This is a genomic window from Ginsengibacter sp., from assembly GCF_057362405.1.
In genome coordinates this window covers 1-57,671 of the sequence record NZ_JBMQQG010000182.1, presented here as the reverse complement: position 1 = coordinate 57,671, position 57,671 = coordinate 1, and the positions used below count along the sequence as shown (strand labels likewise).

The 57,671-nt window shown below is 37.7% G+C and carries 53 protein-coding genes (1 of these 53 running past the window's edge); 30 read left to right on the top strand and 23 right to left on the bottom strand.

The window, feature by feature from the left end:
• The 4 genes from ACO1O5_RS15885 to ACO1O5_RS15870 all read right to left on the bottom strand — a co-directional run.
• Window positions 1–157, bottom strand: partial view of an MGH1-like glycoside hydrolase domain-containing protein gene (locus ACO1O5_RS15885; protein ID WP_486271925.1) — the beginning only. The gene continues 2,516 nt to the left of window position 1, outside the view; 157 of the gene's 2,673 nt are visible here — the first part of the coding sequence; its start codon is at window positions 155–157; its stop codon lies off the left edge, out of view.
• 64 nt (window positions 158–221) lie between these two features.
• A complete protein-coding gene (locus tag ACO1O5_RS15880; RefSeq protein WP_486271923.1) occupies window positions 222–1,031 on the bottom strand; it encodes an SDR family oxidoreductase in 810 nt (269 codons plus the stop codon).
• A 221-nt stretch (window positions 1,032–1,252) separates the two neighbouring features.
• Window positions 1,253–1,933, bottom strand: a complete 681-nt coding sequence (locus tag ACO1O5_RS15875; protein ID WP_486271921.1) for a Crp/Fnr family transcriptional regulator — start codon at window positions 1,931–1,933, stop codon at window positions 1,253–1,255.
• 37 nt (window positions 1,934–1,970) lie between these two features.
• On the bottom strand, window positions 1,971–2,294 hold the full coding sequence (locus ACO1O5_RS15870) for a thioredoxin family protein (RefSeq protein WP_486271919.1): 324 nt from the start codon (window positions 2,292–2,294) through the stop codon (window positions 1,971–1,973).
• 447 nt (window positions 2,295–2,741) lie between these two features.
• On the opposite strand from ACO1O5_RS15870, the gene ACO1O5_RS15865 reads away from it, so the two are divergent.
• The 4 genes from ACO1O5_RS15865 to ACO1O5_RS15850 are packed head-to-tail and all read left to right on the top strand — an operon-like array spanning window position 2,742 to window position 5,722.
• Window positions 2,742–3,239 (top strand): hypothetical protein, encoded by a 498-nt coding sequence (locus tag ACO1O5_RS15865; RefSeq protein ID WP_486271917.1) that lies wholly within the window; start codon window positions 2,742–2,744, stop codon window positions 3,237–3,239.
• A complete protein-coding gene (locus ACO1O5_RS15860; RefSeq protein ID WP_486271915.1) occupies window positions 3,227–3,964 on the top strand; it encodes an NRDE family protein in 738 nt (245 codons plus the stop codon). Before ACO1O5_RS15865 ends, ACO1O5_RS15860 begins: the two co-directional genes overlap by 13 nt.
• Window positions 3,945–5,051, top strand: a complete 1,107-nt coding sequence (locus tag ACO1O5_RS15855) for a hypothetical protein (protein ID WP_486271913.1) — start codon at window positions 3,945–3,947, stop codon at window positions 5,049–5,051. Before ACO1O5_RS15860 ends, ACO1O5_RS15855 begins: the two co-directional genes overlap by 20 nt.
• Window positions 5,048–5,722 carry a LysE family translocator gene (locus tag ACO1O5_RS15850; RefSeq protein WP_486271912.1) on the top strand — a complete coding sequence of 225 codons (675 nt, stop codon included), beginning with the start codon at window positions 5,048–5,050 and terminating at the stop codon, window positions 5,720–5,722. The genes ACO1O5_RS15855 and ACO1O5_RS15850 overlap by 4 nt, the downstream gene beginning before the upstream one ends.
• A gap of 2 nt (window positions 5,723–5,724) precedes the next feature.
• Here ACO1O5_RS15850 and ACO1O5_RS15845 read toward each other — a convergent pair whose 3' ends face one another.
• From ACO1O5_RS15845 to ACO1O5_RS15835, 3 genes are all read right to left on the bottom strand, one after another.
• On the bottom strand, window positions 5,725–7,980 hold the full coding sequence (locus ACO1O5_RS15845; RefSeq protein ID WP_486271910.1) for a sigma-54-dependent Fis family transcriptional regulator: 2,256 nt from the start codon (window positions 7,978–7,980) through the stop codon (window positions 5,725–5,727).
• Window positions 7,981–8,171: 191 nt separating this feature from the next.
• The gene (locus ACO1O5_RS15840) at window positions 8,172–8,531 is read right to left on the bottom strand and encodes a hypothetical protein (RefSeq protein ID WP_486271908.1); all 360 of its coding nucleotides are present in this window, start codon (window positions 8,529–8,531) and stop codon (window positions 8,172–8,174) included.
• Window positions 8,532–8,679: 148 nt separating this feature from the next.
• Window positions 8,680–9,993 carry a D-alanyl-D-alanine carboxypeptidase/D-alanyl-D-alanine-endopeptidase gene (locus tag ACO1O5_RS15835; RefSeq protein ID WP_486271906.1) on the bottom strand — a complete coding sequence of 438 codons (1,314 nt, stop codon included), beginning with the start codon at window positions 9,991–9,993 and terminating at the stop codon, window positions 8,680–8,682.
• A gap of 197 nt (window positions 9,994–10,190) precedes the next feature.
• Here ACO1O5_RS15835 and secA point away from each other — a divergent pair, with 197 nt between their 5' ends.
• Window positions 10,191–13,523, top strand: coding sequence for a preprotein translocase subunit SecA (secA, locus tag ACO1O5_RS15830; protein ID WP_486271904.1), 3,333 nt, complete (start codon window positions 10,191–10,193; stop codon window positions 13,521–13,523).
• A gap of 10 nt (window positions 13,524–13,533) precedes the next feature.
• Here the strand turns inward: secA and ACO1O5_RS15825 are convergent, their stop codons facing one another.
• On the bottom strand, window positions 13,534–16,065 hold the full coding sequence (locus tag ACO1O5_RS15825) for a bifunctional glycoside hydrolase family 9 protein/polysaccharide deacetylase (protein WP_486271902.1): 2,532 nt from the start codon (window positions 16,063–16,065) through the stop codon (window positions 13,534–13,536).
• A 216-nt stretch (window positions 16,066–16,281) separates the two neighbouring features.
• Here ACO1O5_RS15825 and deoC point away from each other — a divergent pair, with 216 nt between their 5' ends.
• The 6 genes from deoC to ACO1O5_RS15795 all read left to right on the top strand — a co-directional run bounded on the left by deoC (window position 16,282) and on the right by ACO1O5_RS15795 (window position 22,996).
• Window positions 16,282–16,950, top strand: coding sequence for a deoxyribose-phosphate aldolase (gene deoC, locus ACO1O5_RS15820; RefSeq protein ID WP_486271900.1), 669 nt, complete (start codon window positions 16,282–16,284; stop codon window positions 16,948–16,950).
• Between the two features lie 102 nt (window positions 16,951–17,052).
• Window positions 17,053–17,508, top strand: coding sequence for an SPOR domain-containing protein (locus ACO1O5_RS15815; RefSeq protein ID WP_486271898.1), 456 nt, complete (start codon window positions 17,053–17,055; stop codon window positions 17,506–17,508).
• 96 nt (window positions 17,509–17,604) lie between these two features.
• Window positions 17,605–18,789 (top strand): M20 metallopeptidase family protein, encoded by a 1,185-nt coding sequence (locus ACO1O5_RS15810; protein ID WP_486271897.1) that lies wholly within the window; start codon window positions 17,605–17,607, stop codon window positions 18,787–18,789.
• 77 nt (window positions 18,790–18,866) lie between these two features.
• Entirely contained in the window at window positions 18,867–21,212 is a 2,346-nt protein-coding gene (locus tag ACO1O5_RS15805) for an NADP-dependent malic enzyme (protein ID WP_486271895.1), read from the top strand.
• 53 nt (window positions 21,213–21,265) lie between these two features.
• Window positions 21,266–22,003, top strand: coding sequence for an MlaE family ABC transporter permease (locus ACO1O5_RS15800; RefSeq protein WP_486271893.1), 738 nt, complete (start codon window positions 21,266–21,268; stop codon window positions 22,001–22,003).
• A 129-nt stretch (window positions 22,004–22,132) separates the two neighbouring features.
• Window positions 22,133–22,996, top strand: a complete 864-nt coding sequence (locus tag ACO1O5_RS15795; RefSeq protein WP_486271891.1) for an ABC transporter ATP-binding protein — start codon at window positions 22,133–22,135, stop codon at window positions 22,994–22,996.
• A gap of 59 nt (window positions 22,997–23,055) precedes the next feature.
• Here the strand turns inward: ACO1O5_RS15795 and ACO1O5_RS15790 are convergent, their stop codons facing one another.
• The 3 genes from ACO1O5_RS15790 to ACO1O5_RS15780 all read right to left on the bottom strand — a co-directional run bounded on the left by ACO1O5_RS15790 (window position 23,056) and on the right by ACO1O5_RS15780 (window position 27,195).
• Window positions 23,056–23,397, bottom strand: coding sequence for a T9SS type A sorting domain-containing protein (locus tag ACO1O5_RS15790; RefSeq protein WP_486271889.1), 342 nt, complete (start codon window positions 23,395–23,397; stop codon window positions 23,056–23,058).
• 178 nt (window positions 23,398–23,575) lie between these two features.
• Window positions 23,576–24,046, bottom strand: a complete 471-nt coding sequence (locus ACO1O5_RS15785; protein WP_486271887.1) for a redoxin domain-containing protein — start codon at window positions 24,044–24,046, stop codon at window positions 23,576–23,578.
• A 326-nt stretch (window positions 24,047–24,372) separates the two neighbouring features.
• Window positions 24,373–27,195, bottom strand: coding sequence for a TolB-like translocation protein (locus ACO1O5_RS15780; RefSeq protein ID WP_486271885.1), 2,823 nt, complete (start codon window positions 27,193–27,195; stop codon window positions 24,373–24,375).
• A 269-nt stretch (window positions 27,196–27,464) separates the two neighbouring features.
• Here ACO1O5_RS15780 and ACO1O5_RS15775 point away from each other — a divergent pair, with 269 nt between their 5' ends.
• The 5 genes from ACO1O5_RS15775 to ACO1O5_RS15755 all read left to right on the top strand — a co-directional run bounded on the left by ACO1O5_RS15775 (window position 27,465) and on the right by ACO1O5_RS15755 (window position 32,720).
• The gene (locus tag ACO1O5_RS15775; protein ID WP_486271883.1) at window positions 27,465–27,812 is read left to right on the top strand and encodes a hypothetical protein; all 348 of its coding nucleotides are present in this window, start codon (window positions 27,465–27,467) and stop codon (window positions 27,810–27,812) included.
• 87 nt (window positions 27,813–27,899) lie between these two features.
• A complete protein-coding gene (locus ACO1O5_RS15770) occupies window positions 27,900–28,997 on the top strand; it encodes a Nif3-like dinuclear metal center hexameric protein (protein ID WP_486271882.1) in 1,098 nt (365 codons plus the stop codon).
• Between the two features lie 46 nt (window positions 28,998–29,043).
• The gene (locus ACO1O5_RS15765; protein WP_486271880.1) at window positions 29,044–29,799 is read left to right on the top strand and encodes a zinc ribbon domain-containing protein; all 756 of its coding nucleotides are present in this window, start codon (window positions 29,044–29,046) and stop codon (window positions 29,797–29,799) included.
• A gap of 147 nt (window positions 29,800–29,946) precedes the next feature.
• Window positions 29,947–31,623 (top strand): DNA repair protein RecN, encoded by a 1,677-nt coding sequence (recN, locus tag ACO1O5_RS15760; protein ID WP_486271878.1) that lies wholly within the window; start codon window positions 29,947–29,949, stop codon window positions 31,621–31,623.
• Window positions 31,624–31,907: 284 nt separating this feature from the next.
• Window positions 31,908–32,720, top strand: a complete 813-nt coding sequence (locus tag ACO1O5_RS15755; protein ID WP_486271876.1) for an enoyl-ACP reductase FabI — start codon at window positions 31,908–31,910, stop codon at window positions 32,718–32,720.
• Between the two features lie 131 nt (window positions 32,721–32,851).
• Here the strand turns inward: ACO1O5_RS15755 and ACO1O5_RS15750 are convergent, their stop codons facing one another.
• Complete coding sequence (locus ACO1O5_RS15750; RefSeq protein WP_150414608.1) at window positions 32,852–33,076, bottom strand: DUF2795 domain-containing protein; 225 nt, start codon at window positions 33,074–33,076, stop codon at window positions 32,852–32,854.
• A gap of 198 nt (window positions 33,077–33,274) precedes the next feature.
• Here ACO1O5_RS15750 and ACO1O5_RS15745 point away from each other — a divergent pair, with 198 nt between their 5' ends.
• Entirely contained in the window at window positions 33,275–33,925 is a 651-nt protein-coding gene (locus tag ACO1O5_RS15745; protein WP_486271874.1) for an ABC transporter ATP-binding protein, read from the top strand.
• A 35-nt stretch (window positions 33,926–33,960) separates the two neighbouring features.
• Here the strand turns inward: ACO1O5_RS15745 and ACO1O5_RS15740 are convergent, their stop codons facing one another.
• From ACO1O5_RS15740 to gatC, 3 genes are all read right to left on the bottom strand, one after another.
• Window positions 33,961–34,521 (bottom strand): cob(I)yrinic acid a,c-diamide adenosyltransferase, encoded by a 561-nt coding sequence (locus ACO1O5_RS15740; protein ID WP_486271872.1) that lies wholly within the window; start codon window positions 34,519–34,521, stop codon window positions 33,961–33,963.
• A gap of 90 nt (window positions 34,522–34,611) precedes the next feature.
• Complete coding sequence (locus ACO1O5_RS15735) at window positions 34,612–35,319, bottom strand: ABC transporter ATP-binding protein (RefSeq protein ID WP_486271870.1); 708 nt, start codon at window positions 35,317–35,319, stop codon at window positions 34,612–34,614.
• A 29-nt stretch (window positions 35,320–35,348) separates the two neighbouring features.
• On the bottom strand, window positions 35,349–35,702 hold the full coding sequence (gene gatC, locus ACO1O5_RS15730) for an Asp-tRNA(Asn)/Glu-tRNA(Gln) amidotransferase subunit GatC (RefSeq protein WP_486271869.1): 354 nt from the start codon (window positions 35,700–35,702) through the stop codon (window positions 35,349–35,351).
• Window positions 35,703–35,739: 37 nt separating this feature from the next.
• Here gatC and trpS point away from each other — a divergent pair, with 37 nt between their 5' ends.
• The 3 genes from trpS (at window position 35,740) to ACO1O5_RS15715 (ending at window position 38,756) form a co-directional block, all read left to right on the top strand.
• Complete coding sequence (trpS, locus tag ACO1O5_RS15725; protein ID WP_486271867.1) at window positions 35,740–36,765, top strand: tryptophan--tRNA ligase; 1,026 nt, start codon at window positions 35,740–35,742, stop codon at window positions 36,763–36,765.
• An 89-nt stretch (window positions 36,766–36,854) separates the two neighbouring features.
• On the top strand, window positions 36,855–37,490 hold the full coding sequence (locus ACO1O5_RS15720) for a deoxynucleoside kinase (RefSeq protein ID WP_486271865.1): 636 nt from the start codon (window positions 36,855–36,857) through the stop codon (window positions 37,488–37,490).
• Between the two features lie 177 nt (window positions 37,491–37,667).
• A complete protein-coding gene (locus ACO1O5_RS15715) occupies window positions 37,668–38,756 on the top strand; it encodes a DUF2911 domain-containing protein (protein ID WP_486271863.1) in 1,089 nt (362 codons plus the stop codon).
• 74 nt (window positions 38,757–38,830) lie between these two features.
• Here ACO1O5_RS15715 and pckA read toward each other — a convergent pair whose 3' ends face one another.
• Window positions 38,831–40,435 (bottom strand): phosphoenolpyruvate carboxykinase (ATP), encoded by a 1,605-nt coding sequence (pckA, locus tag ACO1O5_RS15710; protein ID WP_486271861.1) that lies wholly within the window; start codon window positions 40,433–40,435, stop codon window positions 38,831–38,833.
• A 281-nt stretch (window positions 40,436–40,716) separates the two neighbouring features.
• Between pckA and ACO1O5_RS15705 the strand changes: the two genes are divergently transcribed.
• The 5 genes from ACO1O5_RS15705 (at window position 40,717) to ACO1O5_RS15685 (ending at window position 45,777) form a co-directional block, all read left to right on the top strand.
• On the top strand, window positions 40,717–42,006 hold the full coding sequence (locus tag ACO1O5_RS15705) for an aminopeptidase P N-terminal domain-containing protein (RefSeq protein ID WP_486271859.1): 1,290 nt from the start codon (window positions 40,717–40,719) through the stop codon (window positions 42,004–42,006).
• A 5-nt stretch (window positions 42,007–42,011) separates the two neighbouring features.
• Window positions 42,012–42,782, top strand: coding sequence for a CDP-alcohol phosphatidyltransferase family protein (locus ACO1O5_RS15700; RefSeq protein WP_486271857.1), 771 nt, complete (start codon window positions 42,012–42,014; stop codon window positions 42,780–42,782).
• Entirely contained in the window at window positions 42,779–43,024 is a 246-nt protein-coding gene (gene purS, locus ACO1O5_RS15695; protein WP_486271855.1) for a phosphoribosylformylglycinamidine synthase subunit PurS, read from the top strand. Before ACO1O5_RS15700 ends, purS begins: the two co-directional genes overlap by 4 nt.
• A gap of 111 nt (window positions 43,025–43,135) precedes the next feature.
• Window positions 43,136–43,801 carry a 16S rRNA (cytidine(1402)-2'-O)-methyltransferase gene (rsmI, locus tag ACO1O5_RS15690; RefSeq protein ID WP_486271853.1) on the top strand — a complete coding sequence of 222 codons (666 nt, stop codon included), beginning with the start codon at window positions 43,136–43,138 and terminating at the stop codon, window positions 43,799–43,801.
• A gap of 104 nt (window positions 43,802–43,905) precedes the next feature.
• Window positions 43,906–45,777 (top strand): M1 family metallopeptidase, encoded by a 1,872-nt coding sequence (locus ACO1O5_RS15685; RefSeq protein WP_486271851.1) that lies wholly within the window; start codon window positions 43,906–43,908, stop codon window positions 45,775–45,777.
• Between the two features lie 19 nt (window positions 45,778–45,796).
• Here ACO1O5_RS15685 and ACO1O5_RS15680 read toward each other — a convergent pair whose 3' ends face one another.
• The gene (locus ACO1O5_RS15680) at window positions 45,797–46,945 is read right to left on the bottom strand and encodes a M28 family metallopeptidase (RefSeq protein WP_486271849.1); all 1,149 of its coding nucleotides are present in this window, start codon (window positions 46,943–46,945) and stop codon (window positions 45,797–45,799) included.
• Between the two features lie 112 nt (window positions 46,946–47,057).
• Here ACO1O5_RS15680 and ACO1O5_RS15675 point away from each other — a divergent pair, with 112 nt between their 5' ends.
• A complete protein-coding gene (locus ACO1O5_RS15675) occupies window positions 47,058–47,594 on the top strand; it encodes a GNAT family N-acetyltransferase (RefSeq protein WP_486271847.1) in 537 nt (178 codons plus the stop codon).
• Here ACO1O5_RS15675 and rsmG read toward each other — a convergent pair.
• Both rsmG and ACO1O5_RS15665 read right to left on the bottom strand, forming a co-directional pair.
• Entirely contained in the window at window positions 47,584–48,213 is a 630-nt protein-coding gene (rsmG, locus tag ACO1O5_RS15670) for a 16S rRNA (guanine(527)-N(7))-methyltransferase RsmG (RefSeq protein WP_486271845.1), read from the bottom strand. The two genes, ACO1O5_RS15675 and rsmG, sit on opposite strands and share 11 nt — an antisense overlap.
• A gap of 72 nt (window positions 48,214–48,285) precedes the next feature.
• On the bottom strand, window positions 48,286–49,419 hold the full coding sequence (locus ACO1O5_RS15665) for a glycosyltransferase (RefSeq protein WP_486271843.1): 1,134 nt from the start codon (window positions 49,417–49,419) through the stop codon (window positions 48,286–48,288).
• Window positions 49,420–49,543: 124 nt separating this feature from the next.
• Here ACO1O5_RS15665 and tgt point away from each other — a divergent pair, with 124 nt between their 5' ends.
• Window positions 49,544–50,683, top strand: a complete 1,140-nt coding sequence (gene tgt, locus ACO1O5_RS15660; protein ID WP_486271841.1) for a tRNA guanosine(34) transglycosylase Tgt — start codon at window positions 49,544–49,546, stop codon at window positions 50,681–50,683.
• Between the two features lie 179 nt (window positions 50,684–50,862).
• Window positions 50,863–51,870: a DPBB and LysM peptidoglycan-binding domain-containing protein gene (locus ACO1O5_RS15655; RefSeq protein ID WP_486271839.1), complete on the top strand. Its 1,008-nt coding sequence runs from the start codon at window positions 50,863–50,865 to the stop codon at window positions 51,868–51,870.
• Window positions 51,871–51,890: 20 nt separating this feature from the next.
• Here ACO1O5_RS15655 and fmt read toward each other — a convergent pair whose 3' ends face one another.
• The gene (gene fmt, locus ACO1O5_RS15650) at window positions 51,891–52,826 is read right to left on the bottom strand and encodes a methionyl-tRNA formyltransferase (protein ID WP_486271837.1); all 936 of its coding nucleotides are present in this window, start codon (window positions 52,824–52,826) and stop codon (window positions 51,891–51,893) included.
• A 27-nt stretch (window positions 52,827–52,853) separates the two neighbouring features.
• A complete protein-coding gene (locus tag ACO1O5_RS15645; protein WP_486271835.1) occupies window positions 52,854–54,086 on the bottom strand; it encodes an exo-beta-N-acetylmuramidase NamZ family protein in 1,233 nt (410 codons plus the stop codon).
• Between the two features lie 202 nt (window positions 54,087–54,288).
• Here ACO1O5_RS15645 and ACO1O5_RS15640 point away from each other — a divergent pair, with 202 nt between their 5' ends.
• On the top strand, window positions 54,289–54,717 hold the full coding sequence (locus tag ACO1O5_RS15640) for an FKBP-type peptidyl-prolyl cis-trans isomerase (RefSeq protein WP_486271833.1): 429 nt from the start codon (window positions 54,289–54,291) through the stop codon (window positions 54,715–54,717).
• A 95-nt stretch (window positions 54,718–54,812) separates the two neighbouring features.
• On the opposite strand, the gene ACO1O5_RS15635 is transcribed toward ACO1O5_RS15640, so the two are convergent.
• Window positions 54,813–56,057: an MFS transporter gene (locus tag ACO1O5_RS15635; protein ID WP_486271831.1), complete on the bottom strand. Its 1,245-nt coding sequence runs from the start codon at window positions 56,055–56,057 to the stop codon at window positions 54,813–54,815.
• A gap of 8 nt (window positions 56,058–56,065) precedes the next feature.
• A complete protein-coding gene (locus ACO1O5_RS15630; protein WP_486271829.1) occupies window positions 56,066–56,698 on the bottom strand; it encodes a deoxynucleoside kinase in 633 nt (210 codons plus the stop codon).
• Window positions 56,699–56,974: 276 nt separating this feature from the next.
• Here ACO1O5_RS15630 and ACO1O5_RS15625 point away from each other — a divergent pair.
• Window positions 56,975–57,671 (top strand): ABC transporter permease (locus ACO1O5_RS15625; protein WP_486271827.1); only part of this gene is annotated, 697 nt, incomplete at its 3' end.

Sequence of the window (57,671 nt, the reverse complement as noted above, 5' to 3'; positions counted from 1 at the left end):
TTCGAGCGGCATCATGGCTTACAAATTCCCATGCTGTACCGTTGGCGCTGTAGTCTTCGCGAACAGTTCCCCATTGGCGGTCGGTTACATAAGGGCCCCATTTTTTCCAGTTTGTTTTTCCTTCTTTATGTTCCTGTAACCTTATTTGTTCCTGCATAATAATTTTTTTAAATAGAAAGAATGATTATAACACGATACCTAACTATCTGCCATATACGAAACTATCCATTATCCTCAAACCCGGGATATAAGGTCATACCACCGTCAACAAAAAGCGTGGTTCCGTTTACGTAATCCGCATCGTCACTTGCAAGAAACACGGCAGCATTTCCAATATCCTGAACCTGGCCGATACGTTTTTCAGGAATCAATTTTAATAAATCCTGTAAATGTGCTGCAGTATCCCAGGCGTCATGATTGATAGGCGTTGCAATAGCCCCCGGCGCGATGGAATTAATGCGTATTTTCTTCGGGGCAAATTCCTGCGCTATTGTTTTCATCATCATCATAATACCGCCTTTGCTTGCAGCGTAGTTGGCATGTCCGGCCCATGGAATTACTTCATGCACACTGCTCATGCAAATAATTTTCCCTGCTGCTTTACTTTTTGTTTCGTCAATGCCTCTCCTCAAAAATTCTTTAATGGCTTCTCTTGCGCAAAGAAATTGTCCCGTGAGATTCACTGCTAGAACAAAATTCCATTGTTCCAGCGACATTTCTGTAAATTTTGCGTCACGTTGAAGACCGGCGTTATTCACCAATATATCAACCGTTCCAAATTGGGCGATTACGTCAGTGAACATCTTGATTACCTCGGCTTCCTTACTTACATCGCAATCATAAGTAATGCCGTTGCCGCCTTGAGATTTTATTTCTTCTAATACTTTTTCGGCTGCATCCTTTGTGGAGGGAACCGGGTAATTTACTACCACAGTTGCACCGGCCGCTGCAAGTGCTTTCGAAACTCCTGCGCCTATTCCACTACTGGCACCTGTAATTATTGCAATTTGGCCTTGTAACTTCTTTTCCATTTTTAGTGACTTGATTTAATAATTAATGTTTTAATTTTTTTCATTTTTAGGTATTTATAACAATGGTTTATGATCCTATCATTTGTTGACCTGGGCATGACTGGAAAGAATGTCCCTATTCTCACCGCCCAATCAGGGCGGGATATTATTTTTCAATGAGATACAAAACTATAATGAGGTAAAGATTACTATTGTCAGGTCTTTGACAATATGGAGATGTTTTAATTCCAAACCATAAGGTCGTTCAATTCAATACGCTTGCGGTTGTAGAAGAGAAGCCCCGAATCACGCAGTTCATTAAAAAGTACATTTACGCTTTGGCGTGAGGTTGCTATTACACCGGCAATTTCCGTATGCGTTAAATAATTATTCAAAATAATTTTATCACCGATGCGGTTTCCATCTGTTCTTGCCCAGTTTTTTATGAAACGTATCAATCTTGATTTGGCATCATAAAATACAAGGTCAGCATGCCGGCTTTCTAGTTTTTTCAGTTTGTTATTAACTGTATTTGCAAAATTCAGCGCCAGGAGCGTGTTATGCTCTATCAGCTTTTTGAAGTCTTCAATATTGAATGAACACACAACCGTGTTGGAAGTTAATGCTTCTGTATATTCATTAATTGAAGTTCGACCTTCGAGGCTGAGATCGCCAAAGATATCGGGAGCTGTAAGAATATCCTTAACCAGCTCGTTATCCATTTCATCGCTTAGCGTAATTTTTATTTTACCCTTTATGAGTAAATAAAGCTTGCTGAAGGGACCAATGCCATAGTCGAAGAATTCGCCACGGTACACCGTTTTTACTTTCATTAATTGAGCAGCATCTTTTATTTGCTGTTCTGTGTTGTTTGCGAAGAGTGGATGACTCTTGAGGTAAACAAATTTGATTTCGTCGCACATTGTTTTAGTATTTAAAGGTTTTTAAAATGGTATATTTTTAGTTTGATAATGCATTTTCGATTTTCGCGATCAAAACATTTTTGGAAATAAGGCCCACTACATGATCTATTAGTTTTCCATTTTTATAAAATAGAATCGTGGGTACATCGCGAACACCATATTTATTCACTAACAATATTTCAGTTTCAAAATCAATAGTGAAAAAGTTTGCCGTTCCGTTGTAAGATTTTGCAAGGTCATTGTAGATCATTGCAACAATCTGGCAGGTGCCTTTCCAATCAGTTTTAAATTGAACCAATGATAAAGTGCTGCCTCTTAAAGCCTCTTCATTAAAATTTGTTTGAACGTTTTTCTTAGCCATTTTCGCTTTGTAATTTTTGTCTTTGACGTTGCCATGTGTGTGCCAGATTTTTTTATTATGATTTTTTCTGCCCTGAAACCCTTGCCAGCAAAGGATATAATTTTTTTCAGAGAACTAATTTTTGAAAACCGGGTTTAAAAATTTCTCCCAACAGGTTGGGAAACTCACAATATTTTGGGAGAAATCTTTTGGGAGTTCCGGGAATTTTGAACCGGCTATAGAAAATGTTTTAATAAATCCTTTCTTGCAACTAGTGATCATTTGTGGGAAATAATTTTATTAATAAACTATTTCGGAACCAGATACGATTAAACCTGGCGTGAGGCTCTCGGCGAGTTGTTAATAATTTTCTAATCATGATTTATTGTCATGTTCGCGACAATCGCCCAAATGCATCACTTTTAGATTTGCACCTGTTTATTTATTTAATGATTTAAAAACAGTTTTATGCAATTCAGGGAAGCGATAAAAAATGTGCTCAGTCAATTGAACAATTCTTTAGTTGATCTAAGTGATGAGGAATACATTCGGCCAAGCCGAACATTATTCAATGCAACAATAGGGCAGCACGTACGCCATGTCATTGAATTATACATCTGCCTCTTTAATGGCTATGAGACTGGCGTTGTAAACTATGAAAAGAGAAAGAGAGACACGAGGATTGAAACCGATAAGGATTTCGCCATTGAACTGAACCAAATGATCGTTAACAATCTTGATAAGGACAATAAAGAACTGCAGTTAGAAGCCAGCTATGATGATCATTCATTTCCTGTTGCGGTACCAACCAACTATTACAGGGAAATTATTTATAATCTCGAACACACGGTGCATCATATGGCTCTCATACGGGTTGGCATAAACGAAGTTTCGTCCATTACAATCCCGGAAGGATTTGGTGTGGCATCGTCAACATTAAAATATCGTAAAGAATGTGCACAGTAACTTTCATTCCGCTGAAGAATAAGTATGTAATTACATCAAATCGTGATGAACAACATACCCGCAAAATGGCTGTTGCACCTGCCATCTACACAATAGGCAGGAATAAGTTATTATTCCCAAAGGATGAAACAGCAAGTGGTACGTGGATCACACTTCATGAAAATGGAAACGCGGCCGTGTTATTGAATGGCGCTTTTAAAAATCATACCAGGAGCGCTTCCTATAAAAAGAGCCGGGGACTTATTTTGCTGGAAATAATTAATACAAAATATCCGGTACGGTATTTTACCAAAATGGACCTGTCCAATATCGAACCTTTTACGATGATTTTTCTTGAGGATAGTAGTTTGTATGAATGCAGGTGGGATGGGAAACAAAAGCATTGTATACAGTTAAGAAAGAGCCGGGCATATATATGGTCTTCAGCAACGTTGTATTCCGGTGAAGCCGCAAAAAGAAGGGAACAATGGTTTGCTGCTTTCCTAAATAAACATCCCAATCCCACGCAGGAGGATATCTTTCACTTTCATCAATGTGCCGGAAATGGCGACGCCATCAATGGCTTAAGAATTGACCGCAATGGACTCGTATCCACCGTTAGCATCACCAGTGTTGCCCTGGATAATGAAAGCGGCAATATGAAGTACCTAGATTTAAGGGTAAATAAACTTACTGAAAAGGAAATTCCATTTCTATACTATCTACATGATGAGGCACTTTGCTGATATCCTTATGTTTAAGAAAATATTATATCAACCGTTCTTTATAAAATTATTCAATTGGGAATATTGGCCTTTTCATGTCGTATATGCACCAGTTTATTTTTACTGGCTGTGGCTGGGTATAAAATCCCGTTCGTTTTTCTTTTTTAATACGTCAAATCCCACAATAAAAAATGGTGGATTTCTGCTCGAATCGAAGAAGGAAATCTATGACCTGATGCCACAAGAATATTATCCTGAAACATTATTTTTTAAGGCCGGCGCCAGTCCCGAGGCTGTCATGAATGAAATTTCAATGCACCGGTTTTCCTTTCCAATTATAGGCAAACCTGACATAGGAGGAAAGGGGAGAGGCGTAAAAAAATTGCTTGATAACAACGACATTCTTGATTATATTTTGAACTCAAAAGTTGATTTTCTTATACAAAAATTTGTGTCTTATGAAAATGAAATCGGGATATTCTATTATCGCTATCCTGGCGAAAGTAGTGGCCATATTTCGGGAATTGTTGATAAAGAACTTTTAACTGTAGAAGGAGATGGACATTCTACAATTGAGCAATTGCTTCGAAAAGAAAAACGCTACGTTATACAGTTGGCAACTTTGCGTAAAACGAATAATAAGGAATTGGAAATGGTTTTAGCCAAAGGAAAGAGGCACGTGTTGGTGCCTTATGGCAATCACGCAAGAGGCGCTAAGTTTATTGATGCCAGCCACCTTATTGACGAACAACTTACGCAATCAATCGATATGACCTGCAGAAGAATTAATGGTTTTTATTTTGGACGACTTGATGTAAAATATAATACCTGGGAAGAATTACGACATGGGAAAAAGTTTTCTATTATCGAATTGAATGGTGCAGGAAGTGAACCTACGCATATCTATGATCCGAAGCACTCCATTTTTTTTGCATGGAAAGAAATTACAAGGCATTTAAATATTTTGTATCGCATTAGCCGGATTAACAATAGACAGGATAAAATTCCTTATATGAAACTTTCATTAGGATTACAAATGTTTAAAGAGAACAGCAGGTACATGAAATTAGCAACAGGCGATTCAAAACCGGATATTCTTAACGCATGAAAAAATTTACCAGGATATTTTGTTGGGGAATGTTGATCAGTTTTCTTGGCTCATTGCCGCTTGGTGTTATGAATATTACTGCAACAAATATTTCAATACAGTTAGGCATAAAGGCCGGAATTATTTATGCCTTTGGTTCGATGATCGTAGAAATAATTGTTGTTCGTGTAACATTGGTCTGTATAGATTGGTTGACCCGTCGTCATCGCGTTTTCTTTTTCCTTGAACTCTTTACAACGGGGTTGTTACTATTCATTGCTATTGGATGTTTTATCGCTGCGTACGAAATGAAACCTTTTTCGGGTTTGGTGCCTGTTCAGTCATTGAATCCGTTCCTGACCGGTGTCATATTAAGCGCCACCAATCCTTTGCATATTCCGTTTTGGTTGGGATGGAGCACGGTATTATTTGACAAAGGAATTTTGAAACCCTCGGCATTTCAATACAATTGGTTTGTGGGCGGAATAGGAGCGGGGACAATAGCGGGATTTATGGTGTTTATTTTTGGAGGAACCTATTTCGTTGCACGGATTACACAACATCAAAACATTTTAAATCTTGTAATTGGTATTGTGTTATTGATAACTGCAGTCATTCAGGCTAAAAAAATAATTGTAACTCCCGCCTCAGTAAGGTATCAAAAAATAATGCAGCCTGCGGCAACGTATTAACGTCAGGTTTCACGTTTTATCCCTAACTTTTTCATCCTGGCTTCCAAGGTTGTGGCATTTAATCCGAGTATTTTGGCGGCTCCTTTTTCGCCACTCACTTTCCAGTTGGTCTTCCTCAACACTTCGATGATATGATTTTTCTCAATATCATCTAACTTCTGCGTTTTTGCATTTCCGTTAGCAGGAGTAAATTTAACTAACGGCAACCAGCCTCCTTCTTCGAGAGTATTGTTCCGACTCAATATCATCGCCCTTTCAATAAGATTTTCGAGCTCGCGGATATTTCCGGGCCAATCGTAAGCCATAAGAACGTTGATTACTTTTTCTGAGACATTCGTTATTTTTTTACCTACCCGGGGTTCGTGTTTGTGTAAAAAATGTTTAACCAACAAAGGGATGTCTTCCTTCCTTTCGCGAAGCGGTGGACAGGTTATTGGAAATACATTTAAGCGATAATAGAGATCTTCCCTGAATTCTTTTTTCTCGATTGCCTGCTCGAGATTGCGATTGGTGGCGGCTATCACACGAACATTCACTTTCATTGTTTTGGGATTTCCCAATCTTTCAAATTCTCCCTCCTGTAATACCCGCAATAATTTGGCCTGTAATTCAACAGGCAACTCGCCAATCTCATCCAAAAAAATCGTACCACCATCAGCCAATTCAAACCGCCCAATCTTTCTTTCCATCGCTCCTGTGAAAGCTCCTTTTTCATGACCGAACAGCTCGCTTTCGATTAAGTTGGCGGGGAGAGTTGCGCAATTAACTTTCACCAACGGCATCTTGGTCCGGTTACTAATGTTATGCACTGCACGTGCTATCAATTCCTTGCCAGTACCGCTTTCGCCCATTATTAGTACGGTTGCATTAGTTGATGCTACCTGTTCGATTTGTTGCAATACCTTATGAAAATTCTTGCTCTTGCTAACTATTTCTTCAAAGTTGTTGTTGTATTTTATTTCTTCCTGCAGGTACTGGTTTTGTGCCTGTAGTCTTGCCTGTTCTTTTTCCATCAATACCTTGTCGGTTATATCGATGAACATGGTTCGGGTGAATTGGCCGCCTACATCAGGGTTGGACCACCATTGAATCCATATGGGTTGTTTATTATCATCACGCAATAATTCCAGTACAACTCCGCTTGTATCAGTACCTCTTCCTACCGATTCAAATGCTTCTTTCATTCTTCGCTGCGCATCCGGAGTATTAGGCGCCATATTTTTTCCGTACATGAAGGGAACCCGTTCCGGGCGTACACCCAATATTCTCAATGCAGCTCTGTTCGCTTTTATAAATTTTGATTCCAGCGTTTCATGAACATATGCTATCGGAGCTTCTTCAAATAAATCCCGAAAACGTTCTTCGCTTTCTTTTAGCAAAACTTTTAATTCTTTGTTTGCAATTTTCAATTTGTCTTCAGCTGCTAACCTGTCAATTTCGGCTCCCGCTCTTGCAGCGAAAATTCGCAATATGGCAAACTGGTTTTTATCATTTGACATTGGGATGTTGTCAAATGCGGCAATGTTGCCGATTACCTTACCGGTAGATGGACTAATGATAGGGACCGCCACCCACGACTGTATTCCTTTCTCACGGGGGAAGGTTTCTTCCAACTTATCTGCACAAAAAAAATCTTTGCCTTGCATTACAATTTCGCAAGGGGTGCCCTTTGTATCATACTCAATATTTTCCAGCACCTCTTGCCTGTCAACATAAGAAAGCATTCTTAGTTTAGTGGTCTGATCGTTTGAACAGGATACTACCATAGAGTATCTTACGTTCAATGAAAAGGTTATGTATTTGGTGAGTTCCCGGAAGTAATCAGCACCGGTAACTGACGATGTATTTTCAGCGATAGTTCTGAGTAAATCCTCTTCGAGTTTTTTCTTTCGAATATCACGGACAATGCTACACGTAATTTCCTGCTTATTATATACAATGAAATTTCCTGTTATTTCTACATCATATAGATAACCGGTTTTATGTTTGTGCTGCGCTTCAAAAGTTACCTTCTTTTCCTTTTTTAAGCGTTTCCAGAATTTCGGAAAATCAGCGACTATCCGGGAAGGGTTTAAATTGAAAACGTAAAGTGAGGTTAATTCCTCTTTTGTATAGCCAGTCAATTGGCAGGCCATGTCATTTACCTGGAATATCTTTCCGTCGGAAGTGATCCAAAAAACAGCTTCATGTAAATTTTCAATGGTGAAATGCGAAAGCTGCAATTCTTTCTCAAAATCAGTTGATGCGACGATAGCCATAAACGGGCGCAGTTTAAGGAAAAGACAATTTTCCTCTTAAAGTTAAACAATTGGTATAAAGGAAATATTAAATATTCTACTTTTTTCTTGCTTGGCCAGCTTAGAAAATATAAAATGTAAAAATCTGGAGATGACTAATCCCTAAAAAATCTTTACTCCGTAAGCCAAATTGATTTTTTAGGGATAATGACTTAATGGTCATCAATGATGTTCAACGTCTTTAAGATCTTTTCTTTTTCACCAGCAAGCCGAAATTGTTTCTCCTGGTCAGCAATTTGTTGTTCAGCAGAAATACCCCGTTTCTTAAACGATTCTTTATCCATGTCGTATAAGCTATCGGTATAATGAGTAAGTTTTAATAAGATTGCATTACTATCTGCTTTCCAAAATCTATACTTAATATCATTTGCTTCAAATACTTTTTTTTCGTTATGGCAATTAATCCACCCATATGCAAGTAATAAAGAAATTATAAACAAACTAACGGTCAGCAATACGTGCTTATAAAAATTACGAGTATGTTTAACCTGACTTTTTGTAAGATTACTCATGTTTAATCTTGCTGTACTTATTTTTTTTGAAAAACTGTGCAATTTTTCATTGTCTATATTCAATTGAGAAACAACTATCGCAACTTCTGAATGAAAAGATTTGAAACTCTCAAGTGTTCGATTTTGCAGCGCTTCATCTTTACCTGCATCAATTTCTATTTCTCACTTCTTCAATAAACTTTTCAACGGACTGGCGGATACTCGTTGCACTTGTGTGGTGATTGTTGACCAGCACTGAAAAAATAAAAAGTTTGTTTTTTTTCGTGTATAGAAAACCACTTAGTGCAACAACGCCGGATAGTGTGCCTGTTTTTGCAAAAATAAATCCTGCTTCGGAATGATAATAACTTCGTAAAGTACCTGTTCCACCGGTCGGAAGTATTTTCTTAATTCGTTCCATTCCAAAATCGTCTTTCAATCTATCCAGTAAAAAAACAAAATCCTGCGGAGAAAATAAATTATAGTGGCTCAACCCGGAACCATCGACCCAATGCGGCTTTTGCGGGAGATATTTATAATCTGTTTTTAGTAATGTATCAATAATTTTTTCATCATTCATCTCATTTAGCAAATTTGCACTTACCATTAATAAACTTTGTTCCGCAAAAAAGTTATCGCTCCTGTGCATCGTAATTGCTAAAAGTGAATCAGTGGGTTGGCTGTACAAAACCTTCCAATTGTCGCGATTACCATCAAATGAATAATTTTCATAAATATTTTTATGCAATGTGTCCTCTAATATTTTAATTAAAATGGAATCTTTAGCTGTAAAAAAAGGAATATCCACCGGTTTCTGCAATGTTCCATTTCCTGAAACAAAAAAGGTATTAGAAGCAATATCACGTTCAATTGAAGCGGAAACAGCCATCCCTGCAGGGAAAGGCTGCTGAACTATTTTATCGGAAAAATAGGACGGCATAATTACAATCCGCTGCGCCTCACTTTTTAAGGTGGCCAAATTTTCATACATCGGCATTACGCTTCTTTCTGCCGCATAGTCATCATTGTAATCGTTCCATGCCCAGCCGTTACCCCACCTGTTTTCCTTCCATAGGGATGTGTTAATTGCAATAGGTTTATTGCTTTTTTTTAGAAAATCGAAAACAGGTTGATTTTTGAATTCAGCGCCGAGGAAAGTAGGATCGCCAACAGGCATTATGAACAAAGTGTCCTCCGTTTCCTTGTATTTTATTCCTACGATACTGTCGCCTAAATATTTCAGGGCGGCATAACAGGTGAATAATTTTGTGTTGCTGGCAGGTACAAAATATTTGTTGCCCTGGTAATTGTACCAAAATTTTGCTTTTGAGGGTTCGTAAACACTTATACCCACGTGAGCTGAAGTGAGAGCTTCATTTCGAAACAAATCTTTTTTGGCTGCCTTTTTAATCTTATACGACGCACTGCACGAAATACTGGTAATACAAATAGACGCACAACAAATCTTTATAATGTTTTTCATGTGTAACAAATTACAAACAAATTTCTTTTACGGGATTCAAGTGTTGAAATATTAGTTATACACGTAAATTCTTAAAATTCTTGCATTCATTAGAGTTACTATTTCTATTTAGTAACTTCGCTTTTATGTCATTTTGGCGATTTTAATTTTGAGCACCAAATTTGACATAAAAAATTTTTCATTTAACGAATCTATATATGTCCGGGCTTCTTTCAAAACTGTTTGGTGGTAATAAAAGCGAAAAAGATGTAAAGGTAATTACACCATACGTTGCTAAAATCAACACCTTCTTTGACCAATACCAGTCACTGTCTAATGATGAACTACGCAACAAAACTGTTGAATTTAAACAACGCATAAAAGAACATCTCACCGAGATCGACGATGAAATCAATGCTAAAAAGGCCGAAGCAGATCAGCTCGAATCCATTGACATTGCAGGCCGCGACCAGATTTACCAACAGGTCGATGGGATGGGCAAAGACAGGGACAAGAAAATTGAGGAGGTCCTTCTTGAGCTATTGCCTGAGGCCTTTGCCGTAGTGAAGGAAACTGCTCGTCGTTTTAAAGAAAATGATGAGCTGGTATCTACAGCCACTGAACTAGACAAAACCTTTAGCCTCACAAAAAAATACATTACAATAGACGGGGATAAATCAATATATAAAAATAAATGGATAGCAGGCGGAACCGAGGTAACCTGGAATATGGTGCATTATGATGTGCAGTTGATTGGAGGTATTGTTTTGCACCAGGGCAAAATTGCAGAGATGGCCACCGGTGAAGGTAAAACGCTTGTATCTACATTGCCTGCTTACCTGAATGCGCTGGCTGGCAACGGAGTTCATATCGTAACGGTAAACGATTATCTCGCCCGTCGTGATAGTGAATGGAACGGAACTTTGTTTGAATGGCTCGGACTAACGGTTGATTGTATTGATAAACATGAGCCCAATAGCGATGATCGCCGGAAAGCTTACGCAAGCGATATTATTTATGGTACCAATAACGAGTTTGGTTTCGATTATCTGCGTGATAACATGGTTCATACTCCCGATGAAATGGTACAAGGTAAGCATCATTTTGCGATGGTGGATGAAGTGGATAGTGTATTGATTGATGATGCCAGAACGCCCTTAATAATTTCCGGTCCGGTACCCCGCGGAGATCAACAGGAATTTGATCAAATGAAACCTCGTGTTGAAAAAATTGTGGAGGCCCAGAAAAAAATTACGAGTGGATTTTTAATTGAAGCAAAGAAAAAAATTGCTGAAGGAAATGATGACCCTAAAGACGGAGGGCTTGCTTTATTTCGTGCACATCGCGGCTTGCCGAAAAACGGTGCACTCATTAAATATTTGAGTGAGCCGGGTATGCGAGTGAAGCTTCAGAAAACTGAAAATTATTACCTCTCCGATCAGCAAAAAAATATGCCCGCCGTTGATGAAGAACTTTATTTTCATATTGACGAAAAAAATAACCAGGTTGAACTAACTGATAAAGGAATAGCATTAATTACAAAATCAGGAGAAGATCCTGAATTTTTTATTATGCCTGATATTGGCGTTAAGCTTGCAGAAATTGAAAAAAGTAATTTATCTGCTGAAGAAAAATTGCAGCAGAAGGAAGTTCTTCTCAATGAATATTCAGTAAAAGCGGATAGAATTCACACTGTTCAGCAATTATTAAAAGCATATACGCTTTTTGAAAATGATGTGGAATATGTTGTTATTGACGGCCAGGTAAAAATTGTAGATGAACAAACCGGCCGTATTATGGAAGGTCGTCGTTATTCCGATGGACTACACCAGGCTATAGAAGCGAAAGAAAATGTAAAGATTGAAAGCGCCACGCAAACCTATGCCACCATTACATTACAGAATTACTTCAGGATGTATCATAAGCTTGCAGGGATGACAGGTACTGCCGAAACTGAAGCCGCAGAATTCTGGAGCATTTATAAGTTAGACGTTGTTTCTATACCTACTAACGTGCCGGTTATACGAAATGATACGCAGGATTTGGTTTACAAAACCAAACGTGAAAAATTAAAAGCGGTAATTGATGAAGTTGAAAAAATGCGTGCAGCCGGAAGACCCATACTTGTTGGTACTACATCTGTTGAAGTGAGTGAATTATTGAGCAGGATGATGAAACAAAAAGGCGTCCCGCATAACGTTCTCAATGCTAAACAACACGCTAAAGAGGCACAGGTTGTTGCGGAAGCGGGCCTCGCAGGAAATGTAACTATTGCAACGAATATGGCTGGCCGTGGTACCGATATTAAACTTGGCCCTGGCGTAAAAGAAGCCGGGGGCCTGGCAATTTTGGGAACAGAAAGGCATGAAAGTCGTCGCGTGGACCGGCAGTTACGCGGTCGTTCAGGAAGGCAGGGTGATCCCGGTACTTCGCAATTTTTTGTTTCGCTCGAAGATGATTTAATGCGAATGTTCGGCAGTGAAAGAATTGCTTCACTCATGGATAGAATGGGTTACAAAGAAGGGGAAGTAATTCAGCACAGCATGATCTCTAAAAGTATCGAGCGTGCACAAAAGAAAGTGGAAGAAAATAATTTCGGCATAAGAAAAAGGCTGCTGGAATATGATGATGTAATGAACAAGCAACGTACCGTAATCTACGGAAGACGCAACCATGCTTTGTTTGGAGAAAGGCTGGCCCTTGATTTGGATAATGCATTTTATTCCGTTGCAGAAGGGTTAATAATTTCAGGCAAAGAAATTAATGATCACGAGGAATTTAAACTTGCGGTGATTATGAACCTTGCCATTGATACATCAATAACGGCAGAAGAATTAGATAAGGAAGATACTTATTCACTTACCAACAAATTATACGAAGAAGCTAAGGAACATTACAATCAAAAGAACAAGGCGATGAATGAACAAACATTGCCTGTGATTAAAAATATTCGAAGGGAACAAGGAACTCATATAGAAAATGTTGCGGTTCCTTTTACAGACGGAAAGAAGGCAATGCAAGCAGTTGCCAATCTTGATAAAACAATTGCAACTGAAGGAGCAGAACTAACGAATGCGCTTGAACGCAATATTACATTAGCTCTAATTGACGATGCATGGAAAGAACATCTTCGTGCAATGGATGACCTCAGGCACAGCGTGCAATCAACTGCAGGTTACGAACAAAAAGATCCGTTAGTTATTTATAAGATCGAAGCATTCAATGCATTTAAGCAGTTAAATGATAAGGTGAATAAAGATATTGTAAGTTTCCTTGCGCATTGCAGCATACCTGTTGAGCAAAACCAGGCCGGGCGAATACATGAGGAGAGAAGAAGAAAAACAGACATGAGTAAAATGCGCCAACGTAAAGAAGAATTCGCCGGCGCTGCTGGCGGCCCCGAGTATCTGTCACAGGAAAATGATTATATAGATCCTTCAGAAAATATAAAACAGGAACCTATTAAAGTAGGTCCTAAGATCGGCCGAAATGATCCTTGCCCATGTGGAAGTGGAAAGAAATACAAACAATGCCATGGACGGGAAGCCTAAATGCGATTTCTCAATTTAGTAGCTCATTTATTTTTACAAACTTGTAGCCGCGTTTTTCTAATTCAAAGATTAATGCGGGCAATCGATAATAAAATTTATCGGTGCGTCGCGGATCGGTGCCGATATGAACAAGTAAAATAAAACCATTTAGGCCGTTAGAAGAACTCTGTTCAAAATTCAGGATAGAATTCATTATTGTATCGCTGCTGAGATATTTATTGCCCATTTCAGGATATGTATAATCAGCGTTGCTACGGGTTCCCGGGGAAAAATCCACTAATTGTAACCCCATTTGCCTGGTCCATATTGCAATAGAATCATTATACCATTCGTAAGGAGGCAAAAAATAGTGCGCATTTTTTTTGCTAATGTTCCATTTTTTTAATTCGTTGTAAGCATGCTGTAGATCTTGTGTAAACTGCTGATGGGTCACCAAAAGACTGTCTTTCTTTATCCAATCACAATACAACAAATGTTTATCAGAATGCGAGCCCAAATAATTTCCATCTTTTTTTAATTTTCTTATAATTGATTTTAGCTTCGGATTTCTATAGAAATTGCCGGTGAGAAAAAATGATCCATGAATATTTTGTTGCTCCAATGTTGTAGCGATAAAATTTCCTCCGTCAGCAAATTCATCGCCGGTAAAAACAAGGGCAATTTTTTTTGTCGTTGTATCGCCCCGAATTATCCCACCGTTAGAAATTATTTCGTGATTAATTAGACTATTCTTTTTTGCTTCCTCTTCTTTTGCCGCCATTAAGTAAATTAAGGAAGCTGTTCCATCCATGGTTGGTTCATTAGTGCTATAGTCACCGGCATCGTCATGATAAACTACATAATCCGATTGAAATGCTGCGTAAGGATCCGGATGCAATAATTTTAAGCCGCGTAAATTTTTATAAATACTTCCATAAACAGGGCCATCCACCAAACCTCCATCTAATGGATAATGATATAAATACGATAAGGAAGAATGAGGATCCGTTGGAGTGTCTCCATTTGCGGGGAGGCCATAAACCATACTGGTTCCCCACGGATTACAGCCGAACAGCCAGTCGTAGCAGGCTTGTTCGAGTTCTTCATATTGTTGGTCACCGCTTAATTGCCTGTATAAATAACATTGAATTGCGAATGAAGTATTGAGATTATTTGAACACCAAATAAAAGGAACGCCGTGGAAAAATGCATTGTGCTTCGCTTTGTTCCAAACCTTTTCTATACCTTCTTTATAGTACCCGATTAGCTCGTTCTTATTTTTATTATCTGAATTTCTTGCCAACTCATAGTGTCCGAAATTATGGAACGGATACCATTCATAATGCTTTGCAGTATCTGCTCCCATCCATGGCGTTACTTTTTCTTCTGAACTATATTGCAATGATTCGTTATAATATTTTTTGTTGCCGGTCAATTCATAAATTGCGGCAGCGCCGAGTTCCATATCATCCGTCCAGTTATCTTCTTCATAATAGTAAGGTTCCCTGTTGGGCGCAGTTTGGCAAACACCCGGTTTATCCAAGCCTAATTGAAACGCAGATAAAGATTTGTCTTTTAAAAGATTTGAAAACTGTTTGTCAGTGTTTTTATACAAGTTAGCACCAAGCGCAAATGCGCTTGCAAATTTCCCGGCAGTTGAAGCAACACCTGTAGAATGGTTTTTATATTTTCCTAACCCTTGTGGTTTGCCTGTTGCAAAATAGACAGGGCGGCCATTACCTGGTCCTAAACCATAATCAACAGAATCCTTATCCGGCAGTCGAAATCCCTGGTGGTCACGGTCATCGGCTAATTGATTAAACATCCAGTCTTTACGCGGATGCATTTTCAATAGCCAGTCTAATCCCCATGTGGCCTCATCAAGAACATCTGCCTTTCCATTGCTTCCGTCAAGCCCGTTTGCTAAATGTGTATCGGTAAATACATTTGGAAAATCGCGGTACGCCGCCAATAAATGATAGGTTGCGTTGGCAGACGTTGTTACATATTGGAGATAATCTGTCGCGTCATGCCATCCACCCCAAACATTGATGTGCGTACTGTCGGGAATCGGACCATACATCGTATAGCCGTCATGCGTATGGCAGGAATCTTTTAAAAAAGGATTAAAACCACTGCGCTGCTGGCGCATATAACGAAGGCTAAAATCTGCAGTTCCATCATACACGTTCGATGCAATTTTAAACACCGGTGAAACGGCGGTACCGCATTGCAGGAAATAACTCCCGGGATTTTTAAAGGACGAGAAATTCAGTCTGCACGATTGGGTAAATGGTCCATAACTTCCAAATGATTTTCCGGTTGATGCTGTAAAAACAACTTTAGAACTGCCGCTATCAATCAACTGAAAATCGTTTGGTAACGTATTAGATTTGCTTACCCATACAGCTACTTTTGCCCCGCCGGGAGTATAACCCAATTGATTAATTCTTATCCACGAATCATTACCTGGTTTGTATTTAAAAGAAAAAATAATTACAAGTATAATCGAAGCAAATGTGAACCACTTGCCATTTCTTATTAAGATATGAGGTTGTTTCATTAATGATATAAATTTTTTAAACAGACTTCAGGATGCGTTTAATTCAAAGCTAATAAAAGAGCAAGGTGATTGAAGGAAATATTTTCATTTTTGCGAAATTGAAAACAAAGCAACTGTCAATCTTCAACCATGATCAATAGTTTTAAAAGATAACTTTTTAAAATCCGTTATCTAAAAATTAAGATTTACTTTTAAAGCCCAAAAAAACGGTTGGATTTGAATATACACTCATATATCGATCATACCATACTTAAGCCAACTACAACAATGGCGGAAGTAGAAAGATTATGTTCTGAGGCAGTACAGTACCGGTTTGCAGCAGTTTGCGTCCCTCCTTTGTTTGTAATAAAAGCAAAAGAATTAGTGAAGGATTCAGAACTAAATGTTGCCACAGTAATTGGCTTTCCGTTCGGTTATAATGCCATTGAAGCGAAGGTTGCGGAAATAGTTTTGGCGATGGTTGATGGTGCTGATGAATTGGATATGGTTGTAAATATCTCAGCAATAAAAAACAATGACTGGAATTTTATTGCCAATGAAATAAATACCATTATGCCGATTATAAAAAGTAAAGGCAAAATTATTAAGGTTATTATTGAGAGTGGCATTTTAACTGATGATGAGATTATAAAGTGCTGCGATATTTATGGTATGGCCGGAGTTGATTATGTAAAAACATCTACTGGTTATGCTGAAAAAGGTGCAAGCGTTCATGCATTAAAACTGATAAGAGCCCATCTTGCTGATTCTGTAAAAATAAAAGCCAGTGGCGGAATTAAAACCTATTCATTTGCAAAAGAATTGATAGATGCAGGTGCAGACCGGCTTGGATGCAGCAGCAGTGTTCAAATTGTAAAAGAAAGTATTGCAGCAACTAACAGTTAAAATCCTTTTCTATTTGCAACTAAATTGTGAAAATTATATTCTGTAATAGGAATCTGCCAGTATTATTTGTATCTTTTTTGATTAATGCGCATGCATAAATTTATGAAACACTTTGTCATCTTTTTTTTGGTTTCTTTTATAGGTCACCAGCTAATTGCTCAATCAACAGATTCTTTGACAGCAAATAGAATTGTTGTTCAACAGGATTACCGAATGGATATATTAGCCAGGAAAGAAGCTGATATAAACACCGCTATATTAAAAGCACAGGCAAGGCTTGCAAAGGGATATCGCCTAATGATATTAAATACCAATGATCGTGCGTATGCCATGAGGATAAGAGGAGAATTACTACAGAAATATCCCGATCAAAAAACGTATATGTGGTTTGCAAATCCATATATAAAAATAAAATTTGGCAATTTTAAAACACAAGATGAAGCCGAACCCTATAGAAAAGCAATAAGCAAAATGATGAATGGTGCCACCATTTATTATCTGCCCGAAATAATCGAAGTAAAACCCGATAAAGATTTTGATCCTGATAATATGCAATGATCCCATGCATATTTCAAAATATTAAAAAGAGTTTCAATTACTGAAACTCTTTTATTTTTGAAGTTGTGAATGATGATTGTAAACTAAAAATGCGGAATGATCCAAGATAAAATAAAAGAACTGGCCTCGAAATACACACCCGAATTTATTGACGTTCGCCATCACCTGCATGCTCATCCTGAACTGAGTTTCAACGAATTTAAGACTGCGGAATTTGTACAGGAAAAATTGAAAAGCTGGAACATTGACTTTAAAATATTAGCCACTACAGGTGTTGTAGGAATTATAAAAGGGAAGAATCCTGGTGAAAAAGTAATTGCCCTGCGTGCGGATATGGACGCACTTCCTATAAATGAATTGAACGACGTGGAATATAAATCCAAAAATAATGGTGTGATGCATGCATGTGGTCACGATGTGCATACAACCTGCCTTTTGGGTGCAGCAAAAATCTTAAACGAGTTAAAAGAGCAATGGAGCGGTACAGTGAAATTAATTTTTCAACCTGGAGAAGAAAGAAATCCCGGGGGGGCCAGCATTTTGATAAAAGAGGGTGTATTGGAAAATCCATCGCCGGAAGCAATTTTCGCGTTGCACGTTAATCCTTCACTGCCGGTGGGAAAGTTAAGTTTTCGGAGCGGGATGGTTATGGCAAGCGCCGATGAAATTTATATAACGATAAGAGGGAAAGGAGGGCATGCAGCAGCTCCGCATCTAGCTGCTGATACGATTCTTGTTGCTTCGCAGCTTGTCGTAAATCTGCAACAGGTTGTAAGCAGGATGAACAATCCCTTTAATCCATCTGTACTATCTATTACTTCTATACAGGGCGGAAATACTACCAATGTTATTCCTTCCGAAGTGAAGCTTATTGGAACATTCAGGGCTATGAATGAAGAATGGCGATTTAAAGCTCACGATCTCATAAGAAAAATATCTAAAAATACGGCTGAAATGGGCGGCGCTGAAATGGATGTTCATATTGATGTTGGTTATCCTTTTGTAATAAATAATGAGAAACTAACAAATATGGCTAAACGCAAAGCAATAGAGTTTGCAGGAAAGGAGAATGTAGAGGAGACTGAAATGCGAATGGGAGCAGAGGATTTTGCCTTTTATTCTCACAGGATACCTGCTTGTTTTTTCAGACTTGGCGTTGGTAATGTTGAAAAGAAATTGACGTCCGGTGTTCATACACCTACCTTTAACATTGACGAATCTGCCATTGAAAATGGCATTGGTATTATGGCGTTTCTCGCGGCTTCAGCTTCAATCATTTAAATTACCTACATTAAGTATCTTTACTTTTCTAAAAAATGAAACAGTGAACGGATAATCGTTACACTTTAATATTCAGTATGCAACAACAACTTCGAAAGCAGGAAGCACTTGATTATCATTCGAAAGGAAAGCCGGGAAAAATAGAAGTGATTCCTACAAAAGCTACCAAAACACAAAGAGATCTTTCATTGGCATACTCACCTGGCGTAGCCATTCCGTGTTTGGAGATAAAAGATAATCCTGACAGCGTTTATCAATATACTGCAAAGGGAAATTTAGTAGGTGTTATAAGTAATGGTACGGCAGTTTTAGGATTAGGCGATATTGGCCCGGAAGCCGGAAAGCCGGTGATGGAAGGTAAGGGCGTGTTATTTAAGATATTTGCAGATATTGACGTATTCGATATTGAAATCAACGAAAAGGATCCTAAAAAGTTTGTTGAAATAGTCGCAGCATTAGAACCAACTTTTGGCGGCATTAATTTAGAAGACATCAAAGCTCCCGAGTGCTTTTACATTGAAAAGGAGCTAAAAGAAAGATTGAAAATTCCGGTCATGCACGATGACCAACATGGAACAGCCATAATAAGTGCTGCGGCCTTATTGAATGCATTAGAAATTCAACACAAAAAAATTGACAAGGTAAAATTTGTTGTAAATGGCGCCGGTGCTGCCGCAATGGCTTGTGTGCAACTTTATGAAGCTCTGGGTGCAAAGCCTGCTAATTTTTTAATGTTCGACAGGAAAGGAATTATTCATTCCGGCCGGCCGGACCTGGAAGAAGCCAAGGTAAGATTTGCCCAAACAAACGACGCCGGCATCACTCTTGCTTCGGCTATGAAAGATGCTGATGTATTTATTGGCCTTAGTGTGGGGAATGTGATAACGCCGGAGATGGTAAAAAGTATGGCTAAAAATCCAATCGTTTTTGCAATGGCCAATCCTGATCCTGAGATTACTTATGATAAAGCCACGGCCGTAAGAAAAGATCTGATTATGGCTACCGGGCGAAGTGATTATCCTAACCAGGTAAATAATGTTCTGGGTTTTCCCTATATTTTTCGAGGTGCCTTAGACGTTAGAGCGACGCAAATTAATGAGGCAATGAAACTCGCTGCTGTAAAAGCTTTGGCAGATTTAGCAAAATCGGTAGTTCCTGATATTGTAATTCTTGCCTATAATGAAAAAAGTATTGTTTTTGGACCGAACTATATTATTCCTAAACCTATCGACAACCGGTTGCTTTCAACCGTTGCTCCGGCTGTGGCTAAGGCCGCCATGGATAGTGGTGTTGCACGTGTATCAATAACCGACTGGGATGATTATACGAATAAGTTAAACGAAAGATTGGGTATAGATAACCAACTACTCAGAGTTATTGGAGCAAAGGCACGAAAAAACCCAAAAAGAGTAGTGTTTGCCGAGGCCGAAAATCAGAAAATATTAAAGACTGCTCAGATGGTATTGGACGATGGTTTCGCATACCCGATACTGTTAGGTGATCCAAAAAATATAGCAAAAATTGCATTGGAGAATGGTATTGACCTTGAAGGAATTCCAATTATTGATCCTAAGAGTGATCAGGCAGAATCCAAAAGAGCAGAATATGGACAACTATTCTTCAAAAAACGTCAGAGAAAGGGATCCAATTATTATGAATCGAAGAAAATAATGAGAGAACGTTTATATTTTGGATGCATGATGGTAGAAACAGGGGAAGCTGATGCAATGATATCAGGGCTTTCAAAAAATTATCCCGATACCATACGGCCGGCATTGCAGGTAGTAGGGATGGAAGAAGGTTCTAAAAAAGTGGCCGGGATGTATATTATTATGACGAAAAAGGGACCTATATTCCTGGCTGATACAACTGTAAATTTTAACCCAACGGCGGAAGAGCTTGCAGACATAACGATGATGGTTGCCAAAGAAGTAAAAAACTTTGGAATTACGCCGGTTATAGCAATGGTTAGCTATTCTAATTTTGGGAGTAGCAATTCTCCTGAAGCAAAATTAGTGGCGCAGGCAAGAGAAATGGTCAAACAAAGAGATCCGTCACTTATTGTTGACGGAGAAGTGCAAGCCAATGTTGCCTTTAATAAGGAAGTAATAAAAGACAATTATCCATTTAGTGAACTGGTAAATAAGGATGTTAATGTGCTCATATTTCCAAATCTTGCTGCAGGTAACGTGGCCTATAATCTATTGCAGGAGGTAGGCGGATTCGATGCAATTGGACCTGTGCTTTTAGGGTTGAGTAAACCTGTACATATACTTCAGTTGGGGAGCCAGGTTCGCAGTATATTTAATATGGTTCTAATCGCAGTAGTAGATGCACAAATGAAATGCGAAAATAAAAGTAGTGAAAAAGAGTTGCCATCCGGGAGATGGAGGAAACTAAAAAAAGCAACACCAGAAGTTTAGAAATTTTTTTTCAGAACTTTTATTACATTCATTAAAAATCTTTAAAAAATAAGATGACATTATTTTCCACAATTGGGGGCTACCTTTTAATGATGAAAGGGATGTTCACCAAGCCCGAAAATTTTAAAATGTACTGGAAAGAACTTATGCACCAGTCAGTTGAAATTGGTATGGGGTCGTTGGGAATAGTGGCGATTATTTCGATTTTTATGGGTGCGGTAAGTGCGGTTCAAACTTCTTACCAGCTCACCAGTCCAATACTTCCGAAAGAAACAATTGCCTATATCGTGAGGGATACCGTAATTCTTGAGTTTGCCCCAACGCTTGTGTGTATTGTACTTGCAGGAGTTATAGGCAGTAAAATTGCCGGAGAGTTGGGAAACATGCGGGTAAGCGAGCAAATAGATGCGCTTGAAATAATGGGAATAAATTCTAAATCTTATCTTATAATGCCAAAAATACTGGCAGCACTTATAACCATTCCTTTGCTGGTGATACTTGCTATGGTTTTAGGAATTTACGGAGGCAGATTGGCAGGAAGCCTGGGCGGCATTCTTTCAACTGATATTTATGACCGTGGGCTCACCCAACAATTTGTTGCAAAAAATGTTTGGTTTGGCCTTGCTAAAGCATACACTTTTGCGTTTATAATAAGCAGTGTTTCTTCCTACTATGGTTACCATGTAAAAGGTGGCTCTTTGGAAATAGGCAGAGCCAGTACGACAGCGGTTATTACCAGTTGCATCCTTATATTATTTGCCGATTATGTACTTGCTTTTTTCTTATTGTAAAAAGAAGAGTTATTAGAAAGAATACCTGGATGAGAACTTAGCAATAACTATCGGGTATGCTTAATAGTTAGGGATAAAAATTGCGTTGTTTGAAGTGCAATTAATAAATTATTGTTTTTTGCTGTTACTATGATAGAAATAAAAAATGTAAGTAAAAGTTTTGGGGATAAGGAAATTCTCACGAATATAAGCGCCATAATGGAAACGGGTAAAACCAATTTGATTATTGGAACCAGCGGAAGTGGTAAAACTGTTTTGCAAAAGTGTATGGTAGGCCTGTTTGAAGTTGATAAAGGTGAAATAATTTTTGACGGCAAAAGCTTGACTAACATGCAGGAAGAGGAAAGGAAGGAACTTCGGCAGCAGATAGGAATGCTCTTTCAGGGTGCCGCACTTTTCGATAGTATGACCGTACAGCAAAATGTAAAATTCCCGCTGGATATGTTCACCAACTGGAGCCAGTCAAAAAAGATGGAAAGAGTAAATGATGTACTTGACAGAGTGAATCTGAAGGGCACTAACAATAAATTTCCCGCTGAAATAAGTGGTGGGATGAAAAAAAGGGTAGGGATTGCCAGGGCCATTGTATTAAAACCAAAATACCTGTTTTGCGACGAACCCAACTCAGGCCTTGATCCGCAAACCTCTTTGGTTATTGATAAATTGATCCATGAAATAACGAAAGAAAATAACATGACCACTGTTATTAATACTCACGACATGAACAGCGTGATGGAGATAGGAGAAAATATTCTTTACCTCTACCAGGGCAAAAAGGAATGGGAAGGAACCAAGAAAGAAATAATTTATAGCAAACACGAGAAACTAAATGAATTCATATTTGCATCTGAATTTTTGCGTGATGCAAAAGATATGAGAATGCTCGAAGAAAAAGGTATTATTGATAATGACAGAAATATGGATGAAATTCTTCGGGATGGTGGTGCCAATCTTTTAATGGATGAAACTGACAAAGACGATAGTGGTAAATAGTATCAATTGTTGATCGCGAAAAATTTGTGTAACTAAAATGGTAAATACGAGGATAAAACTTATTTAACGACTTGGAATTTTCCTGATTCGACAACAATTCCCTGTGCATCGCGAAGTTGGAAAATATAAACGCCCCGGTAGTATTCTGTTAGTGAAACTGTAATTTTTTGATCGGTCGGTTTTAACTCTGTCATCTTCTTCCCGATAAAATTATAAATAAGAAGCGTATAGGATTTATTGTAATCTTTTTTAAATTCAAAGTTTATGAAACTCGAAGCGGGGTTGGGATAGAACTTTACAGTCTTAACTGCCTCATCGCTGATAAACGTTGATTTAACCTGCGCAGCGCCGCTGAAATTAAAACCCGCAATAAAAAGAAATATGTAGAAAATTCTTTTCAATACTTTTTTGATATTTGGCTTAAAGTTACAACTTTTATGACAGGATCAAAATACCTCCTTTCAGTCAAAGCTAACTTATAAGATATGATTAATATCTACTAAACGTAAGATGGGCTCTTTAAATTGTAATATCCATAAAATAATAAGATTATTGCTGTAGACAGCCGTTGAAAATCAATTAGTTGATAATTCTTAAGCAATCTGTAACTGCCTGAAAATTTGGCTGTTCCCCTGCATTTTCAAGAACTTCAGCATACCGGACGATGCCTTCTCTATCAATCACAAATGCACTCCTTTTGCTAACGCCTTTCATTTCCAACGAAAATGTTTCGTAAATACATCCGTACATTTCTGAAACAACCTTATTAAAATCGCTTAATAACTCGAAATTAAGATTTTGATCTTCTTTAAACTTTGCCAATGTTTGGGGAGAATCTACTGATATGGCAATTACATCCGCATTTGCATCATTATAAATACCGATAGTATCTCTCACATTGCACAATTCTTTGGTGCAAACCCTGGTAAAAGCAAGCGGAAAAAATAATAATATAATATTTTTCCCACGATAACCTTCCAAGGATATCTTTTTCTTTTCCGAGCTATATAGGCTGAACTCCGGTGCCATCGAACCTACATCGATTTTCATAATTCATAAATTAATCTGCAAAAAATAAAATATGTAGTAAACCACATCTTTTAGGAAAAGGAACCATAAGGACCAATAAAGCGTGCTACCACACTTCATATGAAAGCAATTCATTTTCAGTTTTTATGCGCTGTCCTTCTATAATAATGAAGACACATGCCGCGGCTGTAACGGCGGTAATCGCAAAAAAATACAATGCGCTTTTAGCTTTTTTCTTTTTTTTAGCTCGACAAGAATGACCCATAACAGATAATTTTCAATAACTAAGAATTCTGTAAATTAATAAAAATCGTGCCACAAGAAAAACGAATTTGGGGTTAAATAGTTCATTGATTGAAAATATTCACCGGCAAAATTATTTCCCATCGGTTTCTTCCTGTGCCACCAAACAAATCTGCATCAAGTAGCCTGCTATATCTTATTCCAAAAGTAACAGATGCTTCATTCCACCATTTTGTGTCAAAATACATTTCAATTCCGACTGATCTGAAGTAGGCATTGAAACTATTACCATTATTATAAAAATCATGTGCATGGGTAAAGTCATAAAACAAATTGGATCTTACTCTCAACAGGTAAATAATATTTCCAAATCCTGCATCAGGGTAAGCCAATGGAAGGCTATAATTTATGCCCCAATTATACATTCTGTATAAATTTATCGAGCTATATCCGCGTGCAAATGGAAATCCGCTCGAAAAGCTAATCTCTCCTAACGAATCCTTTCTTAAATATGCGCCGTTCAATATTATGCTATGCGTTTTAAATAAACCAGGAAAATATAAATTACCGTTAACTACAAGTTGATATCCGCTATATTTCGATAACGGTGCCTTGTAGGCGATATTTATTGACTGCGCAAAACGTGGAAATATCTGTTGAATTGATTGTTGGTTTTGGTGAGAAAATGATAAAAAGCTACTTGTGTAATCGTAGGAAATTTTACCAAGCGAATCTTTATAAATACCCTTATAAATGCTTTGGTTGAAAACATATTGCGAACCGAAATTTAAAAATGTGACGGAACGACCCTTACTTAAATTTAGCGGGATATTGAATCCGCCGAAAGGCTCTAACTCATTAAAAGTTACCTGGTTTCCATGGTACAGTGTACGCCTGTCGAAAGTATAATTAATGCCTGCCGAAAGAAAAGGGAAGAGACCTCCGTAGGTTCCACTAAAACTAATCTGTTTAAATCTTTCAGCCCTGTCGTAAGTAAAGGACAGTTGTGATTGCAGCGTGTTAAGAATATTTTCACTGAGGAGATTCAACGAATAATCAGGATCGTTAGAACCCGGCTGAATACTGTGAAAATTTAAGAGACGAAATGTTTTGGGATATTTTGTAACGGGAAATGTATCGTTTGGAACGCTGTATAATAAATTAGAATTTGTTTTTTGTAAAGCAGTCATGCCAAAGCTTGATGTATTTTTATCGAGGTAATCTGGTTTCATCTCTTCAAAGCGCACCTCTTTTTTAGCAACTTCTTTTACTCGGTATCCTTCAGCGGTAAACGAAGTCCAAATTATATTTTCGTTGTCAACCGATGGTTGATATTTACCAAAACCTTTGTTCTGGTCAAATTTTATTTTCCACAATTTTTTATTGGAAAAAGTATAAGCAAATAATTCATCATTTTTCTGATACGAATAAGAAAAATAGAGCGTGTCATTCAATAGAACAGGAAATCCGATGACGTTGTAAGCAAAAGGAATCAAATAATCTGTTCCCCCATTGTCTATATTGATAAGTGTAATTGACATTTTTCCATCATTGTTTCTTACAGCGCTAATTACTTTGCTGCTATCATAAAATTTTGGATAAGTATAAAAAAGTTGATCACGATTAGGAATGGAACGTATGATTTTGCCATTGGCCGCATCCAATAATTTCAAGGTACATTTTGTATTGGTTTCTTCATCAACTGCAATTACTTTTTTCCCGTCTTCGCTAATGTCAGGTGAAAAATATTTAGTATGATTTGTAAGTGTCTGTTCTTTTCCGTTAGTGACGTCAATAATTCGCAAATCGCTATAATCCCTGTATCCCCATCTTACATCCGGGCGGAATGAAGCAAACACAATTTTTCCATTCCGGTAGCTAAACTGGTTATCTATTGAATAATCCCGGGTTTTTAGTTTTTGTTCTTTTTTGCCTGTTCGGATTACGAATTCAGGTATTTGTTTGTAGCTGCTTTTTACGTAGATTATTGAATCATGCCCAATAAAAGCAGGATATTCCTCGTCACGATAAGGCTGACTTTTATTGCCTTTTACCGGATCTGTGTTTTCAATGTTGAATTGTTTCTTAAAAAAATTAAAGGCATCATTTCTGAAAGTAACATAATCAACCCCCGAATATTTTTTTATCGCTTTTTGAAAAGGATAAAAAAGCCCTTTAAAAGATGCAGCGTCATGCGTTACCTTTTCCCAGAATTTATCACCATACTTTTGCCTTCCATAACCCACCAGTAAAAATCCCAGTGGGTAATGATCAGGAACAAAATCTTTTAAAGAACCGTTCCTGAGTTTCATCCAGCTATAATTTTTGCCTTCACTCCATAAAGACCTGTAGCCATTATAAAAGAAGGGTAGACTTCCCCGTCCCTGCTTGCTAACATTTGTTTCATTGTATACTGCATCACCTTCATAAAACCAGTTTGGAATAGTAGCATTATTAGCCAGCGCCTGCCCTTCATCGCCAAAAATATCATGCATGACTTTTGATAAGCCTACATTGAAATTATTGTATTGCTGTACATGCCTGTATTCATGGATCGTTAACTGGTCGGGCCAGGGCAGGCTTCCTAATTCAAAACTGTTTTGGAGGGGAGTTAATAAAAATTCACTTCTGAAAGGGCCCAGGCCTACATAAGCGTTAGAAATGGTTGTTTGGTTTTGAATTACGAGGTTTATTTTTTTTGTTTTTCTTCCGATGGTATTTTGCATTGGCGTGTTGATGAACGTAATTACATTGGTAATTCGTTGTCCAATGGAGTCAAGCCCCTTTGGAAAAATAATTCTTGCAACAGGCGTATTAATCTGCTTCCATTTTATGTGCGTGGGATCTCCCCCAAAAATCTGGGCAAAACTTTTTGAACAAAGCGGCAGTAATAAAATAAATATCCAATATTTGTAGTGGAAAATCATCGGTAATTATTAATCGATGAAGTTATGATAATTGAAAGTCAACCGGTTCATGAAAAAATCACAAATATTTGAAAATACTTTTTATTGCTGGTTTACGTTTTTAAAAAATATACGTTGCGAAAATTGTTGCCTTGTCAAAGGCACTTTATAAGGAAAGATAACTTTCAAAATTTATTAAGATGGTAAAATATTTTTCTTTTCTCGCTTGCTTATTTTTATTGCCCAATGTTTCATGCAAGAAATTTTTGGACTCAGCAAAAACTTCACTTTTGGAAAAATATTTCGAAACTAATATTCTAACCAGAAATTTTATTGTTACTCGTGCAACGGATAGTAGTGCTGACATCACATCAGACTATGCCGGGGAGATTTTTGTTCTACTTGAAACTGATTTGTACCATGGGCCATTAAAAGCAACAAAGAACGGCGTAGATTATAATGGTACCTGGAGTGCCAACAGCGATTACAGTCAATTGATAATAACCCTTCCGAATCCTCCGTCGGAATTTGCCTTTTTAAGCAGGGCCTGGCGTTTCACAAGTAAAAACGTTCCTACAATGGCATTAGCTCCATGGGGATCAACAGCACCCATTACATTGCAAATGACCAGGCAGTAAGTATCTTCTTCATAAACCGAAGCACCATGGCGATATTTACATTACTGAAATAAAAGAAATCACTTTTCTATCTTTATAAAAAAATTAATGAAAATAAGTGAAGTGACCAGTTGTCTTGAAGGCTTTGCTCCATTAAGTTTACAGGAAGCTTACGATAATGCAGGACTTCTTATTGGCGACGCTGAGGTTGAGTGTAACGGAATTCTTACTACACTTGATATAACTGAAGAAGTAATTGTCGAAGCAGTCCGTAGAAAATGTAACCTGGTTGTAGCGCACCACCCGATAATTTTTAGAGGATTAAAAAAACTTAATGGAAAAAATTATGTAGAACGGTCAGTTATTGCTGCCATAAAAAATGACGTTGCGGTTTACGCCATACATACAAATCTCGATAACGTGGTGAACGGGGTGAATTATAAAATAGCCCAAAAATTAGGCCTTCAAAACGTACAGGTGCTTTCGCCCAAAGAAGGCACATTGAAGAAACTGGTCACATTTTGTCCGCTGGCGAGCGCCGAAGCAGTAAGAATTGCATTATTCAAAGCAGGCGCGGGAACGATAAGAAATTACAGCGAATGTAGTTTTAATGTTGAAGGCAGGGGAACTTTCAAGGCGGGCGAGGGTTCTGATCCTTTTGTAGGTAAGCCTGGAGAAAGACACACTGAAAATGAAACGAGAATTGAGGTTATCTTCCCTGGGTATCTTCAAAACCGGTTGATAGATTCACTACGGCTGGCTCACCCTTATGAAGAAGTTGCTTTTGACATCTATCCATTGACTAATACTCGTGATGATGTTGGTAGTGGTTTAGTAGGGGAGATTCCAGTGCCGGTTTCGGAAAATGATTTGCTTTTGAAATTGAAGGCTGCTTTTGGACTTTCCATAATTCGCCATACCGCCCTGCTTGACAAAAAAATTAAAAAAATAGCGGTTTGTGGTGGCGCGGGAAGTTTTTTGATTCCTGCAGCAAAAGCAGCAGGAGCGGGTGTTTACGTTACCTCCGATATAAAATACCATGAATTTTTTGATGCCGACAGCACCATTTTGCTGGCAGATATTGGTCATTATGAGAGTGAACAGTTTACGGTCGACCTTTTAACAGAGATTTTACAGCAAAAATTCCCTAACTTTGCCGTCCTAAAAACAGAAACCAATACAAATCCTGTAAGGTATTTTACTTAAAGGCTTGGTTACGGGTTCTGAAAAAATAAAATCATTTATAAAAAATATGTCACAAGTAAAAGATTATTCTGTAGAAGAAAAATTATCATCTCTTGTAAAACTTCAAAAAATTGATAGCAAACTGGATGGCCTTCAAATTTTGAAAGGCGAGTTGCCAATTGAAGTGAGCGACCTTGAAGACGAAATAGCCGGGTTGAATGCCCGCCAAAATCGTATTGAAGAAGAAATGAATGGCATTCAGCAGTTTATTGAAGATAAAAAAACGCTTATTAAGGATTCGCAGGAGCTTATCAAGAAATACGAGAAGCAAAGCGATAATGTAAAAAACAACCGGGAGTTTGAAGCTATCAACAAAGAGATAGAGATGCAAACCCTGGAAGTGAAGCTTGCGGAAAAGCATATTAAAGATGCAACTGAAGACATTGCTGAAAAAGCTAAACAATTGGAAGTTGCAAAAAAAGCGGTTGCTGTAAAAGAGGGAAATTTGAAAGGTAAGAAGAGTGAATTGGAAAAAATTATTGCAGAAACTGATAAGGAAGAAAAAAATTATAACAAACAAGCGGCAGCTGCACGCGAACAGGTTGACGAAAGGTTATTGGTAAGTTATGACAGAATCCGTAAAAATTACCGCAATGGACTTGCTGTTGTGCCGGTAGAAAGAGATTCCTGCGGGGGATGTTTTAACGCAATTCCGCCACAAAAACAAAGTGATATTAAGCAGAGAAAGAAAATCATAGTTTGCGAAAACTGTGGCAGAATCCTGGTTGATGATGAGTTGAATGATGCTGTAGAAGTAAAATAAATTGACGAATATTATATAATTCAGAAGGGCGCTTTTAGTGCCCTTTTTTTATTGCTGTTCTTGTTTTTGATTAAAACTTTTATAGATGGAATTGGAATTCCGAAATTGTGAACTTAAATTATAATTAATGTAATTTGCCTTTTTAAAATGCTTCAAAAATTACACATACAGAACTACGCGATTATTGATTCAATCGAAATAAATTTTTCTCCTCATCTTAATATTATAACCGGCGAAACAGGTGCTGGTAAAAGCATTTTAATGGGCGCTCTTAATCTCATTCTCGGCGATAGAGCTGATACGTCGGTTTTAGCAGATAAAGGCAAGAAATGTTTTATTGAAGGCATATTTAAAACCAATCATCTACCGGTTAAAGAGTTTTTAAAGTCTAATGATCTTGATAGTGATGATGAATTAGTTATCCGGCGGGAATTGGCTGTTAACGGTAAAACCAGGGCCTTTGTAAATGATACACCTGTAACGCTTAATGAACTGAAACAACTGTCTTCTTTGCTTGTTGATTTGCATCAGCAATTCGATACGCAGGATTTGGGCAACAATGATTTTCAAAGAGAAGTAATTGATGCACTTGCGGGAAATGGAAAGAATATTGAACAATATCAATCTGTGTATAAAAATTACCGGAACCTTTTAAAAGAACTTGAAGCGTTTAACGACGAACAGGTTGCTGCCAACAAAGAATTCGATTATAATAAATTTTTATTTGATGAATTACATGAAGTTAATTTTTCAGAAAATGAAATCGAAAATATCGATGCAGAGATCAAATTGATGGGTAATGCAGAAAATATAAAGGCAATTCTTTCAGCAATATGTTTTGAATTAGAAGAGAGTGAAGAACCGATGGTGCCGCATATAAAATCGATCACTAATAAATTGCAAAGCCTGGAAAGTTTTCATCCCGATATAGCCTCCTTATCTAATCGATTGCAATCTGTTCAAATTGAATTGCAGGACATAGCCTCCGAAATTGGAAACATTAACGATTCAGTAATTTATGACGTAGAAAAAATAAATCTTCTGAATGAACGAATGGCAGTGGGTTACAGGCTTTTAAAAAAGCATGGTGTAACGACTACTTCTCAATTACTTGAAATAAAGGAACAACTTGAAACGCAACTTGATAAAGTAACTAACCTGCAGGGAGAGATTTTAAAAAAAGAAAAGCAATCCAAAGAATTATACGCTGAAGCTTTGATAATTGCAGAGAAAATTTCTGCGAATAGAGAAAAGCAATTAAAGCCGTTTGAAGAAAAAGTGAACAAGTTACTCAAGCAGGTGGGTATGCCCAATGCAAAATTGAAAGTGGATATTCAGAAAACAAATGCTTTAAATTTATCTGGGAATAATACCTTAGAATTTTTGTTCAATGCCAATATGACTTCAGGTAGTGAAAACAGTAATCAAAGGTTTGAGCCTTTGCGTAAAGTAGCGAGCGGCGGCGAATTAAGCAGGCTGATGTTGAGCATCAAATCTCTGGTAGCAAAAAGTGTTCAATTGCCGGTTTTAATTTTCGATGAAATCGATACAGGGATTAGCGGCGAGGCAGCACGGCAGGTTGGAATTATTATGAAAGAACTTTCTACTGCCCACCAGGTAATTTCAATTACTCACCAACCACAAATTGCAGCCAAAGCAGAAACTCATTTTTTTGTATATAAAGAAATAAAGAATGATAAGATAATTACTTCGATACGTTCATTGAACGGTGATGAAAGAATAACTACTATCGCCAAAATGCTGAGTGGTGAAAAACCTACTGCTGCTGCATTTGAGAATGCCAGGGAAATGATCGGCAACTAATTCAATTAAATGATTCTTCTCAAAAAAATATTGGTTTTATTAATTGTTATTGCAGCAATGTTTCTTGCTTATTTTATAGTGAATTATTTTAAATCAAAAATTAATGTGCATAGAAATGTACCTGCATTTTTACTGTTATTACTGTTATCGTTTGCTTCGGTATTTCTCATCATTTTTTTCCTGGGATTTTTTTTTACGGAATACAGGAATTTTTTCTTTAAACATTAAGTATCTTATTTTTACTTGTAACTCGTTATACTATTTAACCAATCAATCATTAAAAAATGTCTTACAATTTACTCAAAGGAAAGAAAGGAATTATTTTCGGCGCCCTTGATGAAAAATCACTTGCATGGAAAACTGCCATTCGTTGCCATGAAGAAGGAGCACAGATTATATTAACAAATGCGCCGGTGGCCATGAGGTTGGGAGAAATTAATAAGCTTGCTGAAGCGATCAACGCCATTATAATTCCCTGCGACGTTACAAGTAATGATGATATGCTGAACCTGATTACTAAATCGAAGGAGCACTTCGGTGGTGGAATGGATTTTATTTTGCATTCAGTTGGTATGAGTTTGAATATGAGAAAAGGAAAGTCTTATACCGAACTTGATTATGGATTCAATCAAAAAACATTAGACATATCAGCAACGAGTTTGCATCGTTTGTTGGCAACTGCTATGAAAGAGGATGCTATTAATGAGTGGGGAAGTGTTGTTGCACTTACTTATATCGCGGCTCAAAGAGTATTTCCGGACTATAGCGAAATGGCAGATGCGAAGGCGTTATTGGAAAGTATAACGCGAAGTTTTGGTTATCATTATGCGTTAAAAAAACATGTAAGAGTTAATACTGTTTCTCAATCTCCTACAAGAACAACTGCGGGAAGTGGCGTAAAAGGTTTTGATGGCTTTATAAGTTATGCGGAAAAAATGAGCCCGTTGGGAAATGCCACTGCTGAAGATTGTGCTAATTATCTTGTTACACTGTTCAGCGATCTTACGAGGTATGTTACTATGCAAAATCTTTTTCACGACGGAGGATTTTCATTTACAGGTGTTACTAAAAGTGTTATTGACCAAATGGAGAAGTGATGTTCGAATTGTTTTATTGCCGAATCTATTGCAAGAAGAAACAATGCCTAATGATCAAATACAATAAAAAAACCTTCTGACGACAGAAGGCTTCAAATTTTTAATTTTTAATTCTCAATTTTAATTCATAATTAATATTCATCCTCGTTAAAGAAGAAATCTTCCTGGCTCGGATAATCCGGCCAAATATCTTCAAGGCCTTCATAGATTTCTCCACCTTCATCCTCGAGTTCCTGCAGATTCTCGACTACCTCAATAGGAGCGCCACTACGGATAGAATAATCAATCAATTCGTCTTTTGTCGCGGGCCACGGTGCGTCTTCAAGATGGGAGGCAAGTTCTAAAGTCCAAAACATATTTTCTTCTTTTATCTTTTAATTTAATAATTCGGGGATTTCAATTTTCCGCAAATGTAAAAGTTAAATCGGTATTACCAAATATTGTTTTTTTAAATTGTTGTTACTAATGGATGAATAATTTTAGGAAAGGGATGCATGGATGCTTTTAATTATTTTTATGCCTCTCAAGTTCTATTTAAACTGTTACATTTAAACATGCTAAAAGCTACCGGGATATTTAAAAATTATGGTGCCCTGCCCGTACTAAAAGGCGTGGATATTGAAATTACAAAGGGAGAGATTGTTAGTATTGCCGGATCTTCCGGGGCCGGAAAAAGTACGCTATTGCACATATTAGGAACGCTTGACGTTGCCGACAAGGGCCAAATTTTTCTGGACAATACACCCGTTTTCAAATTAAGTGGTAAAAAATTAGCGGCTTTCCGAAATAAGCATATCGGGTTTGTTTTTCAGTTTCACCATTTACTGCCTGAATTTACCGCATTAGAAAACGTCTGTGTGCCGGGATGGATTGCCGGCAGGAAAACTAAAGAAGTTCAGGAAAAGGCATTTTCTCTTTTGGAACTGCTCGGCTTAAAAGATCGTTCCGAGCACAAACCGGGAGAACTTTCCGGGGGAGAACAACAAAGGGTGGCTGTCGCAAGAGCTTTAATTAATAATCCGTCAATCGTTATGGCTGATGAACCAACAGGTAATCTTGATTCTGCGAACGCTAAGGAGTTACATAATTTGTTTATTGATCTTCGCAATCGCCTTCAGCAAACATTTTTAATAGTTACGCATAACGAAGAACTGGCGCAATTGAGTGACCGGATTTTGCATATGAAAGACGGAAAGATGGTTTAAAAACCAAACTGCCTATGATCCTGTTGGAATAAGTTTTACAACCGCGGTTTCCATACTACCTCCGGAACATTGTGTAGGTGTGCTATATACCTGGCAAGTACAAAAAGGTAATCGCTAAGCCGGTTAAGGTATTTTATTATTAAGGGCGCCACATGACCCTGATGATCTTGCAAATTCACCACGCAACGTTCTGCTCTGCGGCAAATGCTTCTTGTTATATGCGTGATAGAAACCGCCGAATGACCTCCCGGTAAAATAAAATGTTTCATTTCGGGAAGGGTCTCATTCATTGTGTCAATTTCTTTTTCGAGTGAGGTAATATCTGTCTCGTGCAAATCCGGGATGATTAGTTTGGTTTCTTTTTGGGGATCGCATGCAAGGGATGAACCTATGGTAAAAAGTCTGTCCTGTATTTCTTTCAAAATATGGTTGGCGCTGAAATCATTGACTGCATCATTAACAAAACCTATCCATGAATTGAGTTCATCTATTGTACCGTATGTCTCAATGCGAAGGTCACTTTTTGAGATTTTCGTCCCACCAATGAGACTTGTCCTTCCTTTATCTCCTGTTTTTGTATATATTTTTTGAGACATAAAATTCTATTAAATAATATTAAGATTTTGAAAAGCCTTTAGTTATTAAGGCAATTGTCGTTATTGAATTTAATGACGTTTAACCAGGAACTAGTGGCTAATGGCCGCTGACGCTGTGTGAAGATGGTCACTTTCAATAAGCCCATCTTTCAATCTTATAATACGATGAGCAAACTTGGCAATGTCTTCTTCATGGGTAACAAGAATAACTGTGTTTCCATCAGATTGAATCTTGCTAAAAATATTCATGATTTCAACGGATGTCTTCGAATCAAGGTTACCTGTTGGTTCATCTGCCAGGATTATAGAAGGATTATTTACCAACGCTCTTGCTATAGCAACCCTCTGGTTTTGTCCCCCGGATAATTCGTTAGGTTTATGATGACTTCTATCGCTTAACCCAACCCTATCGAGCATTTCAAGAGAAATTTCGGTTCTTGCTTTTTTGGAAGTACCATTATATATTAATGGCAGTGCCACATTTTCTGCCGCTGTAAGCCTGGGTAATAAATTGAATTGCTGAAATACAAAACCAATTTCTTTATTGCGCACTTCGGCCAGATCATCGTCAGGCATTTTGCTCACATCTTTGCCATTGAGAATATAACGGCCACCCGTAGGCGAATCAAGGCAGCCCAACAAATTCATTAAAGTAGACTTGCCACTTCCGCTTGGCCCCATCAGCGCTACATATTCATTTTTGAATATCTCCAGGGAAATGCCTTTCAGCACCTTCAGTTCCATCTTCCCCATTAAATAGCTTTTTTGAATATTGTCCAGTTCGATTATTGAATTCATTATTTGGCTTTTGATTAGCTACAAATAAGCTAATTATTTTTTATAACTTTCGGAACCTTAAAAAATTGATCATCATGTAAAGGAGCATTCTTAAATGCATCTTCCCGGCTTATCATTCCGCTCACTTCATCTTCACGTAGAACATTTATATTATCGCTCATATGAAGCAATGGCTCAACGCCGGTTGTGTCCAGTTCATTTAACTTATCAATAAAGCCAATCATTTTCTCCAGGTCTTTTTTAATTTCTTCTTTTTCCTCTGCATTAAATTCAAGCCTTGCAAGATTGGCAAGTTTATCTACAAGATTATCATTCACATTCATCTGGCAAATATAATTATCAATTAATAATTGAAGATTGATAATTGACGATTGGTAAACCAATTATAATAGGAGCCAACTTTCATATCTTCGCCGTCTTATGGAAAAGAAGAAGGAACCCATGGCCGCCGCCCGGCAGATTGTTATGAGCGGAATAAGGCCTACTGGCTTTTTGCACCTCGGAAATTATTTTGGTGCTATACGTAATTATGTAAAAATGCAGGATGATTATGAATGCTATTTTATGGTGGCAGACCTACATTCATTAACTACACATCCCGATACGAGTGAATTGAAAAGCAATGTCCACAGGGTTTTGGCCGAAAATATTGCGTGCGGCCTCGATCCCGAAAAAGTGGCTTTATATTGCCAGAGCCATGTTTATCAAACCGGTGAATTATATCTCTATTTAAATATGTTGGCTTACAAAGGCGAGTTGGAAAAGACCGCCACTTTTAAAGATAAAGCCCGGCAACATCCTGATAATATAAATGCCGGATTGCTCACTTACCCCGTACTGATGGCTGCTGATATTTTAATTCATCGTGCCAGGTATGTCCCCGTTGGAAAAGACCAGGAGCAACATTTGGAAATAGCCAGAACATACGTAAACCGGTTTAACCATCGCTATGGAGAAGTTTTTCCTGAACCGGTTGCCTTTAATTTTAATGATAAATTGGTAAAAGTGCCTTCGTTGGATGGGGGCGGCAAAATGAGCAAGAGCGAAAATAAACTGGCCACGTTATACCTTGCCGATGAAGATGAAGATATTCGGAAAAAAGTAATGAAAGCGAAGACAGACAGCGGTCCTACGCAACCTAATTCTGAAAAGCCTGATTACATTGAAAATTTATTTTTACTGATGAAATTAGTGAGCAATAGAGAAACGGTGAAGCATTTTGAGGATAAATATAATGATTGTTCAATCCGCTATGGTGATATGAAAAAGCAATTGGCAGACGATATGGTTAATTTTATTTCGCCAATACGGAAAAAAATAAACAGCATTTTGCACGACGAAAAATTTTTGCAAAAAATCATGATGCAGGGTGCAGAAAAAGCAATAGCAAATGCCGAAGCAACCATGAAACTGGTAAGAAAAGCCATGGGCCTTAATTATTATTAAATTTATATTACTTTTAAACAATTCATTAAAGCAATTAAAAACATCAGCCTGCTATCCGAAGGTGAAAAATCTAAAATCTGAACAGGGAAATGGCAAAAACAAAAAAACCAAAACACATCGCGGTTGCTGGAAACATCGGTGCAGGAAAAACTACACTTACCGAACTGCTGAGTAAACACTACAAATGGATTCCGCAATTTGAAGATGTCGACCACAATCCCTACCTCAACGATTTTTATGAAGATATGCCGCGATGGAGCTTCAATCTGCAGGTATTTTTTTTAAACAGCAGGCTTAACCAACTACTCGAAATTCAGCGTGGTACCGAAACCGTTATACAAGACCGGACGATTTATGAGGATGCCAATATTTTCGCCCCCAATCTGCATGACATGGGGCTGATGACAAAAAGGGATTTTACCAACTATTATACTTTTTTCGAAACCCTCAAATCGATGGTACAGCCGCCGGATCTTTTAATATATCTGAATGCGTCCGTTCCTACCCTGGTTGCTCAAATTCAAAAAAGAGGCCGTGAGTACGAAGAAAATATCCGGCTTGATTATCTTAAAAAACTCAACGAGTTTTATAATAAATGGATTAGCAGTTACAACGAAGGCCCGCTTTTAATTATCGACGCCGATACCAATAAGTTTGCTGAAAAAGAAGAAGATCTTGGAATCATTATTAATAAAATTGACTCGCAATTGTTTGGGCTGTTTTAATTTTTTAGTGTCTATATTTTAAGTTGCGTTCGCACTTGTCGCCTCTCATTATTCGGTCAGAATTTAATATACAACCTTTCAGTGCCTAATTATAACCGTTTGCATATATTCAATTGAGCAAACCTGCAGATAATCTTATTTTAATATTTTCCATTCATTCACTTAAAATAAATTGTTATGAGAAAAAAAACATTAATGGGAGGCTCTATTGCTGTGAGCCTGCTTTTACTGGCAATTACAAATGCATATAACCAGGTTACCTTACCCCGCGTACCAAGCCCGGCGGCGTCCGTTTCACAAACTATCGGCATTTCAACGGTTACTGTTAAGTATTCGAGGCCATCTGTAAAAGGTCGCGAAATTTGGGGTGCGCTGGTTCCTTATGGCTGGAATGTTCAGGGATTTGGTGCAGGTAATTCTGCTCCATGGCGGGCCGGGGCAAATGAAAATACTGTAATTGAACTGTCTAATGATGCAAAGGTAGCGGGCCATGATGTACCCGCCGGATCGTATGGATTGTCCTTTGTTATTAATAAAGACAATACAGGTGAAGTGATCCTGTCAAAAGATTATAAGTCATGGGGCAGTTTTTTCTATGACCCAAAAAACGACGAAATGAGGGCTAACATACAATTACGGGATATACCGATGACTGAAATGCTCACTTACGATTTTATTAATAATACAAAAACCTCATCTGAATTGGTGCTAAACTGGGAAAAGAAACAGTTCCCGGTAAAGATTGAATTTGACGTTGACAAAATTGTAATGGATAATGCGGCGGCGGAATTGAAAGGAGCCACAGGATTTAATGATATTGGATTTAGGAGCGCAGCGTTTTATGCCCTTCAAAATAATGTCGACCTTGACGAAGGCCTTAAGTGGGCCGACCAGGCAATTGCGCAAAATAATAGCTTCACAAATCTTTCGCTTAAGTCTGCTATTCTGAAGAAAATGGGTAAAACGGATGAAGCAGATAAAGTTATGGAGACAGCGATTCCTATCTCAAATGAAAACGAATTGAATAATTATGGCTATCAGTTGCTTAATGGAAAAAATTATGATAAGGCAATTGAAGTTCTAACGCTAAATACTAAACGTTTCCCCAAAAGTGCCAATACTTTTGATAGTCTTGGCGAAGCGTATGCATTAAAAGGCGATAAGAAAAATGCAATAATTAATTTCAAGAAATCGCTTAGCTTGAACCCCCCTGCCGGCACAAAAGCCAATTCTGAAAAATTTCTTCAGCAATTAGGAGGAATGTAATAAAAAGGGATGTGCAGTTTCAAAAAGTGCTACTGCACATCTCCTCTTTTTGATGGTATTCTAATCTATTAGACTTAAATTTTTGGTGCGGCGGCTAATATTTCTTCATTGACGTGATCTTTGTATTTTTCGAAATTGTTTATAAAATAACTGGCAAGCGTATGTGCGGATTGTACGTATGCATCTTTATCTTCCCAGGTAAATTTAGCACTTAACATTTCTGTTGGAACTCCCGGACATTGTTCAGGCATCATTACGCCAAAAACCGAGTGAGGGTGATAGGCAACACGATCGAGTTTTCCTTCCAGTGCTGCTGTAATCATGGCCCGCGTATATTCAAGCCTCATTCTGCTGCCAACACCATATCCGCCACCATTCCACCCAGTATTCACCATCCATACATTGACATCATTTTCCTTCATTTTTTTGCCAAGCATTTCTGCATAAACTGCCGGATGCAGCGGCATAAAAGGTGCCCCAAAACAGGCGCTAAACGTAGACTTCGGCTCTCTAACTCCGGCTTCAGTACCGGCAACTTTTGCGGTATAGCCACTGATGAAATGGTACATCGCCTGTCCCGGCGATAGTTTGCTTATAGGAGGTAAAATGCCATACGCATCAGCTGTAAGAAAGAAGATATTTTTCGGATTCTTACCAATGGACGGTACCATTATGTTACTAATGAAATTTATCGGATAACTTACTCTTGTGTTTTCAGTAATGTTTTTACATTCGTAGTCAATTGCCCGGGTACCATTTATAAAAGTTACATTCTCGAGAATAGCTCCATACTTAATCGCGTTATAGATGTCGGGTTCTTTTTCCTGGCTCAAATCAATCGTTTTGGCGTAGCAACCACCTTCAAAATTAAATACCGAATCATCATCCCATCCATGCTCATCATCGCCAATTAACCTTCGGTTAGGGTCTGTACTTAAAGTGGTTTTTCCAGTTCCGCTCAATCCAAAAAATACCGCTGTATCTCCGTCTTTACCGACGTTTGCCGAGCAGTGCATGCTCAAAACTTTTTTGTGGTGAGGTAAAATATAATTCAGAATGCTAAAAACAGATTTCTTCATCTCACCTGTATATTGAGTACCTCCAATGAGAATTATTTTTTTCGTGAAATGTATAATTACAAAATTTTCATGCGGCACTCCATCCGATTCCGGATTGGCGTAAAAATGAGGAACCTGTATCAAATGCCAGTCAATTTCAATTTCCTGCAATTCTCTTTCTTCAGGCCTTAAAAACATATTATAAACAAAAAGGTTGCAGCAGGGATTTTCATTGATCACTCTTATATTTAACCTGTATTGCTGGTTAGCACATGCATAACAATCTCTTATCCATAACTTTTTATCACCCAGGTAGTCCATAATTTTTTTGTACAGCCTGTCAAAATACTTTTCTTCAATGGGGATGTTAAATTCATTCCAATCAATTGTATTGTCAGTCAATCTATCTCTGACAATGAACCTGTCTTTAGGGCTTCTTCCGGTAAATTCGCCAGTGTCAATAACTAATGCGCCGGTATCACTTAAAACACCTTCACCTTTTGAAACAGCCTGGCTGATAAGCTCTCCAGGCGGTAGTTGATAAAATATATTTTCAGCAGATTTTAATCCCAGGTTAATAAATAAACTTTTGGGAATAGCAAGCATCGTTGGAACAGACATGAAAACTTCAACATTTGTTAAGAAGCAAAAGTAGATAATCAAATTTTTAAGAAATCCCCAAACAACAGCACATAAACGTAGTTAGTTGCTGCTTTTTGTCAGAAACGTTTGTTTATCTCCAAGAACATTTTAAAAGCATTAAATAAAATTCGGGAGGAGAGAAAATTCCTTAAAAAGAATAAAAAAATAATTTTTCTAATGTGTAGATTTTACATCCGAATGGTGTTTTGAAAAGCAAAATCTTTTTATCATGTATATTGCAACCCATAAAAATTCTATTGATGAAATATCTTCCTCTTAATCCTGAAATATTTGTCCAGAATAGGAAAAGGTTTACTGGCAAGATGGAAAAAAATGCAATTGCCATTTTTAATAGCAATGATGAGTTACCGACCAATGGAGATGCATTATATCCTTTTGTGCAGAACTCTGACCTGTTTTGGCTCACAGGAATCAATCAGGAAGACTCTATGTTGATATTATATCCCGGTAATCCTGACCCTAAATATCGGGAAGTATTGGTTTTGGTAAGACCCAATGAGCTAAAAGAGAAATGGGATGGGCACAGGCTTACCGCCAAAGAAGGCAAGGAGATATCAGGAATAGAAACAGTTGTGTGGCTGGATGTACTTGATGTAATGCTTCAGCCATGGATTCATCTAGCAGATAGTATTTATTTAAATACCAATGAGAATGACCGGAAATCAAATTTAGTTCCGGTAAGAGACTACCGCTATGCAGCGGATATGCGTAGTCGTTATCCATTACATAATTACATGCGGAGTGCCAAAATTTTAAAAGAGTTGAGGGCAGTGAAATCGGCGCTCGAAGTTGAAGTAATACAGAAGGCGATTGATATTACCGACAATACTTTCAGGCGCTTATTAAAATTCATAAAGCCGGGTGTTATGGAATATGAAATTGAAGCTGAAATTTATCATTCATTTTTATCTCAAAGGGCTACCGGCCCCGGCTATTCCAGCATTATTGCAAGTGGTGACAGGGCAAGGACTTTGCATTATGTAAGCAACAATGGTGAGTGTAAAGATGGTGAATTAATACTGATGGATTTTGGCGCAAGCTATGGAAACTATAATGCCGACTTGACCAGGACGGTTCCCGTAAACGGTAAGTTTGGCAGAAGACAAAAAACGGTTTATAATGCCTGTTTGCATTTGCATCAATACGCTGCATCAATACTAAAACCCGGTGTTAGCATAAATGATTATACTGAAAAAATTGGTGATGAGGCAACAGTGATTTTTCAGAAAATCGGGTTGCTGAAAAAATCGGAAGTTAAGAATGAAGACCCTGCAAACCGGGCCTACCGTAAATATTTGTATCATGGTATTTCTCATCATTTGGGAATTGATGTTCATGACCTGGGAACAAAGAATGAACCTGTTAAAGCTGGAATGGTTTTTACAATAGAGCCAGGAATTTACATTGAAGAAGAACACATGGGCGTGCGAATTGAAAATAATTTTTGGATAACTAAAAATGGAAATAAGGATTTAATGAAAAATATTCCGATAACAGTTGAAGAAATTGAAAGCCTGATGAAGAAATAAATTTTATGAAACAAATTCCAAACATTTTCACCCTGCTTAATCTTTTCTTCGGCTGCATGGCAATTGTTTTTGCTTTGCAAACAGACTCTGTCATAATTTATTTAAATGATGAATTTAACAGCAGTTTTAATATTCCTGAAAAACTTACGTGGGCTGCAATTTGCATCATTATTGCGGCGCTTATAGATTTTTTAGATGGGTTTATTGCCCGCCTATTAAAGGCAACTTCTTCAATGGGAAAGCAACTTGATTCGTTAAGCGATATTGTTAGCTTTGGCGTTGCACCCGGCGTAATTCTTTATCAACTGCTGCGGTTCAGTTTTGCAAGAGAAGAAAATGGACTTAATGTTTCGATAGTATGGCTGCTACCCGCTTTTATTTTAAGTTGTGCAGCGGCCTATCGTCTTGCTAAATTCAATTTAGATGAAACACAAAGTGTAATTTTCAAAGGCGTTCCCGTACCTGCCGTCGGTTTATTAGTAGCATCTTTTCCGCTAATTCTTCATTTTAGTACGATTGGCGCTGTTAACAACCTGCTTATTAATAAATGGATGATATATGGTTTGATACTTATCTTAAGCTACCTGATGGTTTCTAATTTACGGATGATGTCTTTAAAATTTTCTGATTTCACTTTTAAAAATAATGTTCCAAAAATTACATTATTGATCATTGCAATAATTACCGCCATTTTTTTGCAATGGATTGCTGTTCCAATTGTTTTTATATTTTATATTATACTATCCCTTTCAACAATTAAAATGAAAAGCGAATGAATTTTCTTGCTGAAATAAAAATAATGCCACTTAAAGAATTATTGGATCCGCAAGGTAAGGCTGTTATGGGCGGACTTTCCAATCTTGGATTAAAGAACATTGAAGATGTAAGAATTGGCAAGCACATACAATTAAATATTGAAGCACCAAATGCGGCAGAGGCAAGGCAAATAGCAGAAGATGCTTCGAAGAAATTACTGGCGAATCCTGTTATGGAAGAATATTCGATTCAAATTAGCTAATTAGTCAATTTGCTAATATGCTAATGATGGCAACCTTTGAAACTTTCACCATTAATATATTTAACCTGGGTTAATTAGCACATTAGCTAATTAGCACATTACCTAATTAAAATGCTCTACCTGGTTCCATCACCCATAGGTAATCTTGCCGATATTACTTTTCGGGCCATAGAAGTATTGAAATCAGTCGATCTCATATTGGCGGAAGATACCAGAACTTCGGCTAAGCTTCTGCGTTACTACCAGATTGAAAAACCAACAACACCTTATCACCAGCATAACGAACATAAAATCTATAGTCATCTTATCGATCAGTTAGTGACTGGCAAAACGATGGCACTACTCACCGATGCAGGTACACCCGGAATTAGCGATCCTGCATTTCTATTGGTTCGTGAATGCATTAAAAATAATATTAAAGTTGAATGCCTCCCCGGTGCAACAGCGTTCGTTCCTGCATTAGTAAACAGCGGATTGCCCATAAACAGTTTTTGTTTCGAAGGTTTTTTGCCCTTAAAAAAGGGCCGGCAAACTTTTTTGAAAAGAATGGCGGAAGAAGAACGCACCATGGTATTTTATGAGAGCCCGATGCGGCTGGTAAGAACATTAAATGAGTTTATAGAATATTTTGGAGAAGACCGGCAATGCTGCGTAAGCCGTGAACTCACCAAAATATACGAAGAAAATAAAAGAGGATCCTTGCGGGAAGTGCATGATTATTTTAATGGAAAAAATGTTAGGGGAGAAATCGTAATAGTAATAGAAGGAAAGAGATAACGTTGATCTTGCATAACTACAATTAACTAGGCACATCCATCAGTATTGTTTTTTTTATAACTTCTATTTCGCGAATTTTGCGCTTTTTATTTTAATAGCTATAGATGAAGAAGCTTACCCTGTTTTTTGTTCCTATTCTTTGTTTTTCAACCATTCTTTTTGCTCAACCCGATCGTTGGCAGCAGCGTGTTAAATACAATATGAATGTGGACGTTGATGTAAATACAAATCGATTTACAGGCATTCAAAAATTAGAATACACTAACAACTCTCCTGATAAATTAAACCGTGTATTTTTTCATTTATATTGGAACGCATTTCAGCCCGGCAGCGAAATGGACGTTAGAAGCCAGGAGGCCGGCGGCGTAATAGTTAATGGCAGGCCAGACTGGGACTCACGTGTAAAGGATAGGATCTCTAAATTAACCCCGGAAGAAATAGGCTATCAAAAAGTTACGTCTTTAAAATTAAATGGCATTGAGCAACCCATGAAGTTGCATGGAACTATCCTGGAAGTTGATCTTACCAAACCAATTTTACCTAAAAGCAAAGTAAATTTTGAGCTCGTTTTTGAAGCGCAGGTGCCGATACAAATAAGAAGGAGCGGTCGTGATAATGCACAGGGAATCAGGTATAGTATGAGTCAATGGTATCCTAAAATGTGTGAATATGATTATGAAGGATGGCATCCTACCCCTTACATAGGTCGCGAGTTTTATGGTGTTTGGGGAGATTATGATGTCACCATAAAAATAGATAAGTCTTATAAACTTGCCGGCACCGGTGTATTGCAAAATGCTTCGGATATTGGTTGGGGTTATGATAAGCCTGGAACTCCGTTAAAAAATATTTCTTCGGCGGAGCGAACCTGGCATTTTATAGGAAATAATGTTCACGATTTTGTATGGGCAGCCGATCCGAACTATGAACATATTGTGAGAAAACAGGATGGGGTTACCTTAAACGTGGTTTACAAGAAAGTAGATTCTCTTGAAAAGAGCTGGCAAACTATCGCTGATGCGGCAGTCATTGTTTTGCCATATATGGAAAAGCGATTTGGAAAATATCCCTACCCCCAATATTCATTTATACAGGGGGGAGATGGTGGTATGGAATATCCTATGGCCACATTAATGGTAAGACCCGGATTGAAAACTGAGTTTCATGAATGGATGCATAGTTGGTACCAGATGATGCTTGGGACAAATGAAAGTCTGTATCCATGGATGGACGAGGGTTTCGCAACTTATGCAGAAAATGAGGTGCTCGCGTACTATGACAGTGTAATGAACATTCCCCTAGATGAAAAACAAAAAGCGCTTCCGGTAAATCATGGGACCGGTTATAATGCTTACAATTTTTTGATGAAGCAAAAGTTGGAAGAACCCCTTACTACACATTCGGATCATTACAATACAAATTTTGCTTACGAGATTAATGCATACTATAAAGGGGAAATATTCCTGGAGCAACTAGGCTATATCGTTAGTGACTCAGTAAGAGACAAAATTTTGCTTGAGTATTATAAGCTTTGGAGATTTAAGCATCCTAACGCATCTGATTTTATGAAGGTTGCCCAGGATGTTAGTGGTATACAGTTGGATTGGTACAAGGAGTATTGGATATATACTACGAAGAGTATCGATTATAGTATTGATAGTCTGTGGGGAGAAAACGGCATTTCAAAAATAAGATTAAGACGAATTGGCCAAATGCCTATGCCTATTGATCTTCAGCTTACTTTTAAGGATAGTACCAAAGAAATTCATTATATACCGCTAAACCTTATGTTTGGAGATAAACCGGCAGAAAATAAGGAACCTTTCATTATTCATAAGGAATGGAACTGGACCAATCGTACTTATGTTGTTGAGTTTAATCATCCGCTTCGCGATTTGGTTCTTGTTGAAATAGATCCTTCAGGGAGAATGGCAGATATTGACCGAAAGAATAACGTATTGCAATTGAATTGGTAAAGAGTGGACAGTATTATAGTTAGTCTCCCATCAACCCGGCGTTAAATTTAATTAGTAATGAATCAAGATGGTTTTGTTCATTTAGTGGCAGGGTTGACGCTTTGTCAAATACATCGTGGTACGCTTTAATGCCGCCAAGTGTATAAAAGAAAAATGCGGGTACTCCTTTTTCGGTAAAGAAATAATGATCGCTGTTGGCAGCCTTACCTCTTGAATTTATTTTTGCCAGGTATTTATATTCATCATTTATTTTATTCATCAGTGCGAATTCTTTAGGGAATTCTGTTGCGTTAACAACTGTAATGCCTTCATCGCCTGTGCCCGCCAAATCAGTGTTTATAAGAAATCTTATTTGACGCAAAGGAATAATGGGATTTTCGGTGTAAAATTTTGAGCCAACCAGGCCAGCTTCTTCGCCGGCAAATAATATAAACCCTATTGAATATTTTGCAGGATGCGCTGCATAATATTTTGCAAGACTTAATAAGAGCGCATCGCCACTTGCATTATCATTTGCACCGGGGAAATAAGTATCTTTTCCCATGCCTCCTAAATGATCGTAGTGTGCCGTAATGAAAATAAATGAATCGGGCTGCGCTGTGCCTTTTACCATTCCACAAATGTTGGCAGTTTTAAAATCGTTGATAAACTTGTTTTCAATATTTACATTGTATGTGGACGGTATCCCGGAAAATCTTTTCTTGTCTACTTGAATTAATGTGTAATCTGCTACCTGTTGCTCAACAGACCAGGTAAGTTTGTCTTGCAGGTTTACGATGATCCTTTTTTCATAATCAATAAAATCAGCACTATCTTTTTCTTCCAACTTGCCTTTTCCTTTTGCTCCCCGGCTTTCAGGTCCTACAATAAAATCTACTCCGGGAACGAGCGATTGTCCATTTATTTCAACTTCCATTTTCCCGGGGAAGGTGTTGGCCGGATAACTAAAATCCTGGAAATAATCCTTGCCATTTAATGGTTGAACGCCAAGGGTTTTAAATTCTGTCGCTAAAAAAATAGCAGCTTTCTTCATTCCGTCATTGGTGTAGCCACGTCCCCAGAAATAAGGCGAAGCGAGCGTGTCTACTATTTCCCTGTTAAAGGAAATATCCTGGGACCGGGCAATTATGCTCATCAAAAAAAATCCGGCAACAAAAATTAATTTCATTCTTCGCTTTTAAAATTTGGTAAGTATAAATTATTTTTTTGTACCATCAAAACTTAAAGAGTTAAGATGTATCAGTATATTGCCCGGCGAAAAATTTGAAATAAGAATTAATATGATAACTGGTAGAATCGAAATCTTGCGTGCAACTCCGGATGATGCTCAATTAATCTCAGAGCTGAGCGCTATTACTTTTTTTGACACATTTGCGGGGACCTGCACAGATGAAGATATGCAGGGATTTATTGAACAGTTTTTTAATAAAGAGCAGGTATTATCTGAATTACAGAATGCGGATGATTTTTACTTTATTGCCTTTGTAGATAGCCGTGCCGCGGGTTATATAAGAATAAAAGAAGAATTGAGCGATTTTGCTATTATTAAAAACCATAAGTCTATTGAGTTAAAAAGAATTTATGTTAAGAAAGAATATCACTCACGAAAAGTTGGCGCTGCGCTAATGAACTTCGCCCTGGATTTCGCTGCTCAAAAAAATTATGAATTAATCTGGCTGGGTGTTTGGGAGCATAATGAAAGAGCAAAAGCGTTTTATAAAAAGTTTGGATTTGAAGATTCAGGTGTCGAACATCCTTTTCCTATAGGCAATACTCCACAAACAGATGTTTGGTTTTATAAATATATTAAGCGGTAATCTGTAAGATATATTTTTCCTTAAAGAAATCTTCCTCAAATATTTTTTCTATTTCCCACGTTCGTGGCCTGCAGCCGCTTTCAGCGATTTCCTTATTAAGATCGCCTCCTTTTAAACAAATAAGCCCTGCTAATTTTTTTGGCTCATTTAGTGGCTTCTTTTTTAATAAGGGTTTGCTCCAGTACCATAGATCTGTTAAAGGAGCCACGGCTCTCGAAACAACGATGTCAAATTTCTTGTCATGAATGTCTTCAGCCCGTGTATGCGCAACCGTTATATTTGTCAAATCTATTGCTTTGGCCACGGCATCGGCAACTTTTAATTTTTTATTAATGCTGTCTACTAGATAAAAATTAACATCCGGGAAAAGAATGGCCAACGGAATGCCTGGAAATCCCCCGCCGGTACCCAAATCCATAATATCATACCCCCGGGGAAAATCAAATTGCGTAGCGATCGATAAAGAATGTAACACGTGATGCAAATAAAAATTGTCAACATCTTTTCGGGAAATAACATTTATTTTTTGATTCCAGTCCGCATACAAATCCTTTAATGCGGTAAACTGGTTTATTTGTTTCTCTGTAAAATCGGCGAAATATTTTGAAAGAATTTCCATTACCTCGAATTTCTAAAATTAAGACCAATAAAAAGTTATTTCTTTCCCGTTAAGTTTATTAGGCGCAGAATACTATTTCCAACTGTTTTTTGGTTTCTTAAAAATAGCTGTAGAAAACTTTATATAATAAAAAAACATCCATACATCCAATACTAAATACCATAGAAATAAATCTTTCTCATCAAGCTTATCGGTCACTTTAAATAAGATGATTCCTTGTATAACAAAACGAATTCCAAATACAATTAGCCCAAGTTTCCAGCTATAAAATAAAAGAGATACAATAAACAAAGGATAGAATAGAAAATGGGATAAAGCATATAATCCCAATAAAAATTTATGAATTGCCTTATAATATTTGCTGGTCGTGTAATGCCTGTTCTTTTGCTTCACCCATTCCTTCCATGTTTTTGGAGGTTCAGATAATGTAAATGCATCCTTGTCAATCACGATTGAAGTGTTGTTTCTGGTGGCTGCTTTATTTATGAAAAGATCATCATCGCCGCCGGGAACATGATTATGAGATGAGAATCCCTTGTGTCTGAAAAATACAGATTTCTTATAACTCAGGTTTCGTCCAACACCCATGTACGTGAGTCCTGCACAGGAGTAGGAGAGATACTGCAAAGCCGTATGAAGTGTTTCCCACCTTACCAATTTATTAAAAAAGCCTTTCTTTTTATGTAATGCACCGTACCCCAAAACTATTTCCGTTCCGTTGGTAAAACCTTCCTGCATTTTCTCGAGCCAAAATTCACTTGCCGGCACACAATCAGCATCTGTAAGAAGTACAATTTCATATTTAGCAGTTTTGATTCCGATACTCAGCGGATATTTTTTACCGGGAATAAATCTTGCTTCCTGTGTTAGTTCAATTAAGTGCAATTGTTTGTGCGCTCTTTGGTATTCTTCCAAAATATACTTGCTTTCATCAAAGGAGTTATCATTGACCACAATTACTTCATGGGTGGTTCGATATTGTTGTATCAGCACTCCTGGAAGATTTTTTACGAGGTTTCCGGCCTCATCCCGTGAGCATATGATCACTGACACCGGGTGTGTTTGGGATGTTAATTTCGACGATGACTTATAAAAGGCCAATCGGCTAAAGAAGAAGAGATAATAAAATACTTGTATAAGCGCAACAAGGCAAAACGCCATAAAAGCAATATTTTCCCAATTGCGCAGGAAGTCAGCTAGTTTCATCGTTTGCAAACATAATCACCTTCTGGCTACGTACAAAATATCTGTTTCGAAACAATAAGCTTAATCAATTACTTATTTTTTCAAAACTATATTTGCTTTTTCTGCATTAAAATGGAACAGCTACATGGCCGCATTGCAATTTGAACTTCAACACACTGACAAACAATCGAAGGCAAGGGTTGGAAAAATAGTTACTGAGCACGGCGAAATTTGCACACCGATTTTTATGCCCGTTGGTACTGTGGGCAGTGTGAAGGCTGTAACGCAGCAACAATTGAAGGATGATGTAAAAGCTCAAATTATTTTAGGTAATACCTATCATCTGTATTTGAGGCCCGGACTTGAAGTATTAGAGGCAGCAGGTGGCCTGCACAAATTTATGAACTGGAATAAACCTATACTTACTGACAGCGGCGGTTACCAGGTTTTTTCGCTTAGCGGTACCCGTAAGCTAACCGAAGAGGGAACGATTTTTCAAAGCCATATTGACGGAAGCAAGCATTTATTTTCACCTGAAATTGTAATGGACATTCAACGAATAATTGGCGGTGATATAATTATGGCTTTCGATGAATGTCCTCCCGGCGGAAGTGAATATGGCTATGCAAAAATGTCAATGGAGTTAACGCATCGCTGGCTCGACAGGTGTTTTGGCCGATTTAATACTACCGATAACAAATATGGATACACGCAGAATCTATTTCCGATTGTGCAGGGTGGCGTACATCACGATCTGCGAAAAATATCCTGTGAATACGTTTCTTCAAAAGAAGCAACAGGAAATGCAATTGGTGGATTAAGTGTAGGTGAACCCACGGAAAAAATGTACGAGATATGTGAACTTTGCTGTAATAACCTCCCTGCCAACAGGCCACGATATTTAATGGGGGTTGGAACACCGTGGAACATCCTGGAATGCATTGCTTTAGGCATCGATATGTTTGATTGCGTAATGCCAACCCGCAATGGAAGAAACGCTATGCTTTTCACAAGCAATGGCGTAATTAATATTGATAATAAAAAATGGGAAAAGGATTTTTCTCCCATCGATGAAGGGATTGATTGTGAAATGAGCAACTATTATAGCAAAGCCTATTTAAGGCATTTGATTAAGTCGAAAGAAATATTGGGATTACAAATTGCGAGTATTCATAATCTTGCTTTTTACCTTACTATTGTTACAAATTCAAAAAATCATATAATTCAGGGTGATTTTGCACCGTGGAAAAATGAAATGAGTGTTAAATGGCAACAGCGATTATAAAGTTTGTTTACGTCGTAATTTGAATTGCGGTGTAATGTTACAAGCGATATTGTTTATTAAATTTTAACGAAATGGAGTTAATCGCCATTTTGTAATAAATTTTTTTATCCCATCTTTGTAAACATCGATAGTAAATATACTTGAATGCATCTTTTCTAATATCAGTAAAACCTTTGGACATGGCAAAATGGGTAAGTATTTTTTTGTTTATTTTTTTTATTGGCAATGCATCGTACGCACAAACGAATAAACTTACAATTGAAGGAAGTACGCCTAAATTATATCTTCTGCATATAGTAAAGCCAAAAGAAAATTTTTACAGTATTGGGAGATTATATAATGTTACGGCAAAAGAGTTAGCTTCTTATAATAACCTGCAATTCGAAAACGGATTGAGTGTTGGAGAAACGCTTAAAATTCCACTCACTGAAAATAATTTTTTACAATCAGGAGGCGCCGGTGGTGGTGAAGCATTGATACCTGTTTATCATTCCGTTCTCCCAAAAGAGGGCCTTTACCGGGTTAGTATTAATTATAACAAAGTTCCGCTTGCCAGTATAAAGAAATGGAACCACCTGCAATCAGATGAAGTTGCAATTGGTACTCCTTTAATTATTGGATATCTTAAAGTTAGCAAGACCGAATCCTTGTTAGCTTCCAAAGGTGTTAAGACAAATATAGAAATTACACCAGATGGGAAAACAGAAGCGAAACCCATTCCGCCCGCTCCCATAATTGAGGACAGAATGCCACCGGTAAAAAAACCTGATGTTGTAAAAGATGAATCAAAAGAGGTAACTACAGCACAAACGGATGAGCATAAAGTGACTGTTACAACGGTAAATGCAAAGAGTACTGTTAATTTCTCCGGTGGCTATTTTAAGAAATTATATGATGACCAGGCAGAACGGAAATCTCCTGTAAGCGCAACAGGAAGCGGTGGTACCTTTAAGTCTACCAGTGGATGGCAGGATGGCAAATATTATTGTTTTAATAATGATGCGCCTCCCGGATCTGTAATTAAGGTTACAGACAATGCAACGGGAAAAAGCGTGTATGCTAAGGTGTTAGATGCGATACCGGATATAAAACAAAATTCCGGGCTTGCCATTATTATAAGTAATGCTGCCGCAGAAGAATTGGGTTCGGGCGATAAATTTGATTGTGCTTTGAGTTACGTGAAATAGTGGGTTCATTTAGCTAATTGCTAATTATTTCTCCATCCTCTGAGGAAATCGTCTATGGCCATTTTTTTCTTTCCTTCTAATTGCAGCTCTGTTACCGAAATGTAGCCGTTATTGCATGCAAATTTTAAGAAAGTTTTATTGTTTGTAATCAGTTCTCCGGAATTTTCTATTGGGTTTGAATACTCTTTTTTACTGCTGAATATTTTTAATTTTTTTCCCTTCAAAAAAGTAAAAGCAGCAGGATAAGGTGAAAGCCCGCGAATGAAGTTATAAATGTCATCAACATTTTTTTGCCAGTTTATTTCGCAGTTTTCCGTAAATATTTTTGGGGCGTGTCGCAAAACCCCAGGCGTTAAGTATGAGGTTTGGCTTTGAGCCACTTCTTTAAGATTATTACTAACCAGTTCATTTACGGTTTGTAAAAGCAAGTCGGCGCCAATCATCATCATTCGGTCATGAAGTTGACCGGCATTTTCTTCATCTCCTATACTAATTTTTTGTTGCAACAATATATTGCCGGTATCAATTTCATGTTGCAGTTTAAATGTGGTTACCCCGGTTTCTTTTTCCCCGTTGATAATTGCCCAGTTGATGGGAGCTGCTCCTCGATATTGTGGTAATAACGACCCGTGAAGATTGATAGTACCCATAATTGGCATGTTCCAAACAGCTTCTGGTAACATGCGGAAGGCAACCACAACCTGCAGATCCGCATTAAGCGATTTAAGTTCTTTTAAAAAATCAGGGTTTTTTAATTTTTCAGGCTGAAGGATTTTCAAACCTTTTGACAAAGCATATTTTTTTATTGCGCTTTCACTCATTTGCATTCCTCTCCCGGATGGCTTATCGGGTGCAGTAATTACTGCGACAATATTATAACCTGCATCAACGAGTCTTTCCAGAGAAGGAACCGCAAATTCAGGTGTTCCCATAAAAATAATCCGGAGATTTTTCATTTTTGATTATCTCTTAAATGAGGTTTTTTATTGATCGAAGTCTTTGTATAGCAAATATTTTTTTCTAATTTTTTTAAAATTGCCCAAGGCAGGTTCCCAGCTTTTTCTAATTTCATTTTCTGACACGCCATCTTTTATTTGTTGCATCAGGATGTCATTTCCCGCAAGCCTGTTAAATCCATTGGTAGGTAAAAAAAACTTTTCTTTATCAGGGAATAATTTGTAAGCCTGGATGATCCATTTAATTTGAATTGTATTGTTAATTTTTTTTAAAACCTGTTCAGGTGTTCCTGAAAGATTCCAGCCATAGCATACCTCTCCATAATGCTTACTGCTTTTTGCCCCTTCCATAGGATGCGGTTTAAACGAATAAAGAGTCTTTGGCAAAGATGGTGCACCAAAGACCTGGAAAGGTTTATCCGTACCCCTCCCTTCGCTCAACGATGTTCCTTCGAAAAGACAGGTTGAAGGATACCAATATATTGACTGGATAGAAGGCAGGTTCGGAGATGGTTTTAATGGTGGAATATATTTGCTTTTATGATTGTAGTTTAAGCATTTGATTACAAAAAAATGGAAGGGCGTATCGGTGGTTGCTTTAGTAGTTTTAAAGTAGTTATATTTTTTATTTGCTGCATCGGTAAGCCAGTTTTCCCCTGCTATCATAAAAGCGTACTCACCTAACGTCATACCATAAACGATGGGTACGGGCTGCATGCCAACGAAGCTTTTAAATTTGGGATCTAATACCGGGCCATCTACATAAAATCCGTTGGGATTGGGCCGGTCAAGTATCAGCAGGGGTTTCGAATTTTCGAACGCAGCTTCCATATAAACTTGCAGGGAAGAAATAAAAGTATAAAACCTTGTGCCCACATCCTGGATATCGAATATCATTATATCCACATCCGCCAAATCTTCTGCAGTAGGCTTTTCGTGTTTTCCATAAAGGCTGATAACCTTGATCCCGGTTTTCTTATCGATGGCATTTCCAACTTTTTCTCCTGCGTCAGCATCGCCTCTAAAGCCGTGTTCAGGCCCAAAAATTTTTACAACTTTAATTCCTCTTTTAACTAAAGTATCCACGAGGTTAGTATGGCGCACCATTGAAGTTTGATTGGCAAAAACAGCCACAGATTTGCCCTTGAGAAGCGGCAGGTACATGTCCATTCTGTCTGCGCCTGGGACAATTCTGTTTTGTGAATAACCGTGAAGGAGTAAGATATTCAGGAAGAGTATAAATATTATTTTTCTTTTCATAGTTCAAATTTCATTAAAAAGTGTTGATTCGGAGCGGTTAAATATATTGAGAAAACGGCGACAGGGATGATAATTTTTTTATAAATTGATCAATACAATGCCTGTTTATTTTTTGAGCTAAATAATTATTAGTTCCTTCGCAGTTATTTCCGGTGAATTCAGGAACAGGAAATATTATTTTTTAAATATCAAACCAAATAACATGAGTAAAGCAAAAAAAGGAGATGTTGTAAAAGTGCATTATAAAGGAACACTCAATTCCGGTGAGCAATTTGATTCAAGTGAAGGACGTGATCCACTCGAGTTTACTGTAGGTGCAGGCCAGATGATTGCTGGTTTTGACGCGGCTATACCCGGAATGGTTGTTGGAGAAAAAAAGAAAATAGTGATAGCGCCCGAAGATGCATATGGGCAAAAAAATGAAGATGCCATAATTGAATTTCCAAAATCGAACATACCGGCTGATATGAAACTGCAGCCTGGCATGAAGTTACAGTTGCGTGATGAAGCCGGTCATCCTGTACCGGTAGTTGTAACCGAAGTAAAAGATGATGTTATCATTCTTGACGCTAACCACGAACTTGCCGGTAAAGAATTAATTTTTGATATTGAGTTGGTAGAAATTGCTTAATAGATATTCATAACTGCAGAGAGTAAACGCAGTTGGATTCTGCGGATGCAGTAAGTATGTTGTCGCTTGGCGTGGCAAAGTGGATGAATGCGTTTTTAATATTCCATCTTCCTAAGTGAGGGGGCTTTAAACCAGGTGGCAGCAACTACGAGAAGCGTTATACTTCCCCCTATCACTACTGAAGAAATAGTGCCAAAAAGCTTTGCGGTAACACCGCTTTCAAATTGCCCCAGTTCATTGCTGGAATTCACAAACATTGAACTTACGCTCATTACTCTTCCCCGCATGTTGTCGGGGGTTTTTAATTGTGTAATAGTGCCTCGTACTACCACACTTATTCCGTCGAGCATTCCGCCAATTAAAAGGGCGCAAAACGATAAAATGAAAATCTTTGACAGGCCAAAAATAATTATGCATATACCAAAACCAGCTACGGCCAATAATAATTTTTTTCCTTGATTTTTCTGCATCGGGAACAATGTGAGAATGATTACAATTACAATTGATCCCATATCAGCTGCCCCATTTAAGAAGCCAAATCCCTCGGAGCCAACTTTTAAAATATCACGTGCATAAACAGGAATGAGGGCAACTGCCCCGCCAAATAATACGGCAAAAAGGTCTAGCGAAAATGCGCCTAATAGCTCTTTCGTTTTAAAAACAAACTGTAATCCCTGCTTTACACTTTCCAATGTTCTTACAGAGCCCATGACATTTGAGGAGGGTTTTGGTTTTATTCTTGACAGAAAGAAAAATGAAATTGTGATGAAAGATGATATTACGATTAATGTGCCCGTTATGCCGGCTCCGGCAATTAAAAATCCTCCGGCTGCATGGCCAGTTACAGAGGCAGACAGCCACGTTCCCTGGCTCCATGTAGTTGCATTTTGTAAATGATCCCTCGGAACGATATATGCAATCATAGCTCCAAAAACCGGTCCGGTAAAGGCCCTTATAATGCCGGTGCCAAAAATTACTATATAAATACAAATAGCAATCCAGTGATTGCTTAAATGATTTGCCGTGAATTTTCCGGATATAAAAACCAATATCAGGGCAGCCAGCGCATAAAGTACTACTCCTCTTAATAGAAGTTTTTTCTTTTCACTTTGATCAATAACATGGCCGGCATATAACGCCAAAGAAACTGCCGGCACTACTTCGGATAAACCAATTAAACCTATGGCAAATGGATCGTTAGTTAACAAATATATCCACCATCCTACCAATGTTGCCATCATTCGAAGGCCCATTATAAATACAAATCTTCCCAGCAGCAGGTTCCGGAATTCGGTTATTCTTACTGAGGCAAAGGGGTTATTTTTAAGGGCAGCGTTCATACATAAGTTTAGGGAAGTTGCAGGTAATGCTGCCCCTCATCATAATCAATATTAAGCGCTTCCAGTACGGCATTCAAATGTTTTTCGTTTCCCAAAAAATCGGCTTCAGTTACGTCTATAAATAGTGTCGTAATGTTATGTTGCTTTATATATTGTGTATAGGTTTCCTGCAGCGCAAAAAGATATTCCGTTGCAATGGATTGTTCGTAAGGTCGATTCCGTTTCCGGATATTCTCTTTTAGCTTCACTACCGGTGCATGTAAATAGATCAAGAGGTTAGGTTGTATGAGCTGTGGATTGATTATGTCAAATAATTTCTGGTACAATAAAAATTCTTCTTCCGGCAAATTTACTTTGGCAAACAGCAGGCATTTCGTAAATAAATAATCTGATATGGTTACATTCTGAAACATATCTTTTGTTTGCAACAGATCTTTTAACTGCTTATATCTTTCTGCCATAAAAAATAGTTCCAGCGGAAAGGCATACTGCTGCTGATTTTCATAGAACTTCGGGAGAAACGGGTTGTCGGCAAATTCTTCTAAAATTAATCTTGCATTCATACGCTTGCTAAGCAAATGCGCAAGTGTTGTTTTACCGGCACCAATGTTTCCTTCAATAGTAATGAAGTTGTATTTCATGTGTAGTTCATCAAACTTATATGAGGAATAAATATTATGCCATTTAAGAATATTTTAGGAATATTTTGAAAATCAAAAATAACAACTGAAACACTAAATGTCAGAAATGAATTTATGATTACTTACAACAGATGTTGATAAGTATTTTAATCATTTTCCTTTATTTATCTAGTGCTAAGGAACTTGATAAAAATCTTTGCAATATATTCCCGGAAAACAATTTTTTACTTTTATGATTTCTCCAATAGATTTGCGTTTTTTTCAACAAACCTTTACATGAAGCCATACAACCAGTTCAGGGCGATGTTTGCAATAACAAAAGCAAGCCTGCGTGCTATTTTCAGAAGCCCTTCTGCAGTAATTTTTGGATTTGCCTTTCCTTTAATTTTTATTCTTGTGTTTGGTTTTATTGGCGATAATGGCGGAAGGCAAACTTTTAAAGTAGCCATTGAGGCAAATGCTGATACTGCCAACGCATTATACAAAGCATTGGCAAATACCCAGGGAGTAACTATTGTGAGATACAATGATAAAGACTCGTTGACCGACGATATGGTAAAGGGAAAACTGGCGGGAATTATAAATATTCAAAAAAGCGTTTCCGGAAATCCTCCTTATAATTTTACACTTAAAACATTTAATTCCAGCGATGATAAATGGCCTCAGTTTAAAACGCTTGTAGAGAGCATTATCAATAACCTGAGTAATCATATTTACAAAGACAGGCCTGCTTATGCCAGTTTTGACTTTGATCCAACGAGGGATCGAACGGTGGTAAGACATTACAGGACCATTGACTTTATTCTTCCCGGCCAGCTTGGGTTTTCTTTACTTGCCTCAGGAGTTTTCGGTGTGGCGTTCATGTTTTTTAATCTGAGAAATACATTAGTGTTAAAAAGATTTTTTGCAACTCCAATTAGCAAGACTTACATCGTACTAGGTGAAATGTTCAGCCGCGTTATTTTCCAATTGC

Coding starts and splice junctions, on each gene's coding strand:
- ACO1O5_RS15880 (WP_486271923.1), bottom strand. CDS start 1,031: ATGGAAAAGAAGTTACAAGGCCAAATTGCAATAATTACAGGTGCCAGT.
- ACO1O5_RS15875 (WP_486271921.1), bottom strand. CDS start 1,933: ATGTGCGACGAAATCAAATTTGTTTACCTCAAGAGTCATCCACTCTTC.
- ACO1O5_RS15870 (WP_486271919.1), bottom strand. CDS start 2,294: ATGGCTAAGAAAAACGTTCAAACAAATTTTAATGAAGAGGCTTTAAGA.
- ACO1O5_RS15865 (WP_486271917.1), top strand. CDS start 2,742: ATGCAATTCAGGGAAGCGATAAAAAATGTGCTCAGTCAATTGAACAAT.
- ACO1O5_RS15860 (WP_486271915.1), top strand. CDS start 3,227: ATGTGCACAGTAACTTTCATTCCGCTGAAGAATAAGTATGTAATTACA.
- ACO1O5_RS15855 (WP_486271913.1), top strand. CDS start 3,945: ATGATGAGGCACTTTGCTGATATCCTTATGTTTAAGAAAATATTATAT.
- ACO1O5_RS15850 (WP_486271912.1), top strand. CDS start 5,048: ATGAAAAAATTTACCAGGATATTTTGTTGGGGAATGTTGATCAGTTTT.
- ACO1O5_RS15845 (WP_486271910.1), bottom strand. CDS start 7,980: ATGGCTATCGTCGCATCAACTGATTTTGAGAAAGAATTGCAGCTTTCG.
- ACO1O5_RS15840 (WP_486271908.1), bottom strand. CDS start 8,531: ATGAGTAATCTTACAAAAAGTCAGGTTAAACATACTCGTAATTTTTAT.
- ACO1O5_RS15835 (WP_486271906.1), bottom strand. CDS start 9,993: ATGAAAAACATTATAAAGATTTGTTGTGCGTCTATTTGTATTACCAGT.
- secA (WP_486271904.1), top strand. CDS start 10,191: ATGTCCGGGCTTCTTTCAAAACTGTTTGGTGGTAATAAAAGCGAAAAA.
- ACO1O5_RS15825 (WP_486271902.1), bottom strand. CDS start 16,065: ATGAAACAACCTCATATCTTAATAAGAAATGGCAAGTGGTTCACATTT.
- ACO1O5_RS15815 (WP_486271898.1), top strand. CDS start 17,053: ATGAAACACTTTGTCATCTTTTTTTTGGTTTCTTTTATAGGTCACCAG.
- ACO1O5_RS15810 (WP_486271897.1), top strand. CDS start 17,605: ATGATCCAAGATAAAATAAAAGAACTGGCCTCGAAATACACACCCGAA.
- ACO1O5_RS15805 (WP_486271895.1), top strand. CDS start 18,867: ATGCAACAACAACTTCGAAAGCAGGAAGCACTTGATTATCATTCGAAA.
- ACO1O5_RS15800 (WP_486271893.1), top strand. CDS start 21,266: ATGACATTATTTTCCACAATTGGGGGCTACCTTTTAATGATGAAAGGG.
- ACO1O5_RS15795 (WP_486271891.1), top strand. CDS start 22,133: ATGATAGAAATAAAAAATGTAAGTAAAAGTTTTGGGGATAAGGAAATT.
- ACO1O5_RS15785 (WP_486271887.1), bottom strand. CDS start 24,046: ATGAAAATCGATGTAGGTTCGATGGCACCGGAGTTCAGCCTATATAGC.
- ACO1O5_RS15780 (WP_486271885.1), bottom strand. CDS start 27,195: ATGATTTTCCACTACAAATATTGGATATTTATTTTATTACTGCCGCTT.
- ACO1O5_RS15770 (WP_486271882.1), top strand. CDS start 27,900: ATGAAAATAAGTGAAGTGACCAGTTGTCTTGAAGGCTTTGCTCCATTA.
- ACO1O5_RS15765 (WP_486271880.1), top strand. CDS start 29,044: ATGTCACAAGTAAAAGATTATTCTGTAGAAGAAAAATTATCATCTCTT.
- recN (WP_486271878.1), top strand. CDS start 29,947: ATGCTTCAAAAATTACACATACAGAACTACGCGATTATTGATTCAATC.
- ACO1O5_RS15755 (WP_486271876.1), top strand. CDS start 31,908: ATGTCTTACAATTTACTCAAAGGAAAGAAAGGAATTATTTTCGGCGCC.
- ACO1O5_RS15750 (WP_150414608.1), bottom strand. CDS start 33,076: ATGTTTTGGACTTTAGAACTTGCCTCCCATCTTGAAGACGCACCGTGG.
- ACO1O5_RS15745 (WP_486271874.1), top strand. CDS start 33,275: ATGCTAAAAGCTACCGGGATATTTAAAAATTATGGTGCCCTGCCCGTA.
- ACO1O5_RS15740 (WP_486271872.1), bottom strand. CDS start 34,521: ATGTCTCAAAAAATATATACAAAAACAGGAGATAAAGGAAGGACAAGT.
- ACO1O5_RS15735 (WP_486271870.1), bottom strand. CDS start 35,319: ATGAATTCAATAATCGAACTGGACAATATTCAAAAAAGCTATTTAATG.
- trpS (WP_486271867.1), top strand. CDS start 35,740: ATGGAAAAGAAGAAGGAACCCATGGCCGCCGCCCGGCAGATTGTTATG.
- ACO1O5_RS15720 (WP_486271865.1), top strand. CDS start 36,855: ATGGCAAAAACAAAAAAACCAAAACACATCGCGGTTGCTGGAAACATC.
- ACO1O5_RS15715 (WP_486271863.1), top strand. CDS start 37,668: ATGAGAAAAAAAACATTAATGGGAGGCTCTATTGCTGTGAGCCTGCTT.
- pckA (WP_486271861.1), bottom strand. CDS start 40,435: ATGTCTGTTCCAACGATGCTTGCTATTCCCAAAAGTTTATTTATTAAC.
- ACO1O5_RS15705 (WP_486271859.1), top strand. CDS start 40,717: ATGAAATATCTTCCTCTTAATCCTGAAATATTTGTCCAGAATAGGAAA.
- ACO1O5_RS15700 (WP_486271857.1), top strand. CDS start 42,012: ATGAAACAAATTCCAAACATTTTCACCCTGCTTAATCTTTTCTTCGGC.
- purS (WP_486271855.1), top strand. CDS start 42,779: ATGAATTTTCTTGCTGAAATAAAAATAATGCCACTTAAAGAATTATTG.
- rsmI (WP_486271853.1), top strand. CDS start 43,136: ATGCTCTACCTGGTTCCATCACCCATAGGTAATCTTGCCGATATTACT.
- ACO1O5_RS15685 (WP_486271851.1), top strand. CDS start 43,906: ATGAAGAAGCTTACCCTGTTTTTTGTTCCTATTCTTTGTTTTTCAACC.
- ACO1O5_RS15680 (WP_486271849.1), bottom strand. CDS start 46,945: ATGAAATTAATTTTTGTTGCCGGATTTTTTTTGATGAGCATAATTGCC.
- ACO1O5_RS15675 (WP_486271847.1), top strand. CDS start 47,058: ATGATAACTGGTAGAATCGAAATCTTGCGTGCAACTCCGGATGATGCT.
- rsmG (WP_486271845.1), bottom strand. CDS start 48,213: ATGGAAATTCTTTCAAAATATTTCGCCGATTTTACAGAGAAACAAATA.
- ACO1O5_RS15665 (WP_486271843.1), bottom strand. CDS start 49,419: ATGAAACTAGCTGACTTCCTGCGCAATTGGGAAAATATTGCTTTTATG.
- tgt (WP_486271841.1), top strand. CDS start 49,544: ATGGCCGCATTGCAATTTGAACTTCAACACACTGACAAACAATCGAAG.
- ACO1O5_RS15655 (WP_486271839.1), top strand. CDS start 50,863: ATGGCAAAATGGGTAAGTATTTTTTTGTTTATTTTTTTTATTGGCAAT.
- fmt (WP_486271837.1), bottom strand. CDS start 52,826: ATGAAAAATCTCCGGATTATTTTTATGGGAACACCTGAATTTGCGGTT.
- ACO1O5_RS15645 (WP_486271835.1), bottom strand. CDS start 54,086: ATGAAAAGAAAAATAATATTTATACTCTTCCTGAATATCTTACTCCTT.
- ACO1O5_RS15640 (WP_486271833.1), top strand. CDS start 54,289: ATGAGTAAAGCAAAAAAAGGAGATGTTGTAAAAGTGCATTATAAAGGA.
- ACO1O5_RS15635 (WP_486271831.1), bottom strand. CDS start 56,057: ATGAACGCTGCCCTTAAAAATAACCCCTTTGCCTCAGTAAGAATAACC.
- ACO1O5_RS15630 (WP_486271829.1), bottom strand. CDS start 56,698: ATGAAATACAACTTCATTACTATTGAAGGAAACATTGGTGCCGGTAAA.